This window comes from Formosa sp. S-31 (assembly GCF_051172795.1).
Classification (GTDB): Bacteria; Bacteroidota; Bacteroidia; order Flavobacteriales; family Flavobacteriaceae; genus Formosa.
Map to the genome: position 1 here is coordinate 669,588 of NZ_JAENDK010000008.1, position 57,671 is coordinate 727,258.

The window sequence follows — 57,671 nt, forward strand, 5'->3', positions numbered from 1 at the left end:
CAAGATGTAGACAAACCTCTTATTGCCATTTTAACCTTAAACACCATAGCGCATACTTTAGGCGCCATGATGGTTGGTATTCAAGCTGAGAAACTTCCCTATAAAATAGAGTTCTTTGGAATAAATACGGTTGGCATTGTATCGGCAATCATGACGCTTTTAATTCTGGTCGTTTCCGAAATTATTCCCAAAACTATAGGCGCCAAATACTGGCAAAGTCTGGCCAATTTTACATCGAAAGCGCTAACCATAATTATATTTCCTTTAAAATATACCGGATTACTTTGGTTACTGCAACGTGCTACGAAACTTATAGGTGGTAAAGGTCACGGCAGTGTATTAAGCCGGGAAGATTTTCATGCCATGGCCGATATGGCGCAACAGGAAGGTGTCTTCAAGGAATCGGAAAGTAAAATATTGAAAAACCTTCTCACCTTTAAAGATATCCTGGCCAAAGATATTATGACGCCGCGCACTGTCATTAAAACAGCTGATGAGACCATGAGTGTTCAAGACTTTTTTAAGCAGAACTCCAATATCCGATTTTCTAGAATTCCTGTATTTACAGACACTCACGACAATATTACCGGGCTGGTTTTAAAAGATGAAGTTTTTAAAGAAATGGCCTTAGGTAATGGCAAAAAAACTTTAGAAGACCTAAAACGTAATATAATAATTGTTAGCCGAAATCTCCCTATCCCGACACTTTTTGAGCAACTGGTGGAAAGTAAAAACCACATGGCCTTAGTGGTGGACGAATACGGATCGGTAAGTGGAATCGTTACTATGGAAGATGTTATAGAAACGCTTTTAGGTCTGGAAATTATGGACGAAAGCGACCATATAGCCAATCTGCAGGCCTTAGCCAGAAAAAGCTGGGAAGCCAGAGCAAAACGCCTTGGTATCATTAATGAAGATTCCGAAATAAAATAATGGAAACCTGCATTATTTCCTCTCCAATAGGCTTTACAAGAATCTCTGGTAATGCTGATGGGATAACTGCTATAACCGTACTAAACACAAAAGAAGAGGTTTCCAAAGATATTCCGGAAACCTTAAAATCCTGCGCCTTACAACTTCAGGACTATTTTTCAGGAAAACGACAATCATTTGATTTAAAATTGAACCCCGAAGGCACCACATTTCAAAAACAGGTATGGCAGGCCTTGCAAACCATTCCTTACGGTAAAACGGTATCGTATTTAGAACTTTCCAAACAACTTGGTGATGTAAAAGCCATTCGGGCGGTAGCCAGTGCCAATGGTAAAAATCCACTATGGATAGTAATTCCGTGTCACCGTGTAATCGGTACCGACGGCAGTCTAACAGGCTATGCTGGTGGCTTGCACCGTAAACAGTGGCTGCTAAACCATGAAAATCCCGCAAAACAGCAATCGTTATTTTAAATTACTATATTTAGTAACTCTAAATCTGATTTATGAATTTCGTATTTAAATTTTTTAAGGGGATACTTCTAATCTTTGGCATTATAGTCATCCTCCTGTATATTTTCGATTATGATTACATTTTAACCGCGGCAAGAATCACCTATGGTAACGGTCATAAAACCGCATTTTTAGAAGATTATAAAGAATTCGATAATCGGGTCATAGAAAACAGCACACCTCAACCGTGGAACATTCATAAAGATTATAATAAAACTGCTATTACAGATAGTTTAGAACACACTAACACTACCAATGGCACCATTGCTTATCTCATTATAAAAAACGACAGTATCTGGTTCGAAAAATATTACGACGGGTTTCAAGACGATTCTAAAACCAATTCCTTTTCCATGGCTAAAAGTTTAATTTCGGCTATGCTTGGAAAAGCCATCATGGAAGGAAAAATAAAAAGTCTGGACCAGAATGTATCTGATTTTTATCCCCAATTCAAAAAAGGCTATACAGCTAACTTAACCGTTGGCGACTTATCGTCTATGGCTTCAGGTCTAAATTGGGATGAAGCCTACTACTCCCCTTTTTCTGTTACCACACGGGCATATTTCGATGAAAATATAACTCCCGTAATTCTGGATTTAGAAGGCATAGAACCTCCCGGAAAGCAATACAAATATCTTAGCGGAAACACCCAGCTTCTTGGCATGGTATTAACCAAGGCTACCGGACAAACCATGGCCGGATATTTAAGTGAAAAATTCTGGAAACCCATGGGCTGTGAAACGGAAGCGCTATGGCAGGTAGACAGCGAGGAATACGGTCTGGAAAAAGCCTATTGCTGTATAGCCAGTAATGCTCGCGATTTTGCGCGCTTTGGAAAACTGTATAAAGACTACGGCAAATGGAATGGCAAACAACTTTTAGATTCTGCCTTTATACAAAAATCAATTACACCACGCTTTCCTGAAAGCCCGGAATACGGTTACGGCTGGTGGTTAAAAACCATAGGAGACAAACACTTTTTTATGATGCGAGGACATTTAGGCCAATATGTTATTGTAGAGCCTCAAGACAATATTATAATAGTAAGACTAGGTCATTCTAAAGGTCCCGAGCGCGTGGTAGCCACCTTTACTCCAGATATTGATGTATACATTCAGGAAGCCTATAATATGTTAAACCATGATTCGTAAATTAAACCTTGAAGACATTTTATTTCTAGACATAGAAACCGTGCCAGAAACCCAGCACTTTTCTGAGTTAAGCGATACGAAAAAAGAATTATGGGATTTAAAATCTAAATACCAAAGAGCCGATCTTTCAGCGGAAGACTTTTATGAACGCGCCGGAATCTGGGCCGAATTTGGAAAAATTGTGTGTATTTCTGTTGGCTATTTTACGTTTAAAGGCAATACGCGTCAATTTAGAGCCACATCGTTTTACGGTGACGAACCAAGCATCTTAAAAGACTTTAAAAATCTTTTAGAAACCCACTATAATCATCCCAGACAATTACTGTGCGCCCATAATGGTAAAGAATTCGACTTTCCATACATAGCACGTCGTATGATTATTCACAACATTTCCTTGCCATCCAAACTCAATTTATTTGGTAAAAAACCTTGGGAAGTGCCACATCTGGATACTTTGGAATTATGGAAATTCGGAGACTATAAAAACTATACTTCTTTAAAACTACTCACTAATATTCTGGGCATTCCTTCCCCTAAAGACGATATAGACGGCAGTGAAGTACGTAGAGTGTATTACGAGGAAAATGAAATTGACCGCATAATAACCTATTGCGAAAAAGACACCATAGCTGTAGCTCAGATACTGTTAAGACTACGTGGTGATGACATTTTAAGCGCAGACGAAATCATTCATATTTAGATGACAACTGGAAAACCATTATTGGAATTAAAAAACCTAAGTATTGCCTTTAACGGTAACGAAGTTATTCATGCTATTTCGTATCATGTTAACCCGAATGAAATTTTAGGAATTGTTGGCGAATCAGGCTCCGGTAAGTCAGTGTCCTCGTTGGCTGTCTTAGGGCTTTTACCAAAAAAATCAACCTCTATTACTGGAAGCATTCATTACAAGGGTGAGGATTTAACTCAATTAACACCAAAAGCCTTTCAAAGCATACGAGGCCCTAAAATCGCCATGATTTTTCAGGAACCTATGAGTTCTCTAAACCCTTCTATGCGCTGTGGAAAACAGGTTGAGGAAATTCTTTTTCAGCATACTACATTATCTAAGAAAGCAGTCAAACAAAAAGTCATAAATCTATTTGAACAGGTAAAACTACCGCAACCGGAACGCGTGTATAAATCGTACCCTCATGAAATTTCCGGTGGACAAAAACAGCGCGTCATGATTGCTATGGCCATAGCCTGCGAACCCGATATTTTAATAGCAGATGAACCCACGACTGCTCTCGATGTCACCGTTCAAAAAGACATAATAGAGCTATTAAAAGAGCTTCAGGCTAAAACTAAAATGAGTATTATTTTTATTACTCACGATCTAGCTTTAATTTCTGAAATTGCGCATCGTGTAATCGTAATGTACAAAGGCGATATTGTTGAACAAGGTCTGGTCTCAGACATTTTTAACTTCCCGAAACACAATTACACCAAAGCTTTGATTAACTCTCGCCCTGCTTTAGATGTGCGACTAAAAACCCTGCCTACAATTCAGGATTTTTTAAATAACACTTACAAAAACAGTGTCATTACAACTGAAGACAGAAAGAAAAGGCATGTGCTATTATATAGCCAGCCTCCTTTACTGGAAGTTATAAATCTGGAAAAAGAATATATTTCAAAATCAGGATTCCTTGGCAAAACCAAAACGTTTAAGGCAGTAAACAACGTCAGTTTTAAAATTTACGAAGGCGAAACCTTAGGGCTCGTAGGTGAATCCGGTTGCGGAAAATCAACTTTGGGAAATGCCATTCTACAACTGGATAAAGCCACAGCCGGAACCATTTTGTACAAAGGAGATGATATTACCCAGCTCTCTAAAAAAGCCTTACGCGGGCTTCGAAAAGACATTCAGATTATATTTCAGGACCCCTATGCGTCGCTTAACCCGAGATTAACCGTGGGACAAGCCATTTTGGAGCCTATGACGGTTCATAAGCTTTACGACAATTATGAGGCCAGAAAAGCAAAAGTTATTGAAATTCTAAATCGTGTAGGACTTTCTGAATCCTATTTTAATCGCTATCCTCATGAATTTTCCGGCGGACAACGTCAACGTATTGGTATTGCCAGAACTATCGCCTTACAGCCCAAATTAATTGTCTGCGATGAATCGGTTTCGGCACTGGATATTTCGGTGCAGGCACAAGTACTAAATCTTTTAAACGAACTAAAAGAAAATTTCGGATTTACCTATATATTTATTTCTCATGATCTCGCCGTTGTAAAATATATGTCGGATCAATTAGTGGTAATGAATAAAGGGGAAATAGTAGAAACAAATGATGCGGACATTGTATACAACAATCCGCATCAAAACTATACTAAGAAGCTTATAGAAGCAATTCCTAAAGGGCTATAGCATAAACACCTTTTTTACCAGATATATAAAACTTCTTATAAAGTCAATTGTATTATCAAAAGTTTCCTGCAATTTACTTTCAGTATAGCTAGGTTCGTCAGGTAGATTTGAGGTAAAACTCATAATGGTTAAGTTGTTGGTAGATTTGGGTTATTAAAATTGGTTTTCTTGGGGATTATAAATATGCAAAAAAATAAAACTCAATCGTTAAAAAGCATAAAAAAATCGATGAAATACATTAAATTTTAACAATTCACCGATTTAAACCTTTTAAAATCAATATTTTAAACTAGCATTTCAGGAATTTCACCTTCTATAACTAATTTACCAGCTGTAGCTGCCATAATTTCTTCTACCGAAATTCCCGGTGCGCGTTCCAATAATTTAAATCCGTCATCAGTAACTTCTAAAACGGCTAAATTGGTAACCACTTTTTTTACACAGCCAACCCCTGTTAAAGGTAAAGAGCAACGCTTAAGTAATTTTGATTCCCCAGCTTTATTGGTATGCATCATGGCTACAATAATATTTTCGGCACTAGCTACCAAATCCATGGCTCCACCCATACCTTTCACCATTTTACCGGGTATTTTCCAGTTTGCTATATCACCATTTTCAGCCACTTCCATAGCCCCCAAAATGGTCAGATCGACATGTTTACCGCGAATCATAGAAAAGCTCATCGCTGAATCGAAAAAACTCGCTCCCGGTAATGTGGTTATGGTTTGCTTTCCTGCATTTATAATATCGGCGTCTTCTTCGCCTTCAAAAGGAAATGGCCCCATTCCCAAAACGCCATTTTCACTCTGAAATTCTACCTGAATATCTTCTCTAACGTAATTAGCAACTAAAGTTGGAATACCAATTCCAAGATTAACATAATACCCGTCTTTAACTTCTTTTGCAATACGCTTTGCAATTCCTGTTTTATCTAATGCCATCTTATCGTTGTCTTATAGTTAGTTGTTCAATACGCTTTTCATAATTTTTTCCTTGAAAAATTCGCTGCACAAATATTCCCGGTATATGAATCTGATTCGGGTCAAGCTCACCAACCGGAACTAACTCTTCAACCTCAGCTACAGTAATTTTAGCTGCGCCACACATTACCGGATTAAAATTCCTGGCAGTACCCTTAAAAATTAAATTCCCTGCGGTATCGCCCTTCCATGCTTTTACAAAAGCAAAATCAGCCTTAAAGGCATGCTCCAGCACATACATTTTACCATCGAATGCTCGTGTTTCTTTGCCTTCTGCAACTTCAGTACCATAACCTGCAGGCGTATAGATGGCTGGAAATCCAGCCTGAGCTGCACGACATCGTTCGGCTAAGGTGCCTTGAGGAATAAGCTCAACCTCCAGCTCTCCACTTAACATTTGTCGCTCAAACTCATCGTTCTCTCCAACATACGAGGACACCATTTTTTTTATTTGTTTGTTCTGCAGCAATAGCCCCAAGCCAAAATCGTCTACCCCAGCATTATTAGAAATACAGGTTAAACCGTTTACCTTAAGTTCAACCAAAGCTGCAATAGCATTTTCAGGAATGCCACAAAGGCCAAAACCGCCTAACATAAACGTCATGTTATTGGAAACACCCTGCAAAGCCTCTTTAACAGATTGCACTGTTTTTGTAATCATGGTTATTTAAATTATTAGTTAGTTTTTAAAAATACAAAATAAAAAAACCATTCTACAACAGTTTTTTTAGTTGTAGAATGGTTTTTTTGAATTTATAATAATTTTAGATTTTAAAAATCTAAATCATCAGGAACATCTTGTGCTGGTGTTTCATCATCAATTAATTCCTGTGCAGCTTCCTCAGAACAATCTACTCGAATGGTTAATTCTTCTGGTGCTTTAAATTCTTCTTTTGAAATATTTAAAGTTTCATCGGCATAACAACTCTTCATATATACCCCCCAGATTGGTAATGCCATAGAGGCGCCTTGTCCGTAAGTAATGGTTTTAAAATGTGCCGCACGGTCTTCTGCTCCTACCCAAACTCCTGTTACCAGATTAGGCACCATTCCCATAAACCAACCATCACTCTGGTTTTGTGTGGTTCCAGTTTTTCCTCCAATTGGATTATCGAACTCATAAGGATATCCAGTAATAATCTCGTTGTATTCATGGCGCCACTTTTCATAACCCTTGGTTCTTAAGCGTGTTCCTGAACCACCTTCGGTTACCCCTTCTAAAAGCTTTACTGTAACATAAGCCACTTCTTCACTCAAAACATCTTTAGTTTCTGGTGTAAACTGATACAGAATGGTATTATTTTTATCTTCTATACTTGTAACCATAACCGGTTTAGTATATACTCCCTGATTTGCGAATGTCGCATAGGCCCCAACCATCTCGAACACACTTAAATCGACTGTACCCAGTCCTATAGATGGTACTTCAGGAATTTCTGTGGTAATCCCTAATTTATGTGCCAAATCGATAACATGTGCAGGTCCTACCTTATCCATTAAACGCGCTGTTATAGTATTTACAGAGTTTGCCAGACCATTTTTAAGTGTTCTGGTACCTCCATATTGATTGTTTGAATTTCCAGGACACCAGTCTTCCATATTACCCCATTTCCCTTTATCAATACAATATGGCGTATCCGGTAATTCGTCGCATGGTGATAAATGTAACTGATCTATAGCTGTAGCATACACAAAAGGCTTAAACGTAGATCCTACCTGACGCTTCCCTTGCTTTACGTGATCGTATTGAAAATGTCTGTAATTCATACCACCAACCCAGGCCTTTACATGCCCTGTTTCGGGATCCATAGACATCATTCCAGGGTGTAGGAACGACTTATAATATCTCATGGAGTCCATTGGTTTCATAATAGTATCTATCTCGCCTTTCCAGGAAAAAATAGTCATTGGTGTTGGCACATTAAAAGAAGCTATAATTTCTTCGTTAGACTTCTTTAAATCGTATTTCATTTTTCTCCAACGCTCAGATTGTCTCATAGAACGTTTCATTAAAGCATCTATTTCTGATTGCTCTAGACCTAAAAATGGTGCTGTAGGGTTACGATCCGGTGTGTTTTGATGATCGAATTCGGCCTGTAACTTCGGCATATGCTGCTGTACAGCATCTTCGGCATATTGCTGCATTCTGGAATCTATAGTAGTATATACCTTTAATCCGTCGCTATACAATTTGTATTTTGTACCATCTGCCTTCGGATTCTTCTCAATCCAGTCTTTCATGAATTTTTTAAGATATTCTCTAAAGTACGTTGCAATACCTTCGCGGTGCGACTCTGGCGAATAGTTTAAACTTAAGTCCTGCTTCTGTACTGAATCTTTAACACGCTCGGTAATATAGCCGTATTTCTGCATCTGAGCTAAAACAACATTTCGTCTGTTTTTCACCCCTTCGGCATTACGTCTCGGATTATACAGCGATGAGTTTTTAAACATCCCGACTAACATCGCCGATTCTTTTAAATCAAGATCTTTAGGAAGTTTTCCAAAATAAATACTGGCAGCACTTTTTATACCATCGGCATTATTACCGAAATCGTAAATATTAAAATACTGTGTTATAATTTCTTCTTTAGTATACTGACGTTCCAAACGAATAGCAATTATCCATTCCTTTAACTTTTGGAACATACGTTCCGCAATATTTTTAGATCCTTCACCATGAAATAACTGCTTGGCCAGCTGCTGAGAAATGGTACTGGCTCCTCCTCCGGAACCCAATTTAACTATAGCACGCAACGTACCACGACCATCTATTCCGGAATGCTGATGAAAACGCGCATCTTCGGTAGCAATTAAAGCATCTACCAGATGTTGTGGTAAATCTTCGTAATCTACCGGTGTTCGGTTATCGTTAAAATAAAACTTACCCAGAGTTTTCCCATCAGACGAGATAATTTCGGTGGCTAAATTTGTTTTCGGATTTTCTAAAATGGTGTGATCTGGTAAATCACCAAAAAGTGATGCTGAAAAGAACAGTAACACTACAGCAAGAATACCAAACAGAAACAATCCCCAGAACCAGCGGAGGTAAACAGAATAGTTTTGCGTTTTAACTTGTGCTTTCTTTTTTGCCATATTAATTTTTAATACTTGATGGTTTTTCAATTCTAAAGCCTACATCGGTAATTCCCTCCAGATTAATTACGCCGTTTACTTTACCGTTTTCGCGCATGGCTTGCTGTATTTTTACTGTATACTCTCCACTTTCATCAAAAACAACTCCTTCTTTATACCACAGTTTATTCTCTTTTAAATCGTTAAATCCCTCGCCTAAAAACTCACCATTAGGCTTAGCCATTCTATACTCCAAGGTATCTGTCATGGTTTTTCCATGAGGAAAATCCATTTCTACAATTAAAAACAGATTACTGTATTTATACTTAGCCGTATTCCTAAGATTCACAAATAAATTATAGGCATTTGTGGTATCTGGAGGTGTAATTTTAAAGCTAACAACAGAATCTTTATGCCAGGCATCTGGCATCGTTTTATACTCATCGTAAACCCTGTTATTGTCGCAGGACAAAACACTTAACAACAATCCTAAAGTTCCGAATATCAGACTACTTTTTCGCATCGTTATTAGGTTTATTGTTTTGATTTTGTCTGTTATTTGGCTTTCTTTTATTACGGTTTCTATTGTTTCGATTCTGACGTTTTGGCCTGTTATTTGTTTTATCGTCCTTTTGCGTAGCAGGCGACTCAGCACTTGTATTTGTATTTGCCTTTGGCTTTGGTTTGTTTGCCTTTGGCTTGTTATCTGACCTGTTAGATGGCGTATTTCGTTTAGAATTACTTTTGGAATTGCGTTGCGAACTTCTGCGTTTCGAACGTTTAGGCGTATCGAAACGTGTTAAACTATCCTGACCAACAACGTTCTCGAATTCGTTTTTATTATCTTCCAGTAAATCTGCTGCATATTCTTCCAGACTGGCAACACTCTCATTCTGCTTATTAAGCGCGATAATTTCTTTAGCCTGTTCTTTGGTAATTTTATGCCAGTTCATCCATTCCCCTTCGTAGGCATACCACATATGACCTTTAAAAATGTCTGTTTTCTGACAAACGGCAACACCTTTTTCTGTTTTAAGTTTAATTTCGGTTTTAGGAAATTCTTTTAAAGCATCTAAATACGTATCTAACTCGTAGTTTAAACAACATTTTAATTTACCGCATTGTCCAGCTAATTTCTGCGGATTTAATGATAATTGCTGATATCTTGCAGCCGAAGTACTTACCGATCTGAAGTCTGTTAACCAGGTAGAACAACACAATTCTCGCCCACAGGAACCAATACCTCCAAGTCGAGAAGCTTCCTGACGAAATCCAACCTGTTTCATCTCGATACGGGTTCTGAATTCTCTTGCAAACACCTTAATAAGTTCTCTAAAATCTACACGTTCTTCTGCTGTGTAATAGAAAGTTGCTTTACTGGCATCACCCTGATATTCGATATCAGAAATCTTCATTTGCAATTTTAAATCAATAGCGAACTGGCGTGCCTTTACCTTCATCGGTTCTTCTTTATCGCGCGCATCCGACCAGATATCTATATCGCGCTGCGAGGCCTTTCTGTATATTTTTAACACATCGCCCTCCTGAGAAATCTTTTTGCGTTTCATTTGTACCCTAACCAGTTCTCCGGTTAGTGTAACCATGCCTATATCATGGCCTGTTTGCGCCTGAGTGGCAACAATATCTCCTATACTTAACGATAAATTCTCGGTATTTTTATAATATTCCTTACGTCCGTTTTTAAAACGCACTTCTACCCAGTTAAAGGGTTCTTCGCCGTTAGGAAGCGACATATTAGACAACCAGTCAAAAACGGTTAATTTGTTGCAACTATCAGTTCCACATGTTCCATTATTTTTGCATCCTTTCGGCTGACCGTCTTTTCCTGTTGAGCAACTTGCACAAGCCATAAATTAGTTATGTATATATAGATTCTGTAAAAACAACGCTTTACAGAAGACAATTAGTATTTTATTTAAGATGTAAAGATAAGATTATTCTATAGACAAAAAACATCCCGGTTTTTAATCTATATTTTTTAAATCTCTATTTCGTAATTAAGTCTGTTAGAGAGCGATTTCAATGTTTTTTTAGACCTAAAAACATTAGACAATAAGGTTGAACTCCAGCCAATTTCTCTGGAAAAGTCATTGAAACTCACTTCTCGCCAATTAAAGCCTTCTTTCCAGAATTTCTTTGGAGATATATAGCAAAATGTATAATCGAAAATAAAACTGGACTGATTTTCATTCCCCAGCACAGCTAATTCTTCCGGCGCCAAAAGTGTAATCGCATTGCCTTTACAAGTATTCCTGATTCCTTTAACTACTTTTGGATAATCGTCTATTAAAGTCGAAATATCAAAATCATTATACTCGGTATTCCCTATTTTTTGAATCGGCCGTATTTGTAGTATATCAAAACTCTTGGGATCGAAATGTTCAAAAAATTCCTGTAACTCATAAAAATTATCCTTATTGAAAGTATAATTGATACGAACCTTAAAGTCATACTTCGATTTTAATTCTCCAAAAGCCTTAAAAGCATTGTGAAACTTTTCATAACAGGCCTTTTTCATAAAGCCTTCATAGGTTTCCTTTGTCACCCCATGTAGCGAAATTGTGAATTCATTCAACCCCGCCTTCAACAGCTCCTCAATTGTTTCTTTAGTCAATACATTAGCATTGGTCGTCAGGGAAATGTAGGGCACTTTATATGCTTTTCCCAGAGCCACAAGATCTACTAAATTTTTATACAAAGTAGGCTCTGTTCCACAACCAATCTGCAACTTTAAAGCCCTACTAAAAATAGCTTCTGCCACAGCTTTCAACTCCTCTGGCTTAAATTGTCCTTTAAGCGTCTTCACATAATCAGCATCTGTAAAATAGCACATTTTACAGCGTAAATTACAGGCCAAAACAGGATCCAGATTTACTGCCAAATACCGCTTATTGAATTTATGCAACAGGTAAAGTCCGAAAAACTTTACCCGATGACTTTTAATCTTTCTATTAAGCTGTAATAATCTGTAAATATTCATGCCCTGCAATATAGTAATGCCATTTACACTTAAACGCTTTTTACCGAAATTATTTTAACAGGACAAGCTTTTGCCGCCTGATCGCATGGATCCAAAATAGCCTCATCTGGAGATTTCAAAGTGAAAAATCCCTTTTTCTCCTGACTTCGCAGAAGCACAGATTTTCCATCCTTTTTGGACATTTGAAACTGCTCAGGAGCCAATTCTACACAATAATTACAACCGATACATTTATTCCTCTGAAGAGTTACAACAACCATTAGACCTCTACTTTATTTTCTACAATCTTATAAAGTTTATCCGAAGGTCGCACTCTAAACGGCATTGGAATGGTAACCGAATCCCCCTTTACTCCTTTCTCCAATTGCTCGTCGTTTACCAACATAGTGTCCACCGTCATTTCTTTGGCGCCTGTTGTAGGCCCGGTAATTAAAATGGTATCTCCCAATGCTAAGTCGTAAGCTTCAATCTTAAACTCACCAATACTAGCTTTAGGAAAATAATGTACACCTTTACCAATATACACCTTTTTCTGAGTCGCATGAGACCCTGAACCTTTGCTCCATTCTCCCAATTTCTGACCTAAATAGTAGCCACTCCAAAAGCCTCGATTGTAAACTTTTTCCAATTCCTGCATCCAACCAATTACTTTCTCTTTGGAATAGGTTCCGTTTTCAATACTATCAATAGCCTCGCGGTAACACTTAATGACATTGGCTACATATTCCGGCGCTCTTCCGCGACCTTCTATTTTCAACACGGTAATTCCGGCATCGATTACTTCTTCCAGAAAATCGATGGTACACAAGTCTTTTGGAGACATGATGTACTCATTGTCCAATTCCATTTCAAAGCCTGTTTCTTGATCAACCACGGTATATTTCTTTCTGCAGTTTTGCTTGCAAGCGCCTCTGTTTGCCGAAGAATTATGTGAATGCAAACTCATATAACACTTCCCAGAAACTGCCATACACAGTGCTCCGTGACCAAAAATTTCAATCTCCACCAATTTCCCTGAAGGGCCTTTGATTTGTTCCTTCTCAATTTGTTCGGCAATCTTCTTTACTTGACGTAAACTCAACTCCCTACTCATTACCATAGTATCTGCGAACATGGCATAAAACTTCACCGTTTCAATATTGGTAATGTTGATTTGCGTGGAAATATGCACTTCCATCCCTAACTCACGAGCTACCATAATAACGGCTTGATCCATAGCAATCACAGCCGTAATATTCGCTTCTTTAGCACATTTCACCAAGGTTTTTACGATAGATAAATCGTGATCGTAAATAATGGTATTTAAAGTCAAATACGTTCTTACTCCTTTTTCCTGACATCTTCTGGAAATTTCCGGAAGGTCATCTAAAGTAAAATTAATAGAGGCTCTGGCACGCATGTTAAGCTGCTCAACACCAAAATAAACAGAATCCGCACCATTATCTAGGGCTGCTTGCAGCGATTCGAAGTTCCCTGCAGGCGCCATTAATTCAATCTTTTGCATAATCAATTAGGCTTTTTCTTGTTTAAAATGCTCGAAAATGTTTCTTAGATCCTTTTTATAAGGCAAGTGCTCGGCACGACCTTTTTTAAAGATATCGTTACTGTTTCCTTGTCCCTTACGCAATGCTTTTTGTTCTTCATATGGCAACCTGTTAATCTCCATACAGGTGGTAGAACAACAGTTTTCCATTTCTTCCTGACATTTCGGACATTGGATAAACAATAAGTGACACGCATCATTTGCACAATTGGTATGCACATCGAACGGCTCTCCACATTGATGACATTGCGCAATTACATCATCACTAATTCGTTCGGCACGACGCTCGTCGAACACGAAATTCTGACCTAAAAACTTATTTTCTAAGTTTTGTTCTTTCACCTGACGGGTGTATTCAATAATACCTCCTTCAAGTTGAAATACATTTTTAAACCCTTTATGCTTAAAGTAAGCACTCGCCTTTTCACAACGAATACCACCCGTACAATACATTACAAGGTTTTTATCTTCTTTATGATCTTTTAAATCATCTTCAATAATATCCAACGATTCTCTAAAGGTGTCTACATCTGGCGTCACCGCATTTTTAAAATGACCAATTTCACTTTCGTAATGGTTACGCATATCTACCAACACGGTATTTTCGTCTTCAATGAAGCGATTGAAATCTTCCGCTTTTAAATGAATTCCTTTGTTTGTTACATCGAAGGTGTCGTCGTTCAATCCGTCGGCAACAATTTTATCGCGCACTTTCACTTTAAGCTTCAAGAACGATTTATTGTCCTGTTCCACAGCAACATTCAATCGGATGTCTTTCAAGAAATCAATGGTATCCAAATGTGCCTTGAACTCGTTGAAACGATCGGCTGGCAATGACAATTGTCCGTTAATCCCTTCGTGAGCCACATAAATTCGTCCTAAGACGTCTAATTTGTCCCAAACAATGAATAACTCATCTCTAAATTCTTGAGGATTTTGAATTTTCGCGTATTGGTAAAAAGAAAGCGTTAATCGATTTTTCCCTGCCTGATCGATTAATTCTGCCCTTTCTTTAGCGCTTAATTTATTGTACAGTTGCATGCTATACTAATGTTTTAAGGTTAAAAAAATATTTTTGCAAAGGTACACTTTTTAAATAAAGTGTCTCATACCGCTCAAAAAAAGCACAAGGGAGCTGCTATTGAGCTTTTCTAAGACAAACTCAATCATTTAAGTCGTTATTCATTTTTAGAATTTACATGTAAAATTAACGCGTTTGCCACTATCAATCTCACAATTTAGAACCACCCAAAATGCCACAAGAAGAGCTCCTTTACTTAGAATGACAATACATCTTAGGAATTTCATAATAACCTGCATTTAACCAGCATGTTCTCACTGAGTCAATCTCCTTTCCATTTATTTTCATTGCATTAATGAACTCTTCTTTAACAGAAGCTGTATAATACATAAAAAGCTTGCGTTTTAAAATTGTTAGATGTCGAAAGATGTAGTACTTTAGCAGCTCTTATTTTTCAGTTTAAAACACGATTACATGAGCAACGATAAAGAAGCAAAATTAAAAGCGCTAAAACTTACTTTAGACAAATTAGATAAAACCTACGGAAAAGGTACTGTAATGAAAATGAGCGATCAGGCAGTTATAGACACAGAATCCATCCCTAGTGGATCTTTAGGTCTGGATTTAGCCTTAGGAGTTGGAGGATATCCAAGAGGTCGTATTATAGAAATTTACGGTCCTGAATCTTCGGGTAAAACCACCTTAACTTTACACGCTATTGCAGAAGCTCAAAAAGCCGGAGGTATTGCTGCCTTTATAGACGCAGAACATGCTTTCGATAGATTTTATGCTGCTAAATTAGGTGTGGATATCGATAATTTAATCATTTCTCAACCAGACCACGGAGAACAGGCTTTAGAAATTGCCGATAATTTAGTGCGCTCGGGAGCAATAGATATTATTGTAATCGACTCGGTAGCGGCTTTAACACCAAAAAGTGAAATTGAAGGTGAAATGGGGGATTCTAAAATGGGATTACATGCCCGTTTAATGTCTCAGGCACTTCGTAAGCTTACAGCATCTATTAGCAAAACCAACTGTACTATGTTCTTCATTAACCAGTTGCGTGAAAAAATTGGAGTTATGTTTGGTAACCCTGAAACCACTACAGGTGGTAACGCTTTAAAATTCTACGCCTCTGTACGTTTGGATATTCGCCGATCTACACAAATTAAAGATACTAACGGTGATGTATCTGGTAACAAAACCAAAGTAAAAGTGGTTAAAAATAAAGTAGCTCCGCCATTTAAAACTGCCGAATTCGACATTATGTACGGCGAAGGTGTGTCTAAAGTTGGAGAAATTCTTGATATCGCGGTAGAACTGGATATTGTAAAGAAAAGCGGCTCCTGGTTCAGTTACGAAGATACTAAACTAGGGCAAGGTCGAGATGCCGTAAAGGTTATTATTAAAGACAACCCGGAATTAATGGACGAATTAGAAAGCAAAATTAAAGAAGCCATTAAAGCAAGTAAAGAATCTTAATTAAAGCTATAGTTTAAAAATCCCGAAAAATTCGGGATTTTTTTTATTTATAACGCAACCTTTTTAAAGTAGCTGCATCTAAAAAGAAAACCGTTATACTCATGAAAAAATTTATTTTATTCTTAGCGTGCATCGCTACATTGACAGCTTGTGACAACGACGATGATTACGTTGGCTATGGTCTTGAAACCATGCCTACAGTATCTGTAGACACTCCTGAAGAAATGACACTTGGTAATTCCTACGAATTTACCATCAATTACGTTCGCCCAACCTCTTGCTACGCCCTATACGACTTATATTATGTAGTAGGCACAGACGACGATGTTATAGAAGATGAAGACCCTCAATACACCAGAGTTGTCGCTCCGATAAACATTGTTTACGACGAAAGTACCTGTCAGGAAATAAACGAACTGGTAGATATTTCTTTTAACTTTAAACCAACAGAATTAGAAACTTACACTTTTAAGTTCTGGACAGGAAAAGACGAGATGGAAGAAGATACCTTTCTTGTTGTACAGATTCCTGTAGTTGAATAATATTATCGTTTAATTTCTATTCGTTTGAGTTTAGACCAGCTAATACAAAAATGCAAACGGAACAACCTAAAAGCACAAAGCGAGCTATATACGCTGTATTCCAGTAAACTGTACGCAATATGCCTAAAGTATTCCAGAAATTCTACAGAAGCACAAGACAATCTGCAGGATGCATTTTTAACCATATTCAGTAAAATTTCACAGTTTAACAACAAGGGATCTTTTGAAGGCTGGCTTAAACGCATTGCAATTAATACTGTATTACAACGCTATCGTGAAAAAGGAGTTTTCGACATCATAAACGAAGACCTTATAGAACAAGTTATAGAAGTTGAAGACCACGAGGAGCTATCACTAGATTTTTTATTAGGACTAATTCAAACACTTCCCGATCGCTACCGACTGGTTTTCAACCTATACGTTTTAGATGGTTATTCCCATAAAGAAATTGCCGAGATGTTAAAGGTATCTATAGGCACATCTAAATCTAATCTGGCCCGAGCAAGACAGATATTACAGGAAAAGATTAAACAATTTAAAGCAGACAATACATCGCAATCTTTATAAATGAGTGATAAAAAACACATAGACCGTTTATTTCAGGAAACCTTAAAAGACTTTGACCAAAAACCAGATCCGGCTGTTTGGCAAGCGATTGAAGCTGAATTGCAAAAGAAAAGGAAACAGGACCGTGGTATTCCTATCTGGTGGAAATTATCCGGTGCTGCCGCTTTATTAGTGCTTTCTTTAACTTTAGGCTATCAGTTTTTTAAATCAAACACAAAAAACAACCCAATTCCTAAAGTAGTTATAGACAACAACTATATTGAAACTCCTGAAATTAAAGATGCCGTTGTTAACGCTGAAACAGACAGGAGCACAAAAACAATCGAAAACACTAAAAACGCTACAGATGTTTTAGACACAAGTCGTCCTTCAACTACATCAAAACCAAGCAAAAACACCAAAACTAAAAGTTTTAGCAATAGTGATACAAGCACTAAAAATGAAGCAACAATTGGGACACTAACAAAACAATCTAATGACACTGCTACTAAAGAAACGCCTCAAAGTTTCCAATTAGCAACAACACACACAGTTCCTGAAAAAGAATTACCAAAAGCTTCTGAAACGAAACAATCAAAATCAAAAGACACCTTAACTATAGAAGATGCTATAGCCGAAGCTAAAATCACCCCCGAAGCAGAAAACAAAACTTCCAAATGGAATGTTTCTACAAGTATAGCTCCCGTATATTATAACACAAGTGGAACAGGTTCGCATTTAGATAATCAGTTTGCAAATAATTCCAAATCCGGAGAAATCAATGCCAGCTATGGTGTAAGTGTTGGGTATGCTGTAAACAATAAACTTAAGATAAGATCAGGAATCAATAATTTAAATTTAAGCTTTAATACCAACGATGTCATTATATACGAAAATGCCAGTACCGCTTACAATTCTGCTCCGCAGTTACAACATGTAAATACCAAAGGGCAGCAAAATAATATGGCTATGCTGAGCGCTAAGACTATGAATTCCGCCAACCAGCTATCGGTGTTACACTCAGGAAAAAATGCCTCGATAAACCAGCAGATAAGTTATTTTGAAGTGCCTTTAGAAATTGAATACCGTCTGATAAATAAAAAATTCGGATTACAATTTATTGGAGGATTCAGTACATTTTTACTCAATGATAATCAGGTATTTTCCGAATACAACAACACAAAAACCTTCATAGGCGAAGCCAATAACATTAACAATGTAAGTTTTAGCACCAATTTAGGTATAGGGATCGACTATAACTTTTCCAGACATTTCAACATTAATCTGGAACCTACGTTTAAATATCAATTAAATGCCTTCAACGAAACTTCAGGCACATTAAAACCTTACCTTATCGGTATATATACAGGATTAAGCTATAAGTTCTAATTTAAATGAATTAGTCTTCTGCATGAAATTTATTTAACTGGTTTAAAATAAGATTGCGAGCAGTTTCCTTTAGCTCTTTGCAATCCTGAAGTGTCATGCCCTGGGTTTCAAGAAATTTATGCACATGAACCCTCATTTTACCCGGACCACCATTAAAAATTTCAAAAGGATATCTTTTCTTATTGTCTGCAAATGTAATAGGCACCACAGGAATCTGATGATTAATAGCCAACCTGAAAGCCCCGTCTTTAAACTGGTCTAAAACAACATCCTGATCGGGCACACCGCCTTCAGGAAAAATACAGATGCTCAGCCCCGATTCCAATCGTTTTTGAGCCCTTTCAAAAACCCCATGTCTGCTTTTTAAACTGTCGCGATCTACAAGAATACAGGTACGCTTGTAGAAAAACCCAAATAAAGGAATTTTTGCCAGCTCTTTCTTCCCTACAAAAACAAACGGATTTTTAACCGTAACCAACATAAGCATAATGTCGGTCATCGACGTATGATTAGCTATAAACATATAACTACTTTCAAGCTGAGTTTTCTGTTCGCGTTCAATAATCCAATAAAACCCCATACCAATTAAAATAAATCGCGCCCAGAATCTTGCCAGTCTAAAAAAGAAAGGATACCAGGACTCCTTTAAAATTGAAATGATTAATAGGGGAAGAAGTACTATTATAGGAAGGGAAACCAGAAGGTAAAACCATACCCGGTAAAAAATCCAGAAAAAATATTTAAAAACATTCATGCGACCCAAAAATACATAATTGTATTGAGCTATTTTACTAAATAAATTACCTTTGTTCTCCAATCAAAATTTCAATCATGGCAAGAATACTTACAGGTATACAAAGTACAGGAACACCTCACTTAGGAAATATATTAGGCGCTATTACCCCGGCAATAAAAATGGCTAACAACCCGGAAAACGATTCGTTTTTATTTATTGCTAACATGCACACTTTAACTCAGATTAAAGATGCCGAAATGCTAAAACACAACACGTATTCTGTAGCTGCTACCTGGCTTGCCTTTGGCCTTGATATTGATAAAACCGTATTTTACAGACAAAGCGATATACCACAATGCACAGAATTATCATGGTATTTAAGCTGTTTTTTTCCTTACCAGCGATTAACCTTAGCACATGGTTTTAAAGACAAAGCCGATCGTCTGGAAGATGTTAATGCCGGATTATTTACGTACCCCATGTTAATGGCTGCAGACATTTTGCTTTACGATGCCAATATAATTCCAGTTGGTAAAGATCAGCTTCAGCATATAGAAATGACCCGAGATGTTGCTTCGCGCTTTCATGCCAAAATGGGAGAAACATTTGTGTTACCAGAAGGAAAAATTGAAGAAAATGTGATGATTATTCCTGGAACAGATGGTGAAAAAATGAGTAAAAGTCGTAACAACTTTATCAATATCTTTTTAGAGGATAAAAAATTAAGAAAACAGATTATGGGCATTCAAACCGATAGCACACCGCTTGAAGCTCCAAAAGACTGGAGTACCTGCAACTGTTTTGCTTTATATAGTTTATTGGCTTCTGAAGACCAGATTGCAACCATGAAAGCGAATTACGAAAACGGCAATTACGGTTACGGTCACGCAAAACAGGCCTTATTTGAATTGATAGTAGAAACTTTTGCAAGTCAACGCGAAAAATACCACTACTACATGAATAACCTGGAAGAATTAGATAAAGTACTGGCTGTTGGTGCAGAAAAAGCAAAGGCAGTAGCCGAAGATGTTTTACAACGCGTAAGAGAAAAAGTAGGCTATTAATTAAGTCTACTTTTTCTTTAAATCGCTATCCATCTACAAATCAACACAAACCTATGCATCTCCCAAACTCCCGCGTACTAGTATTTGTATTATTCATTTTTACAGCCTTCGAAAGCCTGGGTCAGGAAGGACTTAATTTTAAGGTTAATCAACAATTTTATCTAAAAGGTAACACCGCTTTAATTGGCAATAACATTGTTAGTGAAGACGCCACAAAACCTTTTGACGATCAAAGTATATACAACGACAAAATAAAAATGGAATATATTGACATCGATGATGATAAATCGACGTTCAGTTCCAGTTCAGCTAAATTAACCTTACCGGAAACTTCAAAAAAAATTGCGTATGCCGCCTTATACTGGAGTGCCATTTACAAATACGACAAAGGCTATACCAGAACTCTGGGAGATCAGATTGTATACCGCGGAAACGACAATCGCGAAGTTGACGTAAATAAAATTTTATTTAAACTACCCGAAGCAGAATACACTCCAATAGATGGAACGGTGATTTACGACAGCTATTTAAACAGCCAGTTTAACGACACCAAACCCTATGTCTGCTACGCAGATGTCACCGAATTACTGCAACAAAACAAAACCACTAACGGTTATTATACTTTAGCGAACATAAGAGCTACAGAGGGTTTTGTTTCCGGAGGGTGCTCCGGGGGCTGGTTACTTTATATCATTTACGAAGACGACACTGTAAAACCAGCATATTTTACCACGTATAACGGATTTATAGAAGTCAATAAAGAAGCAGTAGACATTACTTTCAAAGACTTTATTACCGATGAACAGGGTGAAATTAAAACCTCCCTTTCATTAGGTGTTTTGGAGGGCGATCAAAAATTTAAAACCGATGCGTGTTATGTGATGAATCAGGATTCGGAATCGTATACAGCACTTTCAAACAAACTGAGAGATAAAACTAATTTTTTCAACAGCACGATTACCATTGGAGGCAAATATTTTAAGGATAGGATTCCTGGCAGTATAAACACCTTGGGCTTCGACCTGCTGAAAACTGATATTGCCAATCCAAATAATACAGTCTTATCGAACAACAGCTCTAAAATGACCATCCGCTTCAAGACCAAGGCCGACCGATTTTATGTGTTTTTCGTTGCATTTGAAACCGAAATCAGCCCGGTATTACTAGAAAGTAAAAACACCGATTATTTTATGAGGGCAGATACCGAGACTTATGCCCTTCCTCAACAAAAAGAACTGGATAAAATAACGAACCTAAAATCTATTAGCATTCCAGACCTTGCAAAAGGCTATTATCTGGTTACTAACGTATTTTCGGTAGAAGCCAATGCTACAAAATGGAAACAATTTTTAACCGAAAAAGGACATAACCCTAAATCTTATAAAAACCCAAAGAATAATTGGGATTACATCTATTTACATATGAGTGAAGACCCGAATGAAGTCTATTTAAAACAGCGTGAATTAGATAAACTGGATTACTTTAAAGACATTTGGATTTTAAAAATTAATATGGCAAATTAAATCAGCTCGAAACATTTTCCAGGCAAGGGTCGTACAATCCCTTTTAATTCCATATTTAAAAGTAAACCTGCCGTTTTAAAAATAGGAAGTTTACAATGTAAAGCGATGACGTCGAGCAACTCTTTATTCTGATTTTTTAAATAGTTAAAAATCAAAAGTTCCTGTTCATCCAAATCAACGAACAGTTGCTTCTGCACTGGTTTTACGCTGGTTTCAAGGTCCCAGTTTAAAATATAAGGCACATCTAATGGTGTAGACAACAAGTGTGCCTTTTGTTGTTTTATTAAATTATTACAACCAATACTCATGACATCGGTAGTTCGTCCAGGCACCGCAAAAACATCGCGATTATAAGTATTTGCAATATCGGCAGTAACCAAACTCCCGCCTTTTTCAGCCGATTCGATAACGATAGTCGCTTCGCTTAAACCAGCAATTATCCGGTTGCGTTTTAAAAAATTGTTTTTGTCAAAAACTGCAGTACTCCAGAAATCACTTAAAAATCCTCCATTTTTTTCAACCTCAGCCATGTATTTTTTATGGTTTTTAGGATAAATCTGATTTAAACCATGAGCCAGACAAGCTATAGTTTGCAGACCATATTTTAAAGCGGCCTTATGCCCTGTAATATCTGTTCCGTAGGCAAATCCTGAAACAATAACCGGATTAAAAGGTTCAAGTTCTTCTACCAGTTTTTCGCAAAATGCCATGCCACTACTGGTAATTTTTCGAGTTCCAACTATACTGATAATTCTACGCTGCTTTAATTGCACCGTTCCAGTTTGAAACAATAAAATCGGACCGTCGATACAATGTTTTAGTTTATCGGGATAATCGGCAGATTCAAAATACAAACAGTCAATGTTATTGGCTTTTATAAATTCCAGTTCTGCCTCTGCTGCTTTAAGGTGGTCGTCCAGTTTTAACTCGTTTAGCCGAAGAACACCAATACCATCAATTTTAGCCAGACGCTGTTTTTGTTCTTTAAAAACCGCCTCTGCAGAACCACAGTGCGCTATTAATTTTTTAGCCCCGACATCTCCAATTCTTGGCACGTGCTGCAAAGCTAAAACAAATAAAAGTTCACGGTCTGTCATAATCAAATTTCACGGAAATTAACTCTGAATAATTAAAAAATTCTATATCTTTAGAAAAGTAATCATTTGATTATGAACACGCAAGACCTCAAAAGAATATATGTTAATAAAAAGTGAATATCATTTTTTGTTCAGATTAAAATTTGTCTAACTTTGTTTTTATGCAATTAGAATCTTACATAAGCGACTTACTATATAGATATGAGTGTGTTATCGTTCCTGAGTTTGGAGCATTTTTAACACAACGTGTTTCGGCGACGATAAACAATGAAACAAATACATTTTATCCGCCTAAAAAAGCCTTATCCTTTAACGAGCAAATCCAGCAGAACGATGGACTTCTAGCACATTATATTGCCGATGTTGAAAAGATACCATACGAGGTTGCCGTTAAAAAAATAAGTAAACGCGTATCCTACATTAAATCATATTTATCCGAAGGAGAAACTATTGTATTTAAAAACATAGGCGATTTAGTGTTAAATGAAGAAGGTAAAGTTACTTTTGAACCTTCTAACCATTTAAATTATTTAACTGATGCTTTCGGACTTCAGCAAATGGTCTCTCCTGCTATTACAAGAGAAGTATATAAACAGGAAGCCGAAGCTTTAGAAAAGGTCATTCCTATTGCCGTTACTCCAGAGCGCCGTAAAACAAAACCGAATTTACGTTATGCCGCTGCTGCTGTGATTGCTTTAGCTGCCTCAGCTTATATGGGCTCTAAATACTATGTAAACCAGATAGAAACCCACAACCAGATAGCTCAGGAAAATGCCAATACGCAATTGGAAAACAAAATTCAGGAGGCCACATTTGTTATTAAAAATCCGTTGCCAGCTGTAAGTTTAACAGTTACAAAACCTGTTGGCAATTACCATATTATTGCAGGGGCATTTCGAGTAGAAGAAAACTGCGATAAAATAGTTTCCGAACTAAAAGACCTAGGCTTTAACGCCAGAAAAATAGGCGTTAATAAATTCGGTTTACACCAAGTTGTTTACGATAGTTACGAAAACCGATCAGATGCATTAAAGGCTCTTAAATCGATTCGTGACAATAATAATCCGGATGCCTGGTTACTTGTTAAAAATTTAGATTAAGAATCTTATTTATACAAAACTCAAAAGCGCTGGTACGAAGTATTAGCGCTTTTTTTATGACTAAATATTACTTTACTCTTGCTTAGTTGTTTCCACTTTGTAACTTTGTTTCAAATTATATGAAAAAATGGCTCCAAAAACAGCTGAAGCATCTAAAACCACTTTAACCGACCTTGTTTTACCAAGCGAAACCAATCCTTTAAACAATTTATTTGGAGGAGAACTCTTAGCCCGTATGGATCGTGCAGCCAGTATAGCTGCCAGACGACACTCCAGACGCATAGTAGTTACTGCATCGGTAAATCACGTTGCCTTTAACCGCGCCATTCCGTTAGGAAGCGTAGTAACGGTTGAAGCAAAGGTTTCCAGAGCGTTTAAAAGCTCTATGGAGGTTTATATAGATGTGTGGACAGAAGATCGCGAATCGGGGCTTAAAACTAAAGCTAACGAAGCCATCTACACTTTTGTAGCTGTAGAAGAAACCGGAAGACCTGTTCCTGTTCCCGAATTAATTCCGGAGACCGATCTTGAAAAAGAACGCTATAAAGCCGCTTTACGTCGTAAACAACTTAGCTTAGTATTAGCAGGGAAATTAAAACCACACGACGCTACCGAATTGAAAGCCTTATTTCAATAAGACTTTATTTTCAGCTTTACATTTTATATAACCACGATGCCGGGTTTTGCGTGTTACTTTCTTTAAACACACTAAAACTTAGAGTCGTATCTCCCGTGGCTGAATTGGTAAACACCTCTCCAATAGATTGATTGGTCGTTACTTTGTCGCCTTTTTTAACATAGACTTTTCCTAAGTTTTTATAGGCTGTAAAGTAATTACCATGTTGAATAAGCACTGTAGGATTCCCTTTTTTCTGAACAATTATCGCGTATACCTCTCCATTAAAAACGGCACGTACCTGAGCTCCCGGACTGGTTGCAATGCGCACACCGTTACTGTGAATCGTCGCGGTTTTTACTATCGGATGCGGTTGATTTCCATACTTTAATTTCACCACACCTTTTTCTACCGGCCAAGGTAATTTTCCTTTATTAGCCACAAAACTGGCTGCTAAATTTTTAGCTTCAGGTGTAAGCGTAAATCCAGATGTATTCGATTTATTACCCGCTTTTTTATTAGATTTGGCTATAGCCTCTCGAATTAATTTTTCAATTTCCCTATCTATTCTGTCGGCCTCTTGCTGTTTTTCTTTGATTTGAGCTGTATACGATTTCAAATCCTTCTGAATAGATGCCATTAACTCACGCTGTTGCTTACGCTCCAGTTCCAGTTGAGCCTGTGCAATACTGTTCTCTTTTATTAAAGCCTGTTTATCTTCCTTCTGCTTTAATAATTTCTGATTCGCAATTTTTAGCTCTTCAGTTTTAATCTGAATATTTTCTCCCTGTTGCTTTTGAAAATTGGAATATTGCTTAATATATTGTAATCGCTTATACGCCTGATGAAAGTTTGTAGAAGACAGTAAAAACATAACCTTACTCTGCGTACTTCTGCTTTTGTAAGAATGTACAATCATTTCTGCATAATCGGCTTTAAGGTTCTCAAGATCTTCACGGAGCTGAGTAATTTCGCGCTGATTAACACCTATTTCACGGGTTAATAAATTAGCCTGCTGATTTGTAACCTTAATGAGGTTATTCCTAACATTAATCTTATGATTAAGATCCTCAATTAATGATAATTGTGACTTGGCCTTCGATTTATTTTTAAAAAGCATACTGTTAATCTGCTCTATCTCCTTACGAAGCTCCTGTCGACGCTCTTCGAGCTCGAGTTGTTTTTTACTTTGCGAAAAGACAGACACACTACTTAAAAAGCAGCATAATACAATGGCTATTTTATATACGATTTGTGGCTTAATCATTTAAGTTCTATAACTTCAAAACCTGAAGGAATTTTAAAAGGAAAATGCAATTTTTCGTTCAAAGATACAGATTTGAATTCCAATTCTATAATACTTTCGCTCTGACCTTCTACCGCATTTATTTTTATCTGTTCCGGAATAATCTGACCATTTACATCCTGATATTTTAAATAATCAATTTCCAGCAAACGTTCGTCCTGTGGCTGAGACAATTGTTGAGACACGATTTTAAAATACACCGGATTTATAATGTAAAACAACTCGAATAACGGATTCTGCTGTTTTGGCTGTACAAGATATAAATCGTTATTTACAGAAGCTGAATACGTGGACTCCTCTAAACCAAAAAGAGCTTCTCCCAGAAGTAAATTCTGCACTTTATTAAAATCTAAGTCTGTGCCTACAAAATCACTCAACAATTTAAAATCGCCTTCAAAATAAGTATTATCCAGTTTATTGTAAAAACTCACTTTTTCTGGAGTAACCAATAATCGGGCTGCCGAAAAAGGTCCGTTTAACCAAATGGTTTTGTCCTTTTCCATTCGCAGATTTACAACTACAGACTTAACATTATCACCTTCAAAATAATTAGCTTTTATTTTTGCTGATAAGCTTTTAAATCGGGCAGTCTGCTTAGAATTTTCTCTTAATACCTGCTTTGTATTTAAGTTAAGATTAGCATCTGTACCTGTTAATGTTTTGGTGGATTTACACCCGCTAAACACTCCTATAAATACAAACAATACAATTACATGTAAGTTCTTCATTTATTTGAAATTTCTAATTTGTTAGCTTTATCGGCATATTTTTTCGCCTCTTTACTATTATTAAGACCAGAGTATGACAGACTTAACTGATAGTAAAAATCGCTTTCCATTTTTTTATTATCAATGATATAATCCACTCCCATACTTAAAGGTTCCAAGGCCTCTTTAAATCTGCCTAGTTTATTTAGTGACAAACCATTCATTAAATATAATTCCGGTTGAGACGGATATTTTAACAAGGCTTCCTCACTTCGTTTAACAGCAAGTTCGTATTGTTTTAAATCGATATACAATACAATAATATTCCGTAAAATAGCGTAATTATCACCTTCTAGTTTTAAAGCCTCATTATAGTAGTCAATCGCTTTCTCCTTTTCTCCTTTACTCAAATAATACTGAGCTAGTTCTACCAGAGTTTTACCATCGTTGGCATCGCCAACAAGAGCTGTTACCTCTACAAGATCTTCTTCGTACTCCGGATGTGTACCTACGAATTTTACAAAATCTGTAAGTACCAATAGTTTGGCTTCCGGTTTAATTTTGGCACTTTTTAAAGCAATTTTCATAGATGCTATGGCATTTTCAGTATCATCATCATCCAGATAAAATTTATATAAAGCCAGATGCACTAACTCGGAATTAGGATTAACTTCCAATAGCTTTTTAGCCGTTTCGAAAGCCTTTTCCTTTTCGTTGCTTTCGCTGTATCGGTAAATTAGCGCAAGATAATTCGATTCCTGCTCCGGGTTATTTTCAACCCGCTCTTCCAGATTTTGTATTTGCTCCTTTTTCTGTCCGGTAGCATCGTAAATCTGATTTCTTAAAAAGTCGCGATTAACAGAAATACCAAATTCTGCATCTAATTCATCTAATACCTTTAAAGCTTCTTTATAATCTTTTGTTCTAACAAACAAAGCTGCAAGATCCTCTTTATAATCGGGATGGTACTTTACCAGTTGCTTTAAAGTCTTTATCGCCTTATCGTAATCGTTTTGCTGGGCGTAAACATCGTAAAGCTCGTCTAAATACCATTCGTTATCAGGTTCGGCTTTTATGGCTTTCTTTAGCGCATTTTCGGCTTCACCAAAATTTTTCAGCTTATTGTAATTCTTTCCTAATTCAAAATATAATACAGAATAGGAATCATCTAAAGCTATACATTTTTGAAGCGCCTCTACTGAACGACTGTAATTTTCTATTCCTTTCTGTTTTAATGCCTCGAAAAACAACTCCTGAAACTGGTCGTCTACTTCCCCCAGATCATCTGTAGGTTTCGCATTAAAATCTACTTGAGCATAAGAAAACATTGGGACTAAAATTAGTCCCAAAATAGTTCGTTTTATATTCGATTGAAATCTCATACCCAAGAATATGCTCGTCTTATTTTAACACGGAATAATCGCCAATACTTATGGTTTTAAAATGACCATCGAATTCGACATAATTTCCGATCATTGCATCGTCTAAATTAGCATTTTTAATAGTAGAATGATTGCTAATTATAGCATTTTTAACGCTTGTATTTTCAATAACACAATCTGTTCCTATAGAGACATTTGGTCCTACAGTAGCATTGGTTAAGATCACATTATCGCCAATATAACACGGTGGAATAATTTCTGAATTATTTAGAACAACGTTAGGAGACACCAAATTTTCTTCACCGTCCTGTTGTAAAAATCCAAGCATTCTTCCGTTGGTTTCAACAGTGACAGTTTTATTCCCGCAGTCCATCCACTCATCTACCTGTCCGGTTTTAAATACCTTGCCTTTAGCCATCATCCCTTTTATACCATCGTTAATCTGGTATTCTCCACCATGAATGATATTATTGTCTAACACATACTGCAATTCATCCTTTAACACGGCAATATCTTTAAAGTAATAAATACCAATAACAGCCTGATCGCTAACAAACTCCTTTGGTTTTTCAACCAATTCTACGATTTCATTTCGCTCGTTTAATTTTACAACACCAAAAGCTTCTGGGTGTTCTACCTGTTTCACCCATATTACAGCATCGGCTTCTTCATCTAAATTAAAATCGGCACGTATTAAAGTATCGGCATAAGCCACCACTGCAGGACCAGACAAAGACGGTTTTGCACTCATTATAGCATGTCCAGTCCCTAAGGGTTTATCCTGACGGTAAATTGAAGCTTTAGCTCCCAAATCGTTTGCCAGCTGGGTAAGACTTTCTACAACATCATCTCCAAAAAAAGCAGGGTCTCCAAGAATAAAAGCAACTTCTTCGATTGGTTGATTTATAACTTTGGCTATATCTTTTACCAAGCGGTGCACTATAGGCTGACCGGCTACAGGAATTAATGGTTTAGGAACTGTTAAGGTATGTGGACGTAATCGCGAACCGCGACCTGCCATAGGTACTATAATTTTCATCTTTGTAATATATTTACACCGCTTAAAACGGAATATAAATCGGGTTATTTTCTTAGTATCGGATTATTTTCGGCCCGTACTGCCAAATCCGCCTTCACCTCTATCGGTTTCCGACAAAGTTTCTACTTCTTCAAACTGAGCCTGTTCATGTTTTGCAAAAATCAATTGAGCAACACGCTCTCCGTTTGTTATGGTAAAATTTTCATTGGATAAGTTAACTAAAATTACACCAATTTCACCACGATAATCAGCATCTATTGTTCCCGGAGCATTTAAAACAGTTATACCATATTTTGCCGCGAGTCCGCTACGTGGTCTTACCTGAGCTTCCGAACCTACCGGCAATTCTATAAATAAACCTGTTTTAACAATAGTACGCTCCAGAGGTTTTAAGGTAATATCTTCTGAAATATTTGCACGAAGATCCATACCAGCCGAAGCTATGGTTTCATAATGCGGCAAAGCATGTGCCGATTTATTAATAATTTTTACAGTCATTTTATCGTTTTAGTAAACTTAATATCGTTTGTTTTTCAAACTTATAGATTATACCCATGAATACCAATAAAAATGCTACTCCAACAACGTAGTTTGCTCTAAAAACATAGAAGGAAAGCAAGGATAGTAAAAGAGATATTAAAATATAAGCACTGATTTTTTTTATATTGTAAGGTATCGGATAATATTTTCTTCCGAAATAATAGGATAAAACCACCATGCTACCGTAAGCAGCAAGAGTAGCTATTGCCGAGCCTTTATAACTTATAATCGGTATAAGCCAGAAATTTAAAACCAAAGTAACAACAGCTCCGAAAATTGAAATATAAGCACCGAATTTTGTCCGGTCTGTAATTTTATACCACACCGATAAGTTGTGATACATGCCCAAAAACAAATAGGCAAGCAAAATTATTGGTACAATACTCATTGCTTCCCAATATTCTTCGCTACGTATTACAATGAGTTTTAATATATCGGCAAATACCACCACACCCAATAAAATTAAACTTCCAATAGTAACAAAAAATTCTAAAATGTAGGCATAGTTTTTCTGTGGGTTTACTGTTTTTGCATGACTAAAAAAGAAAGGTTCTATCCCCAAACGATACGCCGTAGCAAATAAGGTCATAAACAGCGCCAGTTTATAACATGCAGAATACATTCCAATCTGGGTATCGGCAATGTTCTCTGGTAACATTTTACTCAGCAAAATCCTGTCGAAAGTTTCGTTAATAGAAAAAGCTATACCCGCAATTAATACTGGAAAAGCATATTGCAACATACGACGCCACAGTTCCGCCTTAAATTTATATGAGATTTTAAGGTAAAATGAAGCCAGTAACATCAAGGTTATTCCACTGGAAACAAGATTGGATATAAATATATAATTAATCTCAAAATTAGGCCTGTAAAGCTGTTCTGAAAGGAAATGCGCACCACTGTGTTTAGGAAGCCACAACAAGAAAAACAGATTAAGTCCTAAGTTTATAACTACATTAATAATTTTAATATAAGCATATTTCATAGATTGCTCTTTGGCGCGTAACCAGGCAAATGGAATAATAACCAGGGCATCTAAAAGTAAAATCCAGATAACAAGTTTTATATATTCAACTTTAATATCTGTTATTATTGCAATCTGATTTTGAAATAAAAGTGCCAGAGCAAAAAAAACAAATGAAGAGATGCCAAGTGAAATTACAGATGTTCCCACTACAGCCTCCTGATCCTTTTCCTTATTAAAAAACCTGAAAAAAGCGGTTTCCATACCATAGGCCAGGATAACATTGAAGATAACAAACCACGAAAATATAACAGAAATTTTGCCGTACTCTGCAACCGAAGTCAAGACTCCTGGTGTAGTGTATAACGGAACCAAAAAAAAGTTTAGCATACGCGGTAAAACCGTGGCTAAACCATAAACTACAGTTTGTTTAAAAAGTCGTTGTAATGCGCTCAATTTAATGGAAAATCTAGGAGGCTAAAAGTATAGAATTCGATAGAATATTAAAAGAAACCAGGCAATTATTACTGAAATGACCGTATAGTTTGAGGGTGTTTTATGGCTTTCTTTTCAAGTTTATCGCTTTTAAAATATTTCGTTTTATTGCCTTCTGTATATTCTATTACACATTCGTTTGATTTTAAATCAAATTTAGGAAGTACAGCTTCAGTTTCAGTCTTTGCACCAGTATTTAGCTTGTCATCATTCATTAAGGCCGGTTGTTGATTGGTAGACAACAAAACCTTTCCGAAAAATCTCGTATTATCCTTATCGCTTTGAGTTAATTTAGCCTCGTAATTATCAAAATAAACAGCATTTAACACAATATTTTCAGCGGGTATAGCTTTCAGCTTTAAACTGATATTATAACCGGAACCTCCTCCTTTTACACCGGCAACCCAATGCGAATATTCGGCGGTTACGATTTCAAATGACACTTGGTCTTCCAATACCTGAGCAGAAACACACTGCCATAACATGAAAGCTGAAATTACAACTGTCAATCGAAAAAACATATACTTTATACTGCGCATAAAATTGAAATTACAAGTTATTTTAAAGATACAAAAACAATAGCTATGCCATAAAAAAAGCCCCACATTACCGTGAGGCTCGATTATCTTAAAACCTTTAACTTAGTTATTCAAGGCTTCTGCACCACCAACAATCTCAAGGATTTCGTTAGTAATCGCAGCCTGACGCGCTTTGTTATAGGTTAATTTTAATTGATCTCTTAATTCTTTAGCGTTGTCTGTTGCTTTATGCATTGCAGTCATACGCGCACCATGCTCGCTCGCGAAAGAATCTCTTAAACCTTTAAAGAACTGTGTTTTTAAAGATTTAGGAATTAAATACTCAACAATTTCCTCTTTAGAAGGCTCATAAATGTAATCCAAAGTAAGGTTACTATCTGTTTCTACAGGAACGATTGGCAGAAACTGTTCTGTAGTTACAACTTGAGTAGCGGCATTTTTAAACTGATTGTAAACAATTTCAATTTTATCGAAGTCGCCATTAACGAATTGCTCCATTAATTCCTCTGCTATTTCGGCAACATTTTCAAAAGTTAAATTATCGAAAATCTCGCTTTTATTAGCAATAACTTTACCTGTCTTTTTAAAAGCATCGTTAGCCTTTTTACCAACAGCTAAAAAAGAAACGTCCTTACCAGCGTATTTCTCGCTAGTTAATCTATTTACTTCCTTAATGATATTGGAGTTAAAAGCCCCACATAAACCTCTGTTTGATGTAATAGCTACTATAAGCACCTTATTAATCTCACGTTGGTCGGAATATTTACTTCCAGAATCTGCATCTAAAGTTGCACTTAAACTTTGTAAAAGTTCGGTAAGCTTATCTGAATACGGACGCATTTCAGTAATAGCATCTTGTGCCTTCTTTAATTTTGCAGCAGATACCATTTTCATGGCACTGGTAATCTGCATCGTTGAAGATACCGAGGTAATTCTGTTACGTATTTCTTTTAAATTTGCCATTTCTTATTTTAGAATAACATATTGAGAATTAAGTAGTCCTTTCTTAAAAAAGAACTACTTAACAAAAAATCTAATTATGCTTTAAATTTAACCGATACTTCCTTAGCCACAGCTGTTAAAACATCTGTAACTTCGTCTGTTAATTTACCAGCTTTTAAAGTACTTAATGCATCTGCATGCTTAGCTCTTAAGAATTCGATAAAATCTCTTTCAAACTCTTTAACTTTAGCTACAGGAACATCTTTTAATAAGTTTTTAGATCCAGCATAAATAATTGCAATCTGGTCTTCTACTGTATAAGGATCGTTTTGTGCCTGCTTTAAAATTTCTACGTTACGCTTACCTTTTTCAATTACATTTAAAGTAACCGCATCAAGATCTGAACCAAATTTTGCGAACGCTTCTAATTCACGGAACTGAGCCTGATCTAATTTTAAAGTACCAGATACTTTTTTCATTGATTTAATCTGAGCGTTACCACCAACACGAGATACAGAAATACCTACGTTAATTGCCGGACGTACACCAGAGTTAAATAAATCACCATCTAAGAAAATCTGACCGTCTGTAATAGAGATTACGTTAGTTGGGATATAAGCAGAAACGTCTCCCGCCTGAGTTTCGATAATTGGTAAGGCTGTTAAAGACCCTCCACCTTTTACTACAGGTTTTAAAGTTTCTGGTAAGTCGTTCATATTCTTCGCGATTTCATCATCATTGATAACTTTCGCGGCACGCTCTAATAAACGAGAGTGTAAGTAGAAAACGTCTCCAGGATACGCCTCACGTCCTGGTGGTCGACGTAATAATAAAGATACCTCACGGTAAGCCACAGCCTGCTTAGATAAATCATCGTAGATAATTAAAGCCGGACGACCAGTATCTCTGAAATATTCTCCAATAGCAGCTCCTGCGAAAGGTGCATATACCTGCATTGGAGCAGGATCTGAAGCGTTAGCAGCTACAATTACAGTATATGCTAAAGCACCTCTGTCTTCTAAAGTTTTAGCGATGTTTGCTACAGTTGAAGCTTTTTGCCCAACAGCAACATATATACAGAATACAGGCTCACCTGCATCATAAAATTCTTTCTGATTTAAAATGGTATCGATACAAACTGTTGTTTTACCAGTTTGACGGTCACCAATAACAAGCTCACGCTGTCCACGACCTACAGGAATCATAGCGTCGATAGACTTAATACCAGTTTGTAACGGCTCTGTTACCGGCTCACGGAAAATAACACCAGGAGCTTTGCGCTCTAAAGGCATTTCGTAAAGTTTACCACCAATAGGTCCTTTACCATCAATTGGGTTACCTAAAGTATCAACTACACGTCCTACCATTTCTTCACCTACTTTAATAGATGCGATGCGCTCAGTACGTTTTACAGTTGTTCCCTCCTTAACACCTTGTGAAGGTCCTAATAATACAACCCCTACGTTATCTTCTTCAAGGTTTAATACGATACCTTCAAGCCCGTTTCCAAAATCAACTAATTCACCATATTGTGCATTAGCCAATCCGTAAACACGTGCAATACCATCTCCTACAGTTAATACTGTTCCTACTTCATTTAATGAAGCTCCCGCTTCAAAACCTTGTAGTTGTTGTTTTAAGATAGCTGTTACTTCAGCTGGTTTTACTTCTGCCATTTTATTTCGATATAAACTTTAAACGGAAATATAATTTCTGTTTAAAAAAATTATAAAATTAATTTAATGTAAATTCTTGTTTTAATTTATTTAGTTTGTTCGCGATACTTGCATCATACTGCAAATCGCCAACACGTAATATGAAACCACCAATTATACTTTCGTCGATTACGTTGTTAATCTCTACAGCATTTCCTCCGGTAAGCGCTTTCACTTTATCTAAAACCTTAGACTCTAAATCTGCACTTAAAGGTACTACTGTAGTCACTGTAGCAACTTTTGTCCCTTTTAATTGATCGTATAATTGATTATACTTAAGGGCAACATCTTCTAAAATAGCGATTCTCTTATTTTCGATTAAGGTATCGATAAGATTTACGCTTAATGTATTGGTGTTTTTAAAAACCTCTAACAAGGTTGCTTTTTTAACAGCCGATCTAATTACAGGACTTTGAAGCATACTGTTCAAGTCTTTACTTTCTGCAATTGTGTTAGCAATTAAAGCCATATCGGCATGCACTGCTTCTGCCGTGTTTTGCGTTTGTGCTAAATCTAAAACTGCTTTTGCGTAACGTATTGCTGCTCTTGCTCCTGCCATGCTCTTATTATTAGTTTAATGTAGCTTCTCCAATTAAAGAATCTACTAATTGCATTTGCTTATCTTTACTAGATAATTCTTCGCGCACTACTTTTTCAGCAATCTCTAAAGACAATTCGGCAACGTGGCTTTTAAGCTCTAACATAGCAGATTTCTTCTCACTTTCAATTGCAATTTTAGCGTTTTCAATTATAGTGTTCGCCTGGTTCTGAGCTTCTTCTTTAGCATCTGCAATCATCTTATTTTTCATGTCGCGTGCATCTTTTAACATCGCTTCACGTTCTGCTCTGGCTTCGTTTAAAATACGCTCGTTATCTGCTTTAAGATTTACAATTTCATTACGGGCTTCCTCTGCAGACAATAATGCTTTATTAATAGAGTCTTCTCTTCCTTTTACCGCGCCTAAAATAGGTTTCCAAGCAAATTTTCTTAATAAGATGAAGAATACAATAAAAATTACCGTGGTCCAAAAAACTAAACTCTCTGGTGCTACTAAATTCATATTCTATATATAATTAAATAATGTTGATTTTGTTTTAAAAGCATCCTGCAACCAACCGTTACAGGATGCCTAGTTTTTCTTTTTCAAAAAATTATTTTGCAATTAATGCAACTACCACTGCGAAAAGTGCAACACCTTCGATAAGTGCAGCAGCAATAATCATTGCAGTTTGAATTTTTGAAGCAGCTTCTGGCTGACGTGCAATAGCTTCCATTGCAGATCCACCAATTTTTCCAATACCTAATCCTGCAGCGATTGCAGCTAATCCAGCACCGATTCCAGCTAATACCATAGTAATAAATTTATATAGTTAATAATTAAAAAAACTCAATGTTAATGATGGTCGTCGGCAACAGCCTGACCTATAAATAATGCCGATAATAAAGTAAATACATAAGCCTGTAAAGCCGCTACCATTAACTCTAAAGCACTCATAAATAAAACGAATACTCCAGACACCGGTGCAATAGCCACAGTTTTGAATATAAATATTAAAGACACCAAACTTAAAATAATAATGTGACCAGCCGTAATGTTCGCGAATAAACGAATCATTAATGCAAATGGCTTAGTTAGCATTCCAATAAACTCAATAGGAATCATGATTGGATATAATGCCTTCGGCACCGGCGGCATTAATATGTGCTTCCAATATGTTTTATTTCCGTTAATAGTTGTCACCACAAAAGTGATAAACGCTAATACAAACGTGAAATAAATGTTTCCTGTTAAGTTCGAGCTAAACGGAAAGAAAGGAATTAACCCGATAAGGTTGTTTATCCAGATAAAGAAAAATATCGTTAACAAGTAAGGCATAAACTTCGCATACTTGTGCTCCCCAATATTAGGAATAGCAATATCATCTCTAACAAAAGTAATTAAAGGCTCTAGGAACCCAGCAAGACCTTTAGGAGCTTTATCGTTTGTCTTGTAAGATTTAGCTGCAAAAGCAAATACTATAAATAGTATAATTGCAGACATCAACATAGAAAACACATTTTTCGTGATTGAAAAATCCAAAGGACGCACATCAAAATTTAATGCACTTTTACTATCTTCTGTTAAGCCTTCATATTTATCGGCATAATAAATTACCTCTGTATCACGAACAAAAGACTGTCCGTTTTTTTGCACTACATGATGACCGCTGTTATCATGATGAAATTCTTTTGAAGAAAATACAGTTAAACCATTATCTGTCCACAAAATAACCGGAAGATAAAACGAATACGCATGCCCGTTATAATCGAACATATGAAATTCGTGAGAATCGCCAATATGGCTGTTGATTAAATCGCTTGCATTAAACTCTTTTTCCTCCCCGTGTTGATTGCTATCAGAGGCGAAGCTAAAAAACGGAAGCACAGTTAATAAAACTGTTACAAAACATTTGATAGTATTTTTTGCTATCATCATACCTTTTTAAATAAAATTTACGGTCTCCAAATTTCGCTGCAAAGGTACATTTTTAATTAACATTAAAAAGTTAATAACTATTTTTTTTACTAGTATTTTGACACTTTTTAAAGAATTGTTAAAAAACTAAGGTTTTGGATTTAAGAGGTTGATAACGAAGATGATTTCGATAAGCAAAAAAATAAAATAGGGGACAAAAAACGCCAGCACATCGCTAACCGGTGTATTTACGGAGTGTAATATTAAAGGGAGTAAAAATATTATAGCTGCAAACATTTTCAATAAACCTAAAGCCATAAATGCATATCCCGTTTTATCGGGCAAAATCTGATTTATATAGGCTACCGAAACATATACAGTTAATGTAGATATAAAATGAAAAAGATAAATACTCCACGTGTGTAACTGAAATACCTGTGTTTCCTGTAACTGACGCACAAGAAACACCTGTATTACATATAAGATTAAAGTAAATGGCACTAACACCATCAAAAAAGAGCGTAGTTTTTGCTTCATTAATATACGTTAAAAATTACTCTTCTTTATTCAGATTCGTTACTTGCTTTATAATCATATAAATTGCACCTGTAACACCCAATAACGAAAATATAATGGTAAACATACTGTATTCGTTAGGGTATTTATCATCCAGCCAGACACCTAAATATGTTAATACACCAATAATGGCCACCATCTGGAAAGCCATAGTGGAAAACTTGATATAATTATTAAGCTGTTTTTTCGGCTTTTCTTTCATTGGCAATAGATTTTACTGCGCTTTTCATAACACAAGTCACATCAAATGTTGCTCCCGGTTCTACTGCTAATTTACCAACAATAACATCGCCCTCTATCTGTGCCGAAGATTTTAAAGTTAAAGTTCCTGATAATTGTAGTTTTCCAGAAAAACGACCTTCAAAATAGGCATCTGTCCCTTCTAAAGTCCCTTTTATTAAACCGGTTTTACCAACTACAACTTTACCAGGTGTTTTTAAATTTCCTTCAATAACACCATCAATTCTAAAACCGCCTTCACTGGTTAAATCACCGACAAATTTGGTGCCTTGAGCAATTAGGTTTTGGTTTTGAGTAGCATCTAAAGCCTGGTGCTTGTCTTTTTTACTTTCGTTAAACATGATATATAGATTTTGGGGGTTATTTATTTTGATTTAAATAATGATCTAAATTCTTATGTATTTGAACTGTTTGATAGTTTTGCGCCGAAATTACAAAATATGGTCTTGTTATTCTGTCTTTATCTGTCTTTTTAAACAAATCTTTAAAGCCTTCTGCTACCACTAAGTTAGTAAAACCATGTACCAACACAAAAGTTATTTCTTCAGAATACACATCTAATGAAGCCGTTAAGTCGTAATACTTTACTTTTTTCAATTCCTTTTCCAAATGTTCGTAAAAAGACTTTACTTCTTCTTCAGTACTGTTTTCGAAAGTAAAAACTACTTTAAAGCTCGCACTTAAATCATTATCTTCAAATTCGGTATTGCTAATTTTAGGTAATACGTTTTTTAATATTTCTTCGGCACGCTGTCCTTCTTCTAAATTAGCATAAGTAACAGCAACTTCGTTTATAGCCTTTGCATATGCATCGTAACCATACAGTTTCCCAATGGCCGTTGCTTTTAACAACTCGAATTTAGCTACAATATCCTCTCCTTGAAATTTCCGAATATTTTCATCGCACAAGGTGATTACCTCTCCAAATTTCTGAGCTTCAAACCTAGAATAAACAGCTTCGTATACATGTTCCGGACTATTGGCATCGGCTTCAACACCTTGCTCTGGGTGTAATAAAATCTCGGCATAACGCGAATCCGGGTGATTGGATATAATATCGGCTTTAGCTATTTCTGCTTCTCCCGTTTGTCCTAACAATTCATAATCCTTATATAAATTATATTTGGCAGGAACTATTAAACGTTCTTCCGGATTATTATTCAACAAGGTCTTTAACTTGTCTTTCGACAACTCGTAATCGCCAAATTTTTCCTTATAAATTACACCTAGCTGATAATAAGCGTAATTTCTTTCTTTACCAATACTATCAATCACTTTTTCTTCTGAAGGAATCTGCTCTATATAATACTCTGGTTGAAAAATATCCGCATCCAAATCTAAACTAGCAGCATCTACACCGCCAATTGCCACTGCAGTCGATACAGCATTCATATTAGACCATCGCCAGTTATCTTCATTATTTCTGTTCCCCCAGATTTTAACGAATTCATTTTTTCCGTAAGAGGCCGTAGTGGTATTATAGAAATAGAATGTTGTGTTATTCTTTGGGTTACTTCTATCCTGAAATCCGGAACCTTTAGTATTCACATTAAACCCTTTATTCGAACTTAACATTTCCTGTGCTCTGGCAGCTTCCTCCTGCTTTTCGCGTTCTAATTCTGCCTTTGCCTTTAGATCTGCCGTATAAGTTTCAAAATAAACCAAACGCTCAGGCTCGCTCATGGCTACAAGATTAAGAATACTATCGTCTACTTTTGCAATATCCTCGTACAAAATAACATCGACCAAATTATCGCGTTCACGCTTCACAACACGGTAAGGTTTAGAATCTACCTGTAAATTTGTTAAAGTACTATCATAATAAGCTCCAGCGGTTTTATATTCAGCCTCATCAAAATAATAATCCCCGAGTACGTTGTAATTTCTTGCATTTAACTCTTTGTCGTCTCTTCTGGAGCGCAAAGATTTATTATAAAACGCTACACCCAGAGAATCCATATTATTAGTTAAATAATACTCCCCTATCTGGTGATAAATTCTTGCTAAATACGGTCGGTTTTCACGATCTTCTTCTAAACGATGAAGCGTATCTGCGAAAGCTATTTTATCGCCATTTTCATAATCGAAATTCTCTGCCTTTTCCACATAAGCTCCAATATAATATGGTCTTGGAATTTTGCGATGCATATCGATAACGCGATCGAAAGTAGCATTGGCACTATCTTTATACCCCAACGCATTGTACAATTGCCCTTTTATAAATAAGTACCGTCCCCGTTCATTATTTTTCTTCGTTGCATTGGCTGCAATCTCCAATTGTGTAATCGCGCTGTCTAATGATTTAGTATTTATATAAGCCTGTGCTAAAGTTGACGTAGCATCTGCCAATTCCTGATCTTCCAGGTGCTCCAGACGCAACAAGCGTTTTAAATTTTTAATGGCCAACTCATCATTCTCCAAACGCATATTGGTTTTTTCTCTCCATACCCGAGCTTCATTAATCTTATCACTCAAAGCGTATTTATATAAAATATAATTGAAGGCTTCTAAGGCAGGCACAAAACGCTGATCGAAATATCTCGCCTGGCCTAAAAGCAAATACGCCTCGTCCATTTGCGGATTTTTCTCTTTGCCATCGATATTCATAGAATGCTTTTGAATGGCTTTGGCTGCCTTTTCTTCGGCTCTAGAAAAGCTTTCATTTTTAGAGGCTCCGGGAAGCATGATGTCTTCTGACACTTCCAGACGCTCTACCGGAAGTATGTGCCAGTAATTATCTTTATAACCATCGTTTAGTTGTTCGCGACCTTCATTAAGAGCAATGTAGCCGTTATAAAGTGTATTGTATTCTGTGGCCATTGCATGAAAATTTCTGCTTATAAATTTGTCCTTTTTCCTAGAACAACTCATTACAATTACAGCAGAAAAAAATGCAACAAAAATGACCTTAAAAGATGTTTTCAACGTTGGTATATTTAATCAAATAAATAACTATAAAGTCTTGCTATTATTATGCAAAAGCGTAAAATTAAGCATCTTTTTGAATTTACCTAAAAAACAGATTGACTTTTAAACCAAAGCCGTATTCGAGAAATAATCCTCCAGCTCCTTTAAGGTTTCACTACTGGTTACAAGATCTTTTTTTATTTCGCCTTTTTCCAAAAGCACAATACGTTCACACACATCGGTTACATGCATTAAATCGTGACTGGACACCAAAATAGTAATACCTTTTTTACTCGCAAGATCTCTAATAATTTTTTTCAGTTTTATTTGTGTAGAAGGATCCAGATTGGCAAATGGTTCGTCTAGGATAATGACTTCCGGATACCCAATTAAAGCTGCAATAATTCCTGCCTTTTTCTGATTTCCCTTACTTAAATCCCTTAGGTATTTCTTCTGATTTAAAATCTCACCATGAAAAAAATCTTCAAACTGAGCCACCAGCGCATCAACATCGGCTTTACTCTGATTTCGAAGTTCACCGATAAAATAAAAATATTCCTCCGCTGTAAGATAACCAATTAAAAAACTTTCGTCTATAAATGCCGAAGTAAAGGGTTTCCATGCCTCACTTTCGTGTACTGCAATAGAATTATTTTCAATGACACCAGATGTCGGTTCAATTAAATCCAGAAGCAAACTAAAATAAGTAGTCTTACCAGCCCCATTATTCCCTACAAGTCCAAAACTTTGTCCTTTGGGGATTTCCAGATGCTCTATATTTAACACGGTTGTACCGTTATATTTTTTAGTAAGATTATTCGTTGTTATCATGTGTAATAGCTTTTTAATTAGTGTTTTTGAGCATACGCTTTAATGGTGTTGTATTTTCCCTTTTGATAAATTTTTTCAATCTGATTTAAAAAGAACGATTTAAACACAATTCCCAGAATTCCACTTAGCCCTAAAGCAATTATACCCGCTTCAAAATTTATCAGTTTATAAGGCACATAAAAAAACAGCATGGGTAAAACAAGCTTTGGAATTGCAATAAGCATTTGCGTGGGATTAAACCCCTGCATATTACTAAATGCTTTGGCTTTTACATTTAACTCTACCGGAGTTCTATTTAAAGCCCCTCCAAATAAGGTGATAAATGAATTTAAACCAATGTTAAACAAGGCTCCGGCAGCAATCATCCCATAGGTTTTCCAACCAAAATACAAATATGGCGTACTTAAAATAAAAGAGATTACCACAACAACTGCCAGCAAATACCACTTAGACTCCAGATAGGTTTTATACTTTATATTCTGACTCATTAACAGTTTATAATACTCACTATCCCAGGAGGGTATTAATTGCCCGAATGAAATTAAAAATCCACCGGTTACAAACATGGCTGCGAAAGCTAAAATAGCAGGCATCTGCTCATATTTTTCATTAGTAAAGAAAATAACCCCGTAAAACAAAAACATAAAAGACACCATTAACACCTGTTTTGGCCGTGCATTACGCCATATTAATTTAATATCATTTTTCAAGAATGGCCCCATAGTCCCAAACCTGTCTAACCAGGATAAATCGCTTGTTTCCACTTCCTTTATTTTTTTTGAAACCACGTCGTCCAAATAAAACCCGGAACGCACTTGTTTAAAATTCACCACATACAAAACAAGCAACAAAACGAGTGGAAGAATTACCGCCAACGGAAACTTGTATAGTCCATAAATTGCAGCACCTAAAGGCTGAGATATCTTAAAAACATGAAAATACTCCAAACCTATACCGCCCACCAAAACCGTTAAAACAACATAAAAAACAGTATTACTCTTATTAATCAGGAAGTTGGTAAAATTAATGCTCAGAGTAATAAATATTAACCCCGTAAGCCAACTTAAAACACCCAGAACATTATAGCCATTTAGAATTAAAATAACACTAAACGGAATAAACATAAACAAGGGTAAGGCATTAAAAAACGAAATTATCGTTTTACCCAAAAGAAAATGAATTATTTGATTTCGACTTACAGGCAAAACCATTAGTGGCTTTACATTAATTACCGGAAGTTGTTGCATAAAGAACCGGAAAACAATATCGAAAAGGAACCAGTACATTAGATAATTGCTTACCACCACTAGAGGATCCGATTCCGGCATAGCCTTCTTTATAATGTAAAATGCTCCTAACCCCAAACCAAGAGCTATAGCCGAAAAATACAAAACAACGAGCGCCAGTATAATTTTTACAAACAGCCCTTTTTTAAAATAAGATGCTCTAACAAATTGTTTCCATTCGAAGCTTAAAAAGTGTTTAATCATACTAATTGGTTGTTACTGACTAATAATAAGTAATATTAATACACTTTTTGTTACAATCAAAAGTCTTTTCAATAGGATGTTTATTACTTTTGCAAAAAATATTACGAATGGCATTTCACAAACTTGCAATCCAAAACATAAATAAAGAAACCGAAGCTGCAGTAACTATTACCTTCGAGCTTCCTTCATTTTTAAAAGATAAATTCAGTTTTAAAGCTGGTCAATACATTACTTTAAAAACTAATATAGACGGACAGGAAGTGCGCCGTGATTACTCGCTGTGCTCTACTCCGGAAAGTAACGAATTAAAAGTAGCTGTAAAGGCCGTTGAAGATGGTTTATTTTCTAAATACGCCAATACGACCTTAAAAACAGGAGATATTCTGGAAGTTGCAGAACCTAACGGTAGATTTACTTTCGAACCGGATGCTTCTAAAACCAGAACTATTGCTGCATTTGCCGCTGGTAGTGGTATTACGCCTATAATGAGTATAGCCAAAACCATTTTGGAGCAAGAACCAAACAGTCATTTTATTTTAATTTACGGTAACAAAACGCCCAAGGACACTATATTTTTTAAAGAGCTTTTGGCGCTTCACCACGACTATATCGACCGTTTTTCAATACAGTTAATTTTTAGTCAGTCTCAGGAAGACAATGCGCTTTTTGGTCGCATAGAAAAAAGCACCGTTAATTTCTTGCTTAAAAACACCTACAAGCATAAAACCATAGACAGTTATTATTTATGCGGACCTGAAGGTATGATTAACACCACTAAAGAGGTCTTAAAAGAGTTTGGTGTTGCTGATGAGAATGTACATTTCGAATTATTTACAAGTCCGGTAGCCACAGAAACTCAATCTCCTACTGAAGTTGCTAACGACGGCACAACAGCTATAAAAATAATAGTAGACGACGAAGAAACAGAATTCGTAATGTCTCAAAAACAATCTATTTTAGACGCCGCAATTGCCAAGCACGTAGACGCTCCTTATTCTTGTCAGGGTGGTATTTGCAGCAGTTGTATTGCACGAATTACAGAAGGCGCTGCAACCATGCGCCAGAACAATATTTTAACCGATAGTGAATTGGCTGAAGGTCTGGTATTAACCTGTCAGGCACATCCTACTACCCCAACTATTGTTGTAGATTACGACGATGTTTAAAAACTATACAGACTAGATATTTAATCGCTTTACTTAAGATAAAAAATCCGTTACTCTAATTTTGAATAACGGATTTTATTTTTTCTATAATTGTTTCCGGAGCAATACTCGCCGCGACTTTTTCGTATCCTTCGGGGAATTTATTGCCGTAAACAGATGTTGGAATTAAAGGAAACTCTTCTCTATTTGCCGTTAAACAATAATCTGCCGGTTGATTAAACGGAGCAAATCCCGCATAAGGATGTGTTACACCCCAAATAGTAATTACTTTTTTACCTAACATAGCTGCCATATGGCCGTTTCCGGAATCCATGGAAAGCATCACATCAAGATTTGAAATAACATCTAATTCCTCATCCAGATTTAGTTTCCCCGCTAAGTTTATAACACCTTCAAATTCAACCTGAATCTCATTTAAAATTTCGGTTTCTTTTTTACCACCTCCAAACAAAAACACTTTATAGGTTTTAGACAATTCTGCTATCACCATTTTCATCTGTTCCAGCGGATACATCTTACTTTCGTGCGCTGCAAATGGCGCTATTCCAATCCATGTTTTATCGTGACTCCCGGTTATATTCAAAAGCTTGTCAGATAAAATAACAGGTTTTGAAAATGCTGGTTGAGACAAATCAACAGGGAAACCCAAAGCTTTAAACACATCGGCATATCGTTCATGAGTAGATTTTAAGGGCATAAATATTTTCCCTTGAGTCAATTCTTTTTTCTCTGCCCGACCTTTATCAATCTGTTTGAAAGCTGTTCCTCCAAAAAACAGTTTTAAGATTTTTGTTCGCAGTACATTATGAATATCCGCCACAGCATTTACCCCTTGTTTTTTCAGCGTTTTAGACAATTTAAACAAACCCAAAACACCTTTATGAGCTCCTTTTAAATCTGCCTCAAAAACATTAACCTGCGGTAAATCCCGGAAAAAAGGCGCAAAAAACGGCCGGGTTAAAACTGTAATTTTCAACTCTGGATATTGAGTTGTCACTGCTTTTAAAACAGGGACAGACATAGCAACGTCTCCCATTGCAGAAAGACGTATGACTAAAATATGTTGTTTTTGTTTTGGCATTTAAGCTTAAATGCTAATTATTTTTGAGAACGTAATACAGGGTTTAACTCGTCATCATTATACATTTTCATTTGCTTATACACCTTCATGTATTTATCGCCATTAGCAATATCATTAAGTAAAGTGTCTATCGCTGTAGATAAATCTGTACGTTGTTCTAAAAGAACATCAAGTTTGGCCTGACAGGCACTTTTATGAGCTTCAGACGCATCTTCTCGTGTTGCCTCTTCATTCATATGATAAATTTTAAGCGCAAGAATAGACAATCTATCTACTCCCCATGCCGGGCTTTCTGTATTTATAGTGGCGCTTTCCTTAGGTGTTACATCTTTATATTGCTGTAAAAAATAACTATCAATATATTCAACCATATCGGTCCTGTCCTGATTCGAAGCATCAATTTGTCGTTTCAACTTTAACGCAGCTACAGGATCTATTTGCGGATCGCGAATAATATCTTCGTAATGCCACTGTACGGTATCAATCCAACATTTTCTGTACAATAAATGCGCGATTAAATCTTCAGTTTCACTATATGGATTAGTAAAATCCTGATCGACGGTATTTATAATATGATATTGGTTGATTGCTTCCTGAAAAATGGCATTTGCCTTAGTTGTAAACATGATTTTTATTTTAGAGTGCAAATATACTTCTAATTAATTAACTTTACCATACACCATAGCTGACAGTCATGCATATCCACAATTTATCTGAAGAAAACACGGTCCTGAATGTCTTTATTTCTGAATTAAGAGCTTTAAACAAACAAACCGACCGCATGCGGTTTAGACGCAATATTGAACGTGTTGGAGAAATACTGGCTTACGAATTAAGTAAAACTCTGGACTATGAAGCTCAAACTTTTGAAACCCCTTTAGGGCAATCAAAGATCATGATTCCGGAAAGTAATATAGTATTGTGTTCTATTTTAAGAGCCGGCGTTCCATTACACAACGGCCTTTTAAATTATTTTGACATGGCCGATAATGCTTTCATTTCAGCATATCGTCATCACAAAAACAACTCAGAAGATTTTGAAATTATAGTCGAATACCTTGCCTGCCCTTCTCTGGAAAACAAAACCCTAATTCTTGCAGATCCTATGTTAGCCACGGGTCAATCCATGCGCTCCACCTTTGAGGCCTTAAAACCATTTGGAACCCCAAAAGCCATCCATCTGGTAAGCGTTATAGGATCTACAGAAGGCGTAAAATATGTTGAAAACAATTTTGAAAGTGACACTCATTTATGGATTGCAACTATAGACAACAAATTAAACAGTCAAGGATATATTGTCCCGGGGCTAGGTGATGCCGGAGACCTTTGTTTTGGAGAAAAATTACAGCATTAACAATCCTATTGGGACCAAAATTAAAGTTGCCAGAAACAACTCTTTAAACCATTTATCCTGAATGGTTTCCAGGTAATTCGTAATAATTATCGCTAATGGCGCGAATAAAAACAAAAACTCACCACCTTCCTTTTTCGGTGATAATATCATGATACTAAAAGCCACCAGAACCGCGATTAAAATAATTTTATAACCCGGTTTAATATCACGTTTCTTAGAATTAATAGTACGGATATAAAACACAGAAGACCAGATCCCGAATGATATTAATAAAGTTAACCCCACCACATATTGCAAAGAGTTGTAAATATTAAAATCAAGGCTTGTTTCAGGTCTTAAATTAAAAACTGTAAAAAAATCATCGTACACTACAATAGAATAACACACTCCAAGAACATACACCGAAACCACACCTAAAACAGGAATTACCCAATCTTTAAGACCTGGTATGGAATTAAAGAATAATGCCGCATAAATAAGGATAACAAATAAAATAGCCCAGAAGTAAAACAGAGATGCAATACCAATCCAGAATGCTGCATCCAACAGTTTTTTCTTTATGTCTTTATGCGATCTTAAACTTAAGATACGCCTCAAAGCTAAGAGCACGAAAAAATTTGAAAACACGATATTTTCGTTCAACATCGTCTGCGGAATTGTAGCTAAAAACAGAGCATACAGCAAAATTTCGTAGCTACTTTTTTGAGAGAGTTTATTTTTAAGTACTACAAAATCTAAAATTAAAACCGAACTAAAAGCAATACAAAAAACAATAACTTGCTTAATACCATGGCTTTTTAGAACAGCGGGATCTCCGTATTTAAAATGAGCAGCGAAAAAAGTTAGCAGTGTAATACCAAATACAACAATAAAGTTTATAGGTTTAGATTTACTAAAAATGCTTGTAATCATTAACTCTTTTTGTATTTTTGCTCTGTAAATATACTACACTATGAAAGATTTCTTTTACGCAATACAGGATTTATTTGTTAATGTATTGTTTGCTCCATTAGATGCTTTAAGAGCATTAGAACTTAAAAACTGGTTTGCAGCAAACACTTTTTCTTGGATTTTTATCCTAATAGGATTTGTTGCTTTCGTATACTGGATGCTTCAATTAAAAACATTTAACGATAACAACGAAGAAGATAAAAGTGTTTCTGCACACTCTTATCTATAAATCGAAACCTATATCCTTACGATAATACATCTTATCAAAATGTAGTTTTTCTATATTTTGATAAGATTTTTTTATGGCCTCCTGGTACGTATCACCATACGATGTCATGGCAAGAACTCTACCTCCAGTAGTTACTACTTTACCGTCTTTTAAATCGGCACCAGCATGGAAAGGTATAGAACCTTCTACAGCATCTAATCCTGTAATTTCCATACCTTTTTGGTAAGCCTCAGGATACCCGCCAGAAACAGTCATTACAGTAGTTGCTGCTCGCTGGTCTATTTCTAAATCAATCTGATCTAAAGTACCGTTAGCAACAGCTTGTAACAACTCCACCATATCATTTTTAAGTCTTGGTAAAACCACTTCCGTTTCAGGGTCTCCCATTCTTACGTTATATTCAATCACTAAAGGATCGTTCCCAACTTTTATAAGTCCTATAAAAATAAAACCTTTATATGGTAAATTATCCTTTTTAAGACCTTCTACTGTAGGCTTAACAATACGGGTTTCTATTTTTTCTAAAAATTCGTCTGTAGCAAAAGGCACTGGTGATACAGCACCCATTCCTCCGGTATTTAACCCAGTATCTCCCTCACCAATACGCTTATAATCTTTAGCTGTAGGTAATACTTTATAGTTTTCCCCATCGGTTAAAACAAAGCAGCTTAATTCAATTCCATCTAAAAATTCTTCTATAACCACTTTTGTACTTGCAGCACCAAATTTAGAATCTACCAACATCGATTTTAGTTCAGCTTTAGCTTCGCCTAAATCATTTAGGATAAGCACACCTTTTCCAGCGGCCAAACCATCTGCTTTTAATACATATGGTGGATTTAAAGTTTCAAGGAAAGCATAACCCGCTTCAACATTGGTTTTGTCGAAGCTTTGATACGCTGCAGTAGGAATATCATGTCTAAAAAGGAATTGCTTAGCAAATTCTTTACTTCCTTCTAACTCTGCTGCCGCCTTTTCCGGGCCAATTACAGCCACATGTTTTAAGGATTCATCGTTTAGGAAGAAATCGTGAACACCTTGTACTAAGGGATCTTCCGGCCCGACAACAACCATATCTATGTTTTTATCTAAAACCAGGTTTTTAATAGCTTCAAAATCGGTTACACCAATTGCTACATTTTCGGCTATAGCAGCTGTTCCAGAATTACCCGGAGCAACAAAAAGTTTAGTACATAAAGGACTTTGAGAAATTTTCCAGGCAAAAGTATGTTCTCTTCCGCCAGAACCTAGAATTAAAATTGTCATGCGTAATATAGTTTGCTGCAAAAATAATTGCTTTTGCGCGTAAAAAATAATTATTTTACAAAAACCTATCATCCCTAAACCTTTTGAATCTTTTTAATCTTTCCTTACAACTAAATGGTTTCCCTTTAATAAAGGCACAAGAAGTACTTAGTGAAATCCATGAGTTATCAGAAAGTGATTATAAAGGTTATTTGGATTCGAAAAAAAAAGACATTGTATCTTATCACCTAAAGCACAATTCCTTTTACAAAACACTATGTAAACAAACACATTACACCGACTGGAAAAAACTGCCTGTAATGACCAAAAAGGACTTACAGCAGCCTCTTAAAAACAGGTTATCTGAAGGGTTTACAGAAAAAAATGTATATATAAATAAAACTTCGGGCTCTTCGGGCGATCCCTTTATTTTTGCTAAGGATAAGTTTTGCCACGCTTTAACTTGGGCTGAAATACAAAATAGGTTTAATTGGTACGACATCAACTTTAACACCTCGCTACAAGCGAGATTTTACGGAATTCCTTTAGATACCAAAGGTCATTTTAAGGAACGTTTTAAAGACCGATTAAGCAAGCGCTACCGCTTTAATATTTTCGATTTAAGTGAACAGGCCTTAGAATCGTATTTAAACATTTTTAAGAATAAACCTTTCGATTATATAAACGGGTATACTAGTTCCATAGTTTTGTTTGCTAAATTTTTAAAAGCAAAATCTATAAATTTAAAAGCGCTTTGCCCTACATTAAAATGTTGTGTCGTGACTTCAGAAATGCTTTTTCCTGATGACAAAACACTGTTAGAACACTATTTTGGAATCCCTGTAATTAACGAATATGGAGCTTCGGAATTAGATTTAATTGCATTTCAGAATCCAGATTCCCATTGGCAGGTAAACAGCGATACACTATTGGTTGAAATATTAGACGAAAACGACGCTGCTTTACCTTATGGCGAAGAAGGTCGTATCGTAATAACTTCTCTATACAATAAGGCCCATCCTTTTATTAAATACGATATAGGCGACACTGGAAGCCTCTCTGAGGACAGTACTTTACAAACACCCGTCTTAAAACATTTAACAGGGAGAACTAATGATATCGCCATTTTACCCAGCGGAAAAAAGTCTCCGGGACTTACTTTCTATTACGTCACCAAAGCAATTATTGAAGATGATGGTAATGTAAAAGAATTTGTAATAACTCAGGAAAATAAAAATCGATTCAAAATAGATTATGTTGCTCAATCTGAAATTTCAGAAGTTAAAAAACAAACCATAAAGACAGAAATAAAACGCTATCTTGAAGACGGTTTAGAAATTGCTTTTGAGCGACACCAAGCATTAAAACGCTCTAAAAGCGGAAAATTAAAACAGTTTAAGTCTTTGTTAACCTACTAATATGAGAATAACCCTAGTTGCGGGAGCACGCCCAAATTTCATGAAAATAGCACCAATTATTGAAGCTATTAAAAAGAAACAGGATAAGGGTTTCCAAATATCATTCCGATTGGTACATACCGGGCAACATTACGACAAAAACCTTAGCGACACCTTTTTTGAAGAATTGAAGATTCCGCATCCAGATATAAACCTTAACATAAAAAGCGGAACACAAGCCCAGCAAACAGCCGGAATAATGATAGCCTTTGAAGACGAATTAAACAAACATCCCTGTGATTTGGTTTTAGTAGTTGGAGATGTAACCTCAACCATGGCCTGTACCATTGTCGCCAAAAAAGCTGGTATAAAAGTAGCTCATGTAGAAGCCGGAATTCGCTCTGGGGATATGCAAATGCCTGAAGAGATAAATCGTATTGTAACGGATAGTCTGACAGATTATTTTTTTACCACTTCCTGTTATGCCAATGAAAATTTACAACACCAAGGAATTGACAAAACACAGATTTTCTTTGTTGGGAACGTCATGATAGATACTTTAAAAAAACATGAAAGCAGATTTTCACCCCCGGAATTCTGGTATAATTTTAAATTAAAACCTCAACATTATTTTGTTGTAACCCTACACAGACCTTCAAATGTAGATGAAGGTAAACAACTAAAAAACTTAATAACTAACATTGTAAAGTTTAGCAATAATCTGCCGATTATATTCCCTGTTCATCCAAGAACACGCACAATGTTAACCGATTTAAACTTAAATTTTGACAACCTTTATTTCACCTCTCCTTTAGGCTATTTACAATTTAATTATCTGGTAAAACATGCTTTTGCCGTACTTACAGATTCCGGAGGTATAACAGAAGAAACCACAGTAATGAATATTCCCTGCATAACTCTAAGGGAAAATACGGAACGCCCGGAAACCTGTAAGTTAGGAACAAACCGACTCGTTGGAACAGATTCCGATTTATTAGAAAAGGCCTTTAATGATCTGTTTTCTAAAAACTGGCCTCACGGACAAATTCCAGAATTATGGGATGGCAAAACAGCCGAACGCATTATTAATCATTTAATTGAATTATAATATGCCTGAGCGAGACGTATTGATAATTACAAGTTACTATCCTCCCGAAATTGGAGCTGCCTCTAACAGAATTTATCATCTTGCTCATGGTCTTAAAAACAAAGGGTTTAAAGTTGCAGTTGCCACACCTCTGCCGAATTACCCCACTGGAAAAATATTTAAGGCTTACAAAGGCCAATTAAAAAACACATCAACAGAACAAGGCGTTAAAATATACAGGCTATGGATTTATGCCTGTAACTCCAAAAATAAATTATTGCGCTTATTCGCCATGTTATCGTACAGCTTTAGTCTCATTTGGTTCTTTATTTTCTGTAAAATACCCAAAACTGTTATTGTGCAATCTCCTCCTCTACTGGTTGCGTTCACCTGCATGCTATTTTTAAAATCAAAGCATAGAAACCTAATTTTAAATGTCAGCGACTTATGGCCTATTGCCGGATTAGAACTAGGTGCGCTAACTAAAAATCTGAATTATAAAATTCTGGAACATATAGAAACCTTCAATTACAAAAGAGCAGATCTGATTTTAGGTCAGAGCAAAGAAATTATTAAACATGTAAAATCCATTGCTCCTAATAAATCTACGTTGCTTTACAGAAATTATCCCATAATTGAACATTCTATCCCAAACTTAAAGAATAATAAAAGTGAAAAAATAAAAATGGTATATGCCGGTTTATTAGGCATCGCACAAGGAATATTTAAACTGTGTGAAACGTTAGATTATTCCAATATCGAATTTCATATTTACGGGGCGGGTGCAGAACAAAGTAAAATTGAAGATTTTATTAAACGACATCCGCAATTACCAATTACGTTTCATGGTGAACTTTGCAGACACGAACTTCATAAGGCCTTATACAAATACGATATAACCATTATACCGCTATTAAATCGAATTTACGGATCTGTACCTTCTAAAATTTTTGAATACGCTAAATTAGGCCTTCCAATGCTTTATTTTGGGGGTGGCGAAGGAGAAGATATCATAAAACAACATCACTTAGGCTGGGTGGTAGAGGCAGGAAATTATTCTCAATTAAATCAAACCATTAATTCTTTATCCCATAAAGACTTTACCTCTGAATTAAATACTGCTATTTCTGAAACGGCTAGAATTCATTTTAACCTGAATACACAGTTAGATATTTTAACCGAAAAACTAAAAACCTAATAGGCTTTATCTTCACCCTTTATAGCGTTTAAAACCGTTTGTGAGATAATTTTAAGATCTAACAAAATAGACCAGTTTTCTATGTAAAAAATATCATACTTCACTCTGTTAATAATGTCCTTATCTGTTTCCACTTCCCCTCTGAATCCACTAACCTGAGCAAGTCCTGTTATTCCCGGTTTTACAAAATGCCTTACCATAAACTTATCTATACGCTTTGCATACATATTAGTGTGACTTACCATATGTGGACGAGGGCCTACAACGGACATATCTCCGAAAAGCACATTATAAAACTGAGGCAATTCGTCTATACTGGTTTTTCTAATAAACTTTCCAACCTTGGTAATACGATTATCGCCACGAGTAGCCTGATGTAAATGAGCATTATCATTTGGCGTCATGGATCTGAACTTATAACAATAAAATTCCTGATAGTTAAATCCGTTTCGGGACTGCTTAAAAAAGACAGGGCCTTTAGATTCCAACTTAATTAATATGGCCAATAATGGCGTTAACCAAGATAAAATAAACACTATTATAATTGAAGCAAAAATAATATCAAATAACCGCTTAAAAAACTGATTTACGGTATCTTCCATCGGGATATCACGCAAAGACAGAATCGGAATAAAATCGTAGTATTCGTATTTGAGTTTTTTAGAGTATATATCTTTATTATCTGGTAAAAATTTAAGTATTTTTAAATTATTATCCGCAAAATCTGTAACCTCAAGTAGCTGTTTATTCGACAATTCAGATATAGAGCAATATATTTCGTCAACCCCATAATCTTTAATAAACCGAAAGCAATCTTCTAAACATCCCTGAGACTTATCCTTTAAATTAAATACTTTTTTTAAGGTATAACCGTATTCCGGGTTCGAATTAAAAAATGTCTCCAAAGCAAGGGTTTGCCTGTTACTTCCTATTATTACAGTATTTCTTAAGTTACCACCAAACGATGCCCTATATTTTTGTAATAAATAATACACCGCAAATTTAGCAATACCAATAAGACAGAAAACAAAAGCAATGTATCGTAAAACAACTATAGAATTTACATTTAAATTATGACGAAAACCAAAATAAGCGAAGACAATTAAAGTAAATAACACACATTGTTTAAATAATAAACCAGAAATTGTTACAGGCCTGGTAAACCTGTAAACCTCGTAAAACTTAGAATAAATAGACAAGATAATCCAGGTACAAGATACTAGGGGAATAAACAAAAACGGATTCACGTTTTTAAAAAAAAACAATAAAGCCAAGCCATTGATTATACCTAAATCAATCGTATAGGAAATTGGCCTTAAATATCCGGAATATCGACCTTGCTTAAATGAATTCACTTAACTATGTTGGTTGTTAGCTAGCTTATAAACTAATTTAATTGAAAATTATTATGCAATCTTGCAAAAATAAAAAGTAAGTTGATTTAAAAATCTACAACTTAAAATACTGGCTCAAATTAATTACTCATCGTTTCCAAAAGAAACGAACAATTAAATCATTCCATTATTTTTCGTAACAGATAAATCCGATTTTTTAAAATATTCTCTTAATACAACAATATATATTGCTACAGAAGTATAGCTGAAAAAATTTCCTGCCAAAAGTATTAAAATAAACAATACAACCAATAAAACACTAATTTGAATTTCGGTTTTAAAAACTAAAAAAGTTTTAAAAAATATATAAAAGTATAATATACCTCCAAGTATTCCGAAAAAATAAAAAATATCAAAAAATTCAATTTGAGACTTTGTAGATAAATCTGAGACCCCTCCAAAAAGATAATTTATAACGTTCCAATTTCCCTTTATAAATGGAATAGTTTGTTCTAAGAGCAAATCGTTCCTAAACGACATTAATGAAGATAACAAGCCGTCTCTTTGCCTTATTTCATTAAAAATACCGTACTTATAAAAAAACACATATAGACCTAACAATCCTAATCCTAAAGTACTACCAATTAATACGTTCCTGTTTATTTTCGAATAACACCATAAATAAACAAAAAAGAAACTAGTTAAAAAGATGTATAAAACTTTAGTTCCAATAAGAATTATTGATAAAATTATAATAAGATTGGTTGGCTTTTTAAATACGGTATGCTTGTACCTTGCAAGCAAATAAATAAGGACTATACTATAAACATATGATCCTGTTGCCGATGTTAAAAAAAAACCATTATATCCAAATCGAGATCCTATATATGTGTTAAACACTTTTACATTAAACAGAAATCCTACTAAAATTAGTACTGAATTAAAGACAATAATGTATTCAAAAACCTTAAAAAAGACGACCTTCTGTTTATTTGACAACTCAAATACGGAGAAAAAAATTAATAAAATTAAAGGAAAAATTAACTTAATAAAGGCTATTAAAGCTGGTTTTAACATTATACTCGGTAATGCCCATTGTCCTATAGCGAATGTTAAAAAAAGAATACTTGTTAACCATAGTGTTTTAGCCTGCCTTTTTAAGATGTAAGCTAAAAAACCAACAAAAACAATTCCCTTAGTAATTTGAAGTAAATCTGTTGTTTTTCCACTATAAAAAAAGACGACCTTATAATAAGATTCAAGAACATACATTATACATAAAAGTAATGGAATTATGTATAGACTGACTTTTCCTTTTAATATTTGAATCATTTATATCTTGATCTTCTTAATTAAACCATAGTTATTAAACCTAAAATAATTTATACTGTTAAAAAAATGCATTAAACGTTATTCTCTGTACTTAATAATCTTTGCAGGTACGCCTCCTACAATTGCAAAATCAGGAATATCTTTTGTAACAACAGCGCCTGCCGCCACAATAACATGATTTCCAATATTACACCCTGCTGTAACTATTACATTCGCTCCCAACCAGACGTCGTTTCCTATATATGTTTGGTGATATATTTTACCTTGTTTTTGGATGGGTAATTCCAAACTAGCATAATTATGATTTCTGGAATATATTTTAACATCTGGCCCCATAATAACATTGTCTCCAAGATAAACATTGGCTTGTATCATACACCTCGTGCCAAGCTCTGAATTGTTTCCTAATGATGCATTAGGAGATATCTCCGCTCCTTTTTTAACTCGTGGCTTTAAACCGCAACGCTTTAAATAATTTCTCACCAAAAAACTTCTTACCGTCGGAAAAATCAAGGCATAGGGTCTATAATCTTCAGGGGTATTTTTAAAAAGAACCAAGTAAATTAAATAGATTGCTTTCTTAAAAAAAACTATTTCATTGTTCGCCATTACCTTAAAGCATTTTTATAATTAAACTTACTAATAAATAAAGAGCCAAATAAAGCAAAATATTCAATACCCTGAATCCTTACCATCATAGACTCTGTTAAATTTGCAACAAAAAAAGAACCAAATAAAAATATAAATACATATTGCTTTTTCTTTACGGCCACAGCTAACAAATAGCCAAAAGATAATATATATACAATACCTCCAACAATACCATTTAGCGATAAATATTCAAAAAACTGATTATGGGCATTATACTCTCTTTTAGCGGCCACCATATACCCTTTCTCCTGGTATTTTAAAACTCTTTCATTTGTTATATCCTTAAACCCTACACCTAAAAAAGGATGTTCCAAAAATATTTCATACGACACACCCCATCTCTCAAATCGATCGTCTTTCATTACCGAATCATAAGAAAACACTCTATCCTTTAAGTACTCACTTCCAAACGTAAAAAATACGCTTATGACTGTAATAAACACTATAGCTACAGGAATTACCCATTTAAATTCCCTTCTTAGTAACTTAATAAAGAAAATACACCACACAATAATATAAATCAATAATGCGACCCTACTCGCTAACTGGAACATTCCTATAGTAAAACCAGCAAGTAAAACCAGCTTTACAATTCTATTAAAATCAACAATTTTATTAAGAATGCAATACAGAGACATGCAAATAAATAAGCCTAAATATGCTGGATGAGTGTCTGCTATTTTACTAAACTCATGACCTAAATGTCTCCATCTGAAAAAATAATTAACAGGTTCGTTATGCGATATTATTTCATAAATAACATTAAAATTACAAATAAGTAGTGTAACAAAACATCCATAAACCAAACCCTTAAACAACTTTAGTTTATAAGTCTCATACCCATTTTCCTGACCTAAAAAGAGCATTGGCATTAATAATAAGGACCAATATTTTTCTAAGTATTTTAAAACTAAAATTTTTTCAAAATCTAAAGCTGAACCAAAAGCTAAAATAAAAAACACCACAACAGGGATTGCCTGTTTTATACCAGTGATTGATATAATTTTTCTTTTATAAATTATACTATCACATAACAAAATAACAATATACACTCCCAGAACAATATTATTTAGCCTCATAAACATAGGCAAAGTAAATGCTACCAAAAATGATACTGCATATTTTAATTTATCCATAATAGGAGAACTTTCTATGGTGTTACTCATGATTCTTTATAAACCCCATATCAGTTTGAATTGTAAACATTTTAGGAACCTCATCATATAAAGTCACCTGATCAAAACTATCTCCAATTCTAAGCTCGTCAAAATAAATTTGATGTATATGAGAATCATCAAAATAACGATATTGACCAAACTTAAAATATACTGGAGATTCATTATGCATATTTGCTCCATAAACTTTATTATGCACACCATTAAAAGGTGTAAATGGTTCATTATTTAACCATGAAGCTATATAACCTGAATTTGAACGACTCCACTTAGCCTCAATTACAATATCAATCCAATTATTCAATTCTATTTTTTTTACTGCTATAGTAGACCATATTTCATCTTTATATTCAAATTCTGATTTCCCATTATTTCCATATTTCAAAACTAAATAGTAATTTTCGTTATCATTAGTTACTATAAATAAAGCTATACTTGGTCTATTAAACGGGTTGTATTTGACATAATGATTCCATGTAGAGCCAGGAGCCGGTTTACTATGAAATTGACAAATCATAATTTGACGCCCTAAATTCGATTGATCGAACTTAAATGAATTAGGAATCTTAATGCTAATTCCTAAAAATTGAACCTTATTAAGCCCCTTAATTAAATCAACTCCAAATTCAGTCCTTTTTGGTTTTCCAG

58 protein-coding genes (2 of these 58 cut by a window edge) are annotated in these 57,671 nt (G+C 35.5%); 19 read left to right on the forward strand and 39 right to left on the reverse strand.

The window, feature by feature from the left end; genetic code table 11:
* The 5 genes in view from I3217_RS12545 to I3217_RS12565 are tightly spaced (at most 32 nt apart) and all read left to right on the forward strand, a layout consistent with a single transcriptional unit that may run on beyond the window.
* A protein-coding gene (locus I3217_RS12545; RefSeq protein WP_435050106.1) for a CNNM domain-containing protein crosses the window boundary here: on the forward strand, window positions 1–933 show its 3' portion. The gene continues 153 nt to the left of window position 1, outside the view; 933 of the gene's 1,086 nt are visible here — the last part of the coding sequence; its start codon lies off the left edge, out of view; its stop codon occupies window positions 931–933.
* Window positions 933–1,406: a methylated-DNA--[protein]-cysteine S-methyltransferase gene (locus I3217_RS12550; RefSeq protein WP_435050107.1), complete on the forward strand. Its 474-nt coding sequence runs from the start codon at window positions 933–935 to the stop codon at window positions 1,404–1,406. Before I3217_RS12545 ends, I3217_RS12550 begins: the two co-directional genes overlap by 1 nt.
* A gap of 32 nt (window positions 1,407–1,438) precedes the next feature.
* Window positions 1,439–2,596 (forward strand): serine hydrolase domain-containing protein, encoded by a 1,158-nt coding sequence (locus I3217_RS12555; protein ID WP_435050108.1) that lies wholly within the window; start codon window positions 1,439–1,441, stop codon window positions 2,594–2,596.
* Complete coding sequence (locus I3217_RS12560) at window positions 2,586–3,296, forward strand: 3'-5' exonuclease (protein WP_435050109.1); 711 nt, start codon at window positions 2,586–2,588, stop codon at window positions 3,294–3,296. Before I3217_RS12555 ends, I3217_RS12560 begins: the two co-directional genes overlap by 11 nt.
* Window positions 3,297–4,976 carry an ABC transporter ATP-binding protein gene (locus I3217_RS12565; protein WP_435050110.1) on the forward strand — a complete coding sequence of 560 codons (1,680 nt, stop codon included), beginning with the start codon at window positions 3,297–3,299 and terminating at the stop codon, window positions 4,974–4,976.
* A gap of 284 nt (window positions 4,977–5,260) precedes the next feature.
* On the opposite strand, the gene I3217_RS12570 is transcribed toward I3217_RS12565, so the two are convergent.
* From I3217_RS12570 to I3217_RS12610, 9 genes are all read right to left on the reverse strand, one after another.
* Complete coding sequence (locus tag I3217_RS12570; protein WP_435050111.1) at window positions 5,261–5,917, reverse strand: CoA transferase subunit B; 657 nt, start codon at window positions 5,915–5,917, stop codon at window positions 5,261–5,263.
* Window position 5,918: 1 nt separating this feature from the next.
* Window positions 5,919–6,617: a CoA transferase subunit A gene (locus tag I3217_RS12575; RefSeq protein ID WP_435050112.1), complete on the reverse strand. Its 699-nt coding sequence runs from the start codon at window positions 6,615–6,617 to the stop codon at window positions 5,919–5,921.
* Between the two features lie 110 nt (window positions 6,618–6,727).
* Complete coding sequence (locus I3217_RS12580) at window positions 6,728–9,052, reverse strand: penicillin-binding protein 1A (RefSeq protein WP_435050113.1); 2,325 nt, start codon at window positions 9,050–9,052, stop codon at window positions 6,728–6,730.
* A gap of 1 nt (window position 9,053) precedes the next feature.
* Window positions 9,054–9,554, reverse strand: coding sequence for a gliding motility lipoprotein GldH (locus tag I3217_RS12585; protein ID WP_435050114.1), 501 nt, complete (start codon window positions 9,552–9,554; stop codon window positions 9,054–9,056).
* On the reverse strand, window positions 9,541–10,902 hold the full coding sequence (locus tag I3217_RS12590) for a PSP1 domain-containing protein (protein WP_435050115.1): 1,362 nt from the start codon (window positions 10,900–10,902) through the stop codon (window positions 9,541–9,543). Before I3217_RS12590 ends, I3217_RS12585 begins: the two co-directional genes overlap by 14 nt.
* Window positions 10,903–11,030: 128 nt before the next feature.
* On the reverse strand, window positions 11,031–12,032 hold the full coding sequence (locus I3217_RS12595; protein WP_435050116.1) for a radical SAM protein: 1,002 nt from the start codon (window positions 12,030–12,032) through the stop codon (window positions 11,031–11,033).
* 29 nt (window positions 12,033–12,061) lie between these two features.
* Complete coding sequence (locus tag I3217_RS12600; RefSeq protein WP_307900795.1) at window positions 12,062–12,292, reverse strand: ferredoxin; 231 nt, start codon at window positions 12,290–12,292, stop codon at window positions 12,062–12,064.
* Window positions 12,292–13,536 carry a peptidase U32 family protein gene (locus I3217_RS12605; RefSeq protein ID WP_435050117.1) on the reverse strand — a complete coding sequence of 415 codons (1,245 nt, stop codon included), beginning with the start codon at window positions 13,534–13,536 and terminating at the stop codon, window positions 12,292–12,294. The genes I3217_RS12600 and I3217_RS12605 overlap by 1 nt, the downstream gene beginning before the upstream one ends.
* 6 nt (window positions 13,537–13,542) lie before the next feature.
* Window positions 13,543–14,616 (reverse strand): rhodanese-related sulfurtransferase, encoded by a 1,074-nt coding sequence (locus I3217_RS12610; protein WP_435050118.1) that lies wholly within the window; start codon window positions 14,614–14,616, stop codon window positions 13,543–13,545.
* A gap of 454 nt (window positions 14,617–15,070) precedes the next feature.
* On the opposite strand from I3217_RS12610, the gene recA reads away from it, so the two are divergent.
* The 4 genes from recA to I3217_RS12630 all read left to right on the forward strand — a co-directional run bounded on the left by recA (window position 15,071) and on the right by I3217_RS12630 (window position 18,558).
* The gene (gene recA, locus I3217_RS12615) at window positions 15,071–16,081 is read left to right on the forward strand and encodes a recombinase RecA (RefSeq protein WP_435050119.1); all 1,011 of its coding nucleotides are present in this window, start codon (window positions 15,071–15,073) and stop codon (window positions 16,079–16,081) included.
* 101 nt (window positions 16,082–16,182) lie between these two features.
* The gene (locus tag I3217_RS12620) at window positions 16,183–16,623 is read left to right on the forward strand and encodes a hypothetical protein (protein WP_435050120.1); all 441 of its coding nucleotides are present in this window, start codon (window positions 16,183–16,185) and stop codon (window positions 16,621–16,623) included.
* 24 nt (window positions 16,624–16,647) lie between these two features.
* The gene (locus I3217_RS12625) at window positions 16,648–17,190 is read left to right on the forward strand and encodes an RNA polymerase sigma factor (RefSeq protein ID WP_435050121.1); all 543 of its coding nucleotides are present in this window, start codon (window positions 16,648–16,650) and stop codon (window positions 17,188–17,190) included.
* On the forward strand, window positions 17,191–18,558 hold the full coding sequence (locus tag I3217_RS12630) for an outer membrane beta-barrel protein (protein WP_435050122.1): 1,368 nt from the start codon (window positions 17,191–17,193) through the stop codon (window positions 18,556–18,558).
* Between the two features lie 10 nt (window positions 18,559–18,568).
* On the opposite strand, the gene I3217_RS12635 is transcribed toward I3217_RS12630, so the two are convergent.
* A complete protein-coding gene (locus tag I3217_RS12635; RefSeq protein WP_435050123.1) occupies window positions 18,569–19,312 on the reverse strand; it encodes a lysophospholipid acyltransferase family protein in 744 nt (247 codons plus the stop codon).
* A gap of 77 nt (window positions 19,313–19,389) precedes the next feature.
* On the opposite strand from I3217_RS12635, the gene trpS reads away from it, so the two are divergent.
* Both trpS and I3217_RS12645 read left to right on the forward strand, forming a co-directional pair.
* Entirely contained in the window at window positions 19,390–20,358 is a 969-nt protein-coding gene (gene trpS, locus I3217_RS12640; protein WP_435050124.1) for a tryptophan--tRNA ligase, read from the forward strand.
* 53 nt (window positions 20,359–20,411) lie between these two features.
* Window positions 20,412–21,881 (forward strand): hypothetical protein, encoded by a 1,470-nt coding sequence (locus I3217_RS12645; protein ID WP_435050125.1) that lies wholly within the window; start codon window positions 20,412–20,414, stop codon window positions 21,879–21,881.
* Here the strand turns inward: I3217_RS12645 and dprA are convergent.
* Window positions 21,878–22,978, reverse strand: coding sequence for a DNA-processing protein DprA (gene dprA, locus I3217_RS12650; RefSeq protein ID WP_435050126.1), 1,101 nt, complete (start codon window positions 22,976–22,978; stop codon window positions 21,878–21,880). The genes I3217_RS12645 and dprA overlap by 4 nt on opposite strands.
* A gap of 161 nt (window positions 22,979–23,139) precedes the next feature.
* On the opposite strand from dprA, the gene I3217_RS12655 reads away from it, so the two are divergent.
* Both I3217_RS12655 and I3217_RS12660 read left to right on the forward strand, forming a co-directional pair.
* The gene (locus I3217_RS12655) at window positions 23,140–24,078 is read left to right on the forward strand and encodes an SPOR domain-containing protein (RefSeq protein ID WP_435050127.1); all 939 of its coding nucleotides are present in this window, start codon (window positions 23,140–23,142) and stop codon (window positions 24,076–24,078) included.
* A 127-nt stretch (window positions 24,079–24,205) separates the two neighbouring features.
* Complete coding sequence (locus tag I3217_RS12660; RefSeq protein WP_435050128.1) at window positions 24,206–24,715, forward strand: acyl-CoA thioesterase; 510 nt, start codon at window positions 24,206–24,208, stop codon at window positions 24,713–24,715.
* 16 nt (window positions 24,716–24,731) lie between these two features.
* Here the strand turns inward: I3217_RS12660 and I3217_RS12665 are convergent, their stop codons facing one another.
* The 19 genes from I3217_RS12665 to I3217_RS12755 all read right to left on the reverse strand — a co-directional run bounded on the left by I3217_RS12665 (window position 24,732) and on the right by I3217_RS12755 (window position 42,823).
* The gene (locus I3217_RS12665; protein WP_435050129.1) at window positions 24,732–25,961 is read right to left on the reverse strand and encodes a murein hydrolase activator EnvC family protein; all 1,230 of its coding nucleotides are present in this window, start codon (window positions 25,959–25,961) and stop codon (window positions 24,732–24,734) included.
* On the reverse strand, window positions 25,958–26,728 hold the full coding sequence (locus I3217_RS12670) for a DUF4292 domain-containing protein (protein WP_435050130.1): 771 nt from the start codon (window positions 26,726–26,728) through the stop codon (window positions 25,958–25,960). Before I3217_RS12670 ends, I3217_RS12665 begins: the two co-directional genes overlap by 4 nt.
* Window positions 26,725–28,056, reverse strand: coding sequence for a tetratricopeptide repeat protein (locus I3217_RS12675; RefSeq protein ID WP_435050131.1), 1,332 nt, complete (start codon window positions 28,054–28,056; stop codon window positions 26,725–26,727). The genes I3217_RS12670 and I3217_RS12675 overlap by 4 nt, the downstream gene beginning before the upstream one ends.
* 52 nt (window positions 28,057–28,108) lie before the next feature.
* Entirely contained in the window at window positions 28,109–29,128 is a 1,020-nt protein-coding gene (locus tag I3217_RS12680; protein ID WP_435050132.1) for a sugar phosphate nucleotidyltransferase, read from the reverse strand.
* Between the two features lie 63 nt (window positions 29,129–29,191).
* On the reverse strand, window positions 29,192–29,626 hold the full coding sequence (gene dut / locus I3217_RS12685) for a dUTP diphosphatase (protein WP_435050133.1): 435 nt from the start codon (window positions 29,624–29,626) through the stop codon (window positions 29,192–29,194).
* Window position 29,627: 1 nt separating this feature from the next.
* Window positions 29,628–31,088, reverse strand: a complete 1,461-nt coding sequence (locus I3217_RS12690; RefSeq protein WP_435050134.1) for a lipopolysaccharide biosynthesis protein — start codon at window positions 31,086–31,088, stop codon at window positions 29,628–29,630.
* Window positions 31,089–31,156: 68 nt separating this feature from the next.
* Entirely contained in the window at window positions 31,157–31,612 is a 456-nt protein-coding gene (locus I3217_RS12695) for a hypothetical protein (RefSeq protein WP_435050135.1), read from the reverse strand.
* Window positions 31,613–31,768: 156 nt separating this feature from the next.
* Window positions 31,769–32,629 carry an ATP synthase F1 subunit gamma gene (gene atpG, locus I3217_RS12700; RefSeq protein ID WP_435050136.1) on the reverse strand — a complete coding sequence of 287 codons (861 nt, stop codon included), beginning with the start codon at window positions 32,627–32,629 and terminating at the stop codon, window positions 31,769–31,771.
* Window positions 32,630–32,703: 74 nt separating this feature from the next.
* Window positions 32,704–34,284 (reverse strand): F0F1 ATP synthase subunit alpha, encoded by a 1,581-nt coding sequence (atpA, locus tag I3217_RS12705; protein WP_435050137.1) that lies wholly within the window; start codon window positions 34,282–34,284, stop codon window positions 32,704–32,706.
* Between the two features lie 58 nt (window positions 34,285–34,342).
* Window positions 34,343–34,882: an ATP synthase F1 subunit delta gene (gene atpH, locus I3217_RS12710; protein ID WP_435050138.1), complete on the reverse strand. Its 540-nt coding sequence runs from the start codon at window positions 34,880–34,882 to the stop codon at window positions 34,343–34,345.
* A 10-nt stretch (window positions 34,883–34,892) separates the two neighbouring features.
* The gene (locus I3217_RS12715) at window positions 34,893–35,384 is read right to left on the reverse strand and encodes a F0F1 ATP synthase subunit B (protein WP_435050139.1); all 492 of its coding nucleotides are present in this window, start codon (window positions 35,382–35,384) and stop codon (window positions 34,893–34,895) included.
* A gap of 91 nt (window positions 35,385–35,475) precedes the next feature.
* The gene (gene atpE, locus I3217_RS12720; protein WP_299776586.1) at window positions 35,476–35,676 is read right to left on the reverse strand and encodes an ATP synthase F0 subunit C; all 201 of its coding nucleotides are present in this window, start codon (window positions 35,674–35,676) and stop codon (window positions 35,476–35,478) included.
* Window positions 35,677–35,717: 41 nt separating this feature from the next.
* Entirely contained in the window at window positions 35,718–36,797 is a 1,080-nt protein-coding gene (gene atpB / locus I3217_RS12725; RefSeq protein WP_435050311.1) for a F0F1 ATP synthase subunit A, read from the reverse strand.
* A gap of 129 nt (window positions 36,798–36,926) precedes the next feature.
* A complete protein-coding gene (locus tag I3217_RS12730; RefSeq protein WP_435050140.1) occupies window positions 36,927–37,316 on the reverse strand; it encodes a hypothetical protein in 390 nt (129 codons plus the stop codon).
* 16 nt (window positions 37,317–37,332) lie between these two features.
* Window positions 37,333–37,557, reverse strand: coding sequence for an AtpZ/AtpI family protein (locus tag I3217_RS12735; protein ID WP_435050141.1), 225 nt, complete (start codon window positions 37,555–37,557; stop codon window positions 37,333–37,335).
* On the reverse strand, window positions 37,529–37,936 hold the full coding sequence (locus tag I3217_RS12740) for a bactofilin family protein (RefSeq protein ID WP_435050142.1): 408 nt from the start codon (window positions 37,934–37,936) through the stop codon (window positions 37,529–37,531). Before I3217_RS12740 ends, I3217_RS12735 begins: the two co-directional genes overlap by 29 nt.
* A 19-nt stretch (window positions 37,937–37,955) precedes the next feature.
* Window positions 37,956–40,415, reverse strand: a complete 2,460-nt coding sequence (locus tag I3217_RS12745; protein WP_435050143.1) for a tetratricopeptide repeat protein — start codon at window positions 40,413–40,415, stop codon at window positions 37,956–37,958.
* A gap of 210 nt (window positions 40,416–40,625) precedes the next feature.
* Window positions 40,626–41,333 carry an ABC transporter ATP-binding protein gene (locus tag I3217_RS12750; protein ID WP_435050144.1) on the reverse strand — a complete coding sequence of 236 codons (708 nt, stop codon included), beginning with the start codon at window positions 41,331–41,333 and terminating at the stop codon, window positions 40,626–40,628.
* Between the two features lie 17 nt (window positions 41,334–41,350).
* Entirely contained in the window at window positions 41,351–42,823 is a 1,473-nt protein-coding gene (locus I3217_RS12755; RefSeq protein ID WP_435050145.1) for a DUF5687 family protein, read from the reverse strand.
* A gap of 107 nt (window positions 42,824–42,930) precedes the next feature.
* On the opposite strand from I3217_RS12755, the gene I3217_RS12760 reads away from it, so the two are divergent.
* On the forward strand, window positions 42,931–43,989 hold the full coding sequence (locus I3217_RS12760) for a 2Fe-2S iron-sulfur cluster-binding protein (protein ID WP_435050146.1): 1,059 nt from the start codon (window positions 42,931–42,933) through the stop codon (window positions 43,987–43,989).
* 55 nt (window positions 43,990–44,044) lie between these two features.
* On the opposite strand, the gene I3217_RS12765 is transcribed toward I3217_RS12760, so the two are convergent.
* The gene (locus tag I3217_RS12765; protein WP_435050147.1) at window positions 44,045–45,070 is read right to left on the reverse strand and encodes a glycosyltransferase family 9 protein; all 1,026 of its coding nucleotides are present in this window, start codon (window positions 45,068–45,070) and stop codon (window positions 44,045–44,047) included.
* A gap of 17 nt (window positions 45,071–45,087) precedes the next feature.
* Window positions 45,088–45,696, reverse strand: a complete 609-nt coding sequence (locus I3217_RS12770; protein ID WP_435050148.1) for a DUF4254 domain-containing protein — start codon at window positions 45,694–45,696, stop codon at window positions 45,088–45,090.
* A 68-nt stretch (window positions 45,697–45,764) separates the two neighbouring features.
* On the opposite strand from I3217_RS12770, the gene upp reads away from it, so the two are divergent.
* On the forward strand, window positions 45,765–46,424 hold the full coding sequence (upp, locus tag I3217_RS12775) for a uracil phosphoribosyltransferase (protein WP_435050149.1): 660 nt from the start codon (window positions 45,765–45,767) through the stop codon (window positions 46,422–46,424).
* Here the strand turns inward: upp and I3217_RS12780 are convergent.
* The gene (locus tag I3217_RS12780; RefSeq protein WP_435050150.1) at window positions 46,413–47,336 is read right to left on the reverse strand and encodes a DUF6427 family protein; all 924 of its coding nucleotides are present in this window, start codon (window positions 47,334–47,336) and stop codon (window positions 46,413–46,415) included. The two genes, upp and I3217_RS12780, sit on opposite strands and share 12 nt — an antisense overlap.
* 40 nt (window positions 47,337–47,376) lie before the next feature.
* Here I3217_RS12780 and I3217_RS12785 point away from each other — a divergent pair, with 40 nt between their 5' ends.
* Window positions 47,377–47,604: a DUF6341 family protein gene (locus I3217_RS12785; RefSeq protein ID WP_435050151.1), complete on the forward strand. Its 228-nt coding sequence runs from the start codon at window positions 47,377–47,379 to the stop codon at window positions 47,602–47,604.
* On the opposite strand, the gene purD is transcribed toward I3217_RS12785, so the two are convergent.
* Window positions 47,599–48,870: a phosphoribosylamine--glycine ligase gene (gene purD / locus I3217_RS12790; RefSeq protein ID WP_435050152.1), complete on the reverse strand. Its 1,272-nt coding sequence runs from the start codon at window positions 48,868–48,870 to the stop codon at window positions 47,599–47,601. The two genes, I3217_RS12785 and purD, sit on opposite strands and share 6 nt — an antisense overlap.
* Before the next feature lie 83 nt (window positions 48,871–48,953).
* On the opposite strand from purD, the gene I3217_RS12795 reads away from it, so the two are divergent.
* From I3217_RS12795 to I3217_RS12805, 3 genes are read left to right on the forward strand one after another with little or no spacing between them, the layout of a single operon-like run.
* Window positions 48,954–50,267: a phenylacetate--CoA ligase family protein gene (locus tag I3217_RS12795; RefSeq protein ID WP_435050153.1), complete on the forward strand. Its 1,314-nt coding sequence runs from the start codon at window positions 48,954–48,956 to the stop codon at window positions 50,265–50,267.
* Between the two features lies 1 nt (window position 50,268).
* Window positions 50,269–51,354, forward strand: a complete 1,086-nt coding sequence (wecB, locus tag I3217_RS12800; RefSeq protein WP_435050154.1) for a non-hydrolyzing UDP-N-acetylglucosamine 2-epimerase — start codon at window positions 50,269–50,271, stop codon at window positions 51,352–51,354.
* A 1-nt stretch (window position 51,355) separates the two neighbouring features.
* Window positions 51,356–52,531: a glycosyltransferase family 4 protein gene (locus I3217_RS12805; RefSeq protein WP_435050155.1), complete on the forward strand. Its 1,176-nt coding sequence runs from the start codon at window positions 51,356–51,358 to the stop codon at window positions 52,529–52,531.
* On the opposite strand, the gene I3217_RS12810 is transcribed toward I3217_RS12805, so the two are convergent.
* The 5 genes from I3217_RS12810 to I3217_RS12830 form a co-directional block, all read right to left on the reverse strand.
* Window positions 52,528–53,886: an undecaprenyl-phosphate glucose phosphotransferase gene (locus I3217_RS12810; protein ID WP_435050156.1), complete on the reverse strand. Its 1,359-nt coding sequence runs from the start codon at window positions 53,884–53,886 to the stop codon at window positions 52,528–52,530. The genes I3217_RS12805 and I3217_RS12810 overlap by 4 nt on opposite strands.
* Window positions 53,887–54,039: 153 nt before the next feature.
* A complete protein-coding gene (locus I3217_RS12815) occupies window positions 54,040–55,197 on the reverse strand; it encodes a hypothetical protein (protein WP_435050157.1) in 1,158 nt (385 codons plus the stop codon).
* A gap of 78 nt (window positions 55,198–55,275) precedes the next feature.
* Window positions 55,276–55,806 carry an acyltransferase gene (locus tag I3217_RS12820; RefSeq protein ID WP_435050158.1) on the reverse strand — a complete coding sequence of 177 codons (531 nt, stop codon included), beginning with the start codon at window positions 55,804–55,806 and terminating at the stop codon, window positions 55,276–55,278.
* On the reverse strand, window positions 55,806–57,014 hold the full coding sequence (locus I3217_RS12825) for an O-antigen ligase family protein (protein WP_435050159.1): 1,209 nt from the start codon (window positions 57,012–57,014) through the stop codon (window positions 55,806–55,808). The genes I3217_RS12820 and I3217_RS12825 overlap by 1 nt, the downstream gene beginning before the upstream one ends.
* On the reverse strand, window positions 57,007–57,671 hold the 3' portion of the coding sequence (locus I3217_RS12830; RefSeq protein ID WP_435050160.1) for a heparin lyase I family protein. It continues 238 nt past the right edge of the window; 665 of the gene's 903 nt are visible here — the last part of the coding sequence; its start codon lies beyond the right edge, outside the window; its stop codon occupies window positions 57,007–57,009. Before I3217_RS12830 ends, I3217_RS12825 begins: the two co-directional genes overlap by 8 nt.

Excerpts from the sequence above, each read along its gene's own strand:
- I3217_RS12760 (WP_435050146.1), top strand. The coding sequence starts at position 42,931 with ATGGCATTTCACAAACTTGCAATCCAAAACATAAATAAAGAAACCGAA.
- I3217_RS12570 (WP_435050111.1), bottom strand. The coding sequence starts at position 5,917 with ATGGCATTAGATAAAACAGGAATTGCAAAGCGTATTGCAAAAGAAGTT.
- I3217_RS12785 (WP_435050151.1), top strand. The coding sequence starts at position 47,377 with ATGAAAGATTTCTTTTACGCAATACAGGATTTATTTGTTAATGTATTG.
- I3217_RS12605 (WP_435050117.1), bottom strand. The coding sequence starts at position 13,536 with ATGCAAAAGATTGAATTAATGGCGCCTGCAGGGAACTTCGAATCGCTG.
- purD (WP_435050152.1), bottom strand. The coding sequence starts at position 48,870 with ATGACAATTTTAATTCTAGGTTCTGGCGGAAGAGAACATACTTTTGCC.
- atpE (WP_299776586.1), bottom strand. The coding sequence starts at position 35,676 with ATGGTATTAGCTGGAATCGGTGCTGGATTAGCTGCAATCGCTGCAGGA.
- I3217_RS12610 (WP_435050118.1), bottom strand. The coding sequence starts at position 14,616 with ATGCAACTGTACAATAAATTAAGCGCTAAAGAAAGGGCAGAATTAATC.
- I3217_RS12655 (WP_435050127.1), top strand. The coding sequence starts at position 23,140 with ATGCAATTAGAATCTTACATAAGCGACTTACTATATAGATATGAGTGT.
- I3217_RS12715 (WP_435050139.1), bottom strand. The coding sequence starts at position 35,384 with ATGAATTTAGTAGCACCAGAGAGTTTAGTTTTTTGGACCACGGTAATT.
- atpA (WP_435050137.1), bottom strand. The coding sequence starts at position 34,284 with ATGGCAGAAGTAAAACCAGCTGAAGTAACAGCTATCTTAAAACAACAA.
- I3217_RS12695 (WP_435050135.1), bottom strand. The coding sequence starts at position 31,612 with ATGTTATGGCAGTGTGTTTCTGCTCAGGTATTGGAAGACCAAGTGTCA.
- I3217_RS12680 (WP_435050132.1), bottom strand. The coding sequence starts at position 29,128 with ATGAAAATTATAGTACCTATGGCAGGTCGCGGTTCGCGATTACGTCCA.
- I3217_RS12735 (WP_435050141.1), bottom strand. The coding sequence starts at position 37,557 with ATGAAAGAAAAGCCGAAAAAACAGCTTAATAATTATATCAAGTTTTCC.
- atpG (WP_435050136.1), bottom strand. The coding sequence starts at position 32,629 with ATGGCAAATTTAAAAGAAATACGTAACAGAATTACCTCGGTATCTTCA.
- recA (WP_435050119.1), top strand. The coding sequence starts at position 15,071 with ATGAGCAACGATAAAGAAGCAAAATTAAAAGCGCTAAAACTTACTTTA.
- I3217_RS12630 (WP_435050122.1), top strand. The coding sequence starts at position 17,191 with ATGAGTGATAAAAAACACATAGACCGTTTATTTCAGGAAACCTTAAAA.
- I3217_RS12815 (WP_435050157.1), bottom strand. The coding sequence starts at position 55,197 with ATGATTCAAATATTAAAAGGAAAAGTCAGTCTATACATAATTCCATTA.
- I3217_RS12755 (WP_435050145.1), bottom strand. The coding sequence starts at position 42,823 with ATGATTAAACACTTTTTAAGCTTCGAATGGAAACAATTTGTTAGAGCA.
- dprA (WP_435050126.1), bottom strand. The coding sequence starts at position 22,978 with ATGACAGACCGTGAACTTTTATTTGTTTTAGCTTTGCAGCACGTGCCA.
- atpB (WP_435050311.1), bottom strand. The coding sequence starts at position 36,797 with ATGATAGCAAAAAATACTATCAAATGTTTTGTAACAGTTTTATTAACT.
- I3217_RS12805 (WP_435050155.1), top strand. The coding sequence starts at position 51,356 with ATGCCTGAGCGAGACGTATTGATAATTACAAGTTACTATCCTCCCGAA.
- I3217_RS12745 (WP_435050143.1), bottom strand. The coding sequence starts at position 40,415 with ATGGCCACAGAATACAATACACTTTATAACGGCTACATTGCTCTTAAT.
- I3217_RS12565 (WP_435050110.1), top strand. The coding sequence starts at position 3,297 with ATGACAACTGGAAAACCATTATTGGAATTAAAAAACCTAAGTATTGCC.
- I3217_RS12740 (WP_435050142.1), bottom strand. The coding sequence starts at position 37,936 with ATGTTTAACGAAAGTAAAAAAGACAAGCACCAGGCTTTAGATGCTACT.
- I3217_RS12770 (WP_435050148.1), bottom strand. The coding sequence starts at position 45,696 with ATGTTTACAACTAAGGCAAATGCCATTTTTCAGGAAGCAATCAACCAA.
- I3217_RS12555 (WP_435050108.1), top strand. The coding sequence starts at position 1,439 with ATGAATTTCGTATTTAAATTTTTTAAGGGGATACTTCTAATCTTTGGC.
- I3217_RS12825 (WP_435050159.1), bottom strand. The coding sequence starts at position 57,014 with ATGAGTAACACCATAGAAAGTTCTCCTATTATGGATAAATTAAAATAT.
- wecB (WP_435050154.1), top strand. The coding sequence starts at position 50,269 with ATGAGAATAACCCTAGTTGCGGGAGCACGCCCAAATTTCATGAAAATA.
- I3217_RS12765 (WP_435050147.1), bottom strand. The coding sequence starts at position 45,070 with ATGCCAAAACAAAAACAACATATTTTAGTCATACGTCTTTCTGCAATG.
- I3217_RS12550 (WP_435050107.1), top strand. The coding sequence starts at position 933 with ATGGAAACCTGCATTATTTCCTCTCCAATAGGCTTTACAAGAATCTCT.
- I3217_RS12595 (WP_435050116.1), bottom strand. The coding sequence starts at position 12,032 with ATGAATATTTACAGATTATTACAGCTTAATAGAAAGATTAAAAGTCAT.
- dut (WP_435050133.1), bottom strand. The coding sequence starts at position 29,626 with ATGACTGTAAAAATTATTAATAAATCGGCACATGCTTTGCCGCATTAT.
- I3217_RS12665 (WP_435050129.1), bottom strand. The coding sequence starts at position 25,961 with ATGATTAAGCCACAAATCGTATATAAAATAGCCATTGTATTATGCTGC.
- I3217_RS12730 (WP_435050140.1), bottom strand. The coding sequence starts at position 37,316 with ATGAAGCAAAAACTACGCTCTTTTTTGATGGTGTTAGTGCCATTTACT.
- I3217_RS12780 (WP_435050150.1), bottom strand. The coding sequence starts at position 47,336 with ATGATTACAAGCATTTTTAGTAAATCTAAACCTATAAACTTTATTGTT.
- I3217_RS12750 (WP_435050144.1), bottom strand. The coding sequence starts at position 41,333 with ATGATAACAACGAATAATCTTACTAAAAAATATAACGGTACAACCGTG.
- I3217_RS12670 (WP_435050130.1), bottom strand. The coding sequence starts at position 26,728 with ATGAAGAACTTACATGTAATTGTATTGTTTGTATTTATAGGAGTGTTT.
- atpH (WP_435050138.1), bottom strand. The coding sequence starts at position 34,882 with ATGGCAGGAGCAAGAGCAGCAATACGTTACGCAAAAGCAGTTTTAGAT.
- upp (WP_435050149.1), top strand. The coding sequence starts at position 45,765 with ATGCATATCCACAATTTATCTGAAGAAAACACGGTCCTGAATGTCTTT.
- I3217_RS12635 (WP_435050123.1), bottom strand. The coding sequence starts at position 19,312 with ATGAATGTTTTTAAATATTTTTTCTGGATTTTTTACCGGGTATGGTTT.
- I3217_RS12590 (WP_435050115.1), bottom strand. The coding sequence starts at position 10,902 with ATGGCTTGTGCAAGTTGCTCAACAGGAAAAGACGGTCAGCCGAAAGGA.
- I3217_RS12585 (WP_435050114.1), bottom strand. The coding sequence starts at position 9,554 with ATGCGAAAAAGTAGTCTGATATTCGGAACTTTAGGATTGTTGTTAAGT.
- I3217_RS12820 (WP_435050158.1), bottom strand. The coding sequence starts at position 55,806 with ATGGCGAACAATGAAATAGTTTTTTTTAAGAAAGCAATCTATTTAATT.
- I3217_RS12620 (WP_435050120.1), top strand. The coding sequence starts at position 16,183 with ATGAAAAAATTTATTTTATTCTTAGCGTGCATCGCTACATTGACAGCT.
- trpS (WP_435050124.1), top strand. The coding sequence starts at position 19,390 with ATGGCAAGAATACTTACAGGTATACAAAGTACAGGAACACCTCACTTA.
- I3217_RS12560 (WP_435050109.1), top strand. The coding sequence starts at position 2,586 with ATGATTCGTAAATTAAACCTTGAAGACATTTTATTTCTAGACATAGAA.
- I3217_RS12660 (WP_435050128.1), top strand. The coding sequence starts at position 24,206 with ATGGCTCCAAAAACAGCTGAAGCATCTAAAACCACTTTAACCGACCTT.
- I3217_RS12645 (WP_435050125.1), top strand. The coding sequence starts at position 20,412 with ATGCATCTCCCAAACTCCCGCGTACTAGTATTTGTATTATTCATTTTT.
- I3217_RS12600 (WP_307900795.1), bottom strand. The coding sequence starts at position 12,292 with ATGGTTGTTGTAACTCTTCAGAGGAATAAATGTATCGGTTGTAATTAT.
- I3217_RS12575 (WP_435050112.1), bottom strand. The coding sequence starts at position 6,617 with ATGATTACAAAAACAGTGCAATCTGTTAAAGAGGCTTTGCAGGGTGTT.
- I3217_RS12580 (WP_435050113.1), bottom strand. The coding sequence starts at position 9,052 with ATGGCAAAAAAGAAAGCACAAGTTAAAACGCAAAACTATTCTGTTTAC.